This is a genomic window from Frigoribacterium sp. VKM Ac-2859, assembly GCF_013204925.1.
GTDB lineage: Bacteria > Actinomycetota > Actinomycetes > Actinomycetales > Microbacteriaceae > Frigoribacterium.
Map to the genome: position 1 here is coordinate 514,310 of NZ_JABMLC010000001.1, position 57,671 is coordinate 571,980.

A 57,671-nucleotide genomic window follows, 5' to 3' on the forward strand; every position below is an offset into this window, starting at 1 on the left:
GTGGTCTCGGTCAGCACCGAGCCGCCGAGCAGCATCGCGATCTGCAGCCCCATGACGGTGATGATCGGGATCAGGGCGGGCTTGAGCGCGTGGGCCCGGACGAGCCGGAACTCGCTGACGCCCCGCGACCGCGCCGCGTCGACGTACTCGGAACCGAGCGTGCCGATGACGTTGGTGCGCACCAGGCGCAGGAAGATGCCGGCGGTCAGCACGCCGAGCGCGAGGGCGGGCAGCACCGCGTGCGAGAGGACGTCCACGATGATCGTCGAGTTGCCGGTCCGCAGGGCGTCGACGATGTAGATGCCCGTGGGGTTGTCGATGCGCCCCAGGGCGATGGCGACCCGCGTGCTCGCACGACCGCCGAGCGGGAGCCAGCCGAGCCAGACCGAGAAGGTGAGCTTGAGCAGCAGGCCGGCGAAGAAGACCGGGGTCGCATAGGCGAGGATCGCCAGCACGCGCAGGATCGCGTCGGGCCAACGGTCGCGCACGTACGCGGCGAGCATGCCGAGCGGGATGCCCAGCACGAGCGCGACGATCAGCGCGTAGAAGACCAGCTCGATCGTGGCGCTGCCGTACTGCAGCAGGATGCCGCTGATCTCGCGGTTGTCGGTCGCGGTGGTGCCGAAGTCGCCTCGGACGATCTGGCCGAGGTACTCGAGGTACTGCACGATCACGGGGCGGTCGTAGCCGGCGGCGGCGAGACGCTCCTGCAGCTGGGCCTCGGTGAGACGCCCGCCGACGGAGGCGGTGATCGGGTTGCCGACCACGCGCATCAGGAAGAACACGAGCGTGACGAGGATGAACACGGTGGGCACGATGAGGATCGCGCGGATCACGATGTAGCGTCCGAGGCCGCCGCCGCCGGAACTCCGGGACTTCCCGGGACTGGAGGTGGGCGGTGCCGTGAGGGAACCGTCGGTGATCAGGGTCACGTCGTTGGGCCTTTCGATGGTGTGGTGCCGGTCGCAGACCGGAGGGGGCGCCCCGCGGTGTCGCGGGTCGCCCCCTCGGCGTACGGCCGTGGTGCGGAGTCCCCCGACGCCGGAGGCCGACCGGCGGACCGGCGGGACTCAGGGGACGGGGAGGCGCGTCAGCGGCTCAGCGCACCGTAACGGAACTTGAACGACGCGTCGAGCGTGTCGTCCACGCCCTTCACGTCGGACTGCGAGACGACGACCTGCGTGCCCTGCAGCAGCGGCAGGGTCGGCAGGTCGGCCGCGACGGCGTCCTGGATGTCCCCGATGGTCGCCTCACGAGCCGAGGCGTCCTGCTCGCCGATCTCCTTCGTCAGCAGACCCTGGACGGTCGGGCTGTCGTAGTGGTTGCCGACGAAGTTGTCCGCGCTGAAGAACGGCGTCAGGTAGTTGTCGGCGTCCGAGAAGTCGGGGAACCAACCCAGCTGGTAGACGGGGTAGGCGTCCTCGCGGCGCTCGGTGCTGTAGGTGTCCCACAGGGTCGACTGGAGGTTGACGGTGAACAGGCCGCTCGCCTCGAGCTGCGACTTGATCAGCGCGTACTCCTCGTCGCTCGACGCACCGTAGTGGTCGGGGCTGTACTGCAGGTCGATCGACACCGGGGTGCTCACGCCGGCGGCCGACAGGGCCGCGGCGGCCTTGTCGACGTCCGGGCCGCCCTGGCCGTCGCCGTAGAGGCCCTCGAGGGGCGTCGTCGCACCGGTCAGGCCGTCGGGGACGACCGAGTAGAGCGGCGTGTAGGTGTCGTTGTAGACGTCCTTGGCCAGGGCGGCACGGTCGACCGTGTCGGCCACGGACTGACGCACGGCCAGGGCCTTGGCCGGGTCGGCGTCGGGCTGCGTGGCACCGTACGGCATGGTGTTGAAGTTGAACACCAGGTAACGGATCTCGCCGCCGGGGCCGTTGTGCACGGTGAGCGCGTCGTCCTTGGCCAGGTCGGCCAGGTCGGTCGGGCTCAGGCTGCGGTTCGCGACGTCGACGTCGCCGTTCTGGACGGCGAGCTTGAGGTCGGTCTCTTCGGTGTAGTAGGTCGCCGTGACCGAGTCGGTCTTCGGGGCACCGAGCACGCCGTCGTAGGCGTCGTTCGCCTCGTAGGCGATCGTCTCGTTCTGCGAGTAGTCGGTGATCGTGTACTGACCCGAGAAGGCGTTGCCCTTGACGATGTCGTCGGCGTCGGTGAGCCCGGTCGCCGAGAAGACGTCCTCGTCGACGATCGGGCCGGCGGGGCTCGAGAGCACCTGGGGCCAGGTCTGGTCGGCCGACTTGAGCGTGAAGACGACGGTCGTGTCGTCGGGCGCGTCGGTGCTGGCCAGGTTGCCGAGCAACGACGACGGGCCGTTGGGGTCGGCGATGGCCAGCTGGCGGTCGAAGCTGAACTTGACGTCGCTCGAGGTGAGCGCGTTGCCGTTCGCGAAGGTCAGTCCGTCCTTGAGCTTGACCGTGTACTCGGTCGGGCTGGTGAAGTCGGCGGACTCGGCCAGGTCGGGCTCGACGTCGGGGCTGCCGTACGGGGCGTTCGTCAGGAAGCCGAACACCTGGTTCTGGACGGCGAACGAGCCGTTGTCGTACGAACCGGCCGGGTCGAGCGACGTGATGACGTCGGTCGTGCCGATGCTGAGACCGTCGAGGGCGTCGGTCGCGTCACCACCGGAGGCGCAGCCCGAGAGGACGAGTGCGGTGGCAGCGGCGCCACCGACGACGGCGAGGGCGCGTCGGGCGAGCGTGGAGTCGGATGTCATATCCGGTTACCTCTTTCTCTGTGTGCAAGGGGCCCCGGGCCGTGCTGTGGACGCGGCCGTTTCAGGGAACGTCCATTGGTAACACACACGTGAGCGCGAGACGGGCTCATCGCGCAACTGTTTACAGGCCCGCAACGAACCCTTGCCAACTGGTCGTCTCGAGGCCGGCGGCGCATCCTCGTGATGTATGCGCGTTCAGGCCGGGGCACCGCGTGACGGCCGCCGACCTCACTCTTGGCGGATGGACCGGCGCTCGGCCTCGACGGCGGCGATCCGCACCTGGATCTCACGCCAGCGTTCGGGTTCGGTCTTCATGTCGGTGCGGAACGACTGCCCGAGCAGTTCGGACTTCTCGCGGATCAGGTCGCGCTCGACGATCGAGACGACGATGCCGCGACAGTAGGTCGTGATCTCGCGTCCCTCACGCTCGGGGATGGGGGCGACGGCGAGCTCCTTCGCCAGGGCGTCGAACGGCGACGGCGTCTGGCCGAGGACGACGTCGAGCCAGTCGGCCGAGTCGAACCGGTCGAGGCTCGCGCCGATCGCGTCGCGGACGACGGCCAGTGCACCGTTCTCGATGCGTGCCCGTGCCGCCCGCTGCATGAGTTCGAAGCCGACCGTCGCCGGGTGCTGGAGCATCGCCATGAGCGCGTCGCGCTCGGTGCGGGTGGTCAGGTCGCCCGGGAGCGTCAGCAGGCTCGGGCCGGCGGGCTCGTCGGGCACCGGCGGCAGGCTCGTGATCGACTGGCGGCCGTCGGTGGCGTTCTTGGGCTGCGACCGCTCGAGCGCGTTCTGGGCCGAGGAGGCGCGACCCGCGTCGTCGACGGACCGCGCGACGTCGGCCGGGTCGAGCCCCAGCCACCCGGCCAGCGACCGCACGTAGCCCTGGGTCATCGAACGGTCCCGGATGCCCGCCACCACCGGCGAGGCCGCCCGGAGCGCCGACACGCGACCCTCGACCGTCTCGAGGTCGTGCCCGTCGATGAGCCGGCGGATCATGAACTCGAACATCGGACGCTTGGTCGAGATGAGGCGGCGCACGGCGTCGTCCCCGCGGTTCAGCCTGAGGTCGCACGGGTCGAGCCCGTCGGGGGCCACGGCGACGAAGGTCTGCGCGGCGAACCGCTGCTCTTCGGCGAACGCGCGTGACGCCGCCTTCTGGCCCGCCTCGTCGGGGTCGAAGGTGAAGACGACCTCGCCGCCGGTCGAGGTGTCGGCCCCGCTGACGTCGCCGAGCATGGGTCGCAGCACCTTGATGTGGTCCACGCCGAACGACGTGCCGCAGGTCGCGACGGCCGTCGTGACCCCGGCCAGGTGGCACGCCATCACGTCGGTGTAGCCCTCGACGATGACGACCTGCTTGCCCTTCGAGATGTCCCGACGGGCCAGGTCGAGCCCGTAGAGCACCTGGGACTTGTGGTAGATCGGCGTCTCGGGGGTGTTGAGGTACTTCGGGCCCTTGTCGTCCTCGAGCAACCGACGCGCGCCGAACCCGATGGTCGACCCAGTGACGTCGCGGATCGGCCACACCAGCCGCCCGCGGAAGCGGTCGTAGGGGCTGCGGTCGCCCTGGCTCAGCAACCCCGCGGTGACGAGCTCGTCGTCGCGGTAACCGAGCCCCTTGAGGTGCGACCGCAGGGCGTCGAACGACTTGGGGGCGAACCCCACGCCGAACCGCTCGGCCGCGGCCGGGTCGAACCCCCGCTCGCCGAGGAAGCGCCGGGCGGGCTCGGCGTCGGCGGCCGTGAGGTGGTCCACGAAGAACTCGCGCGCGGCCTCGTTCGCCGAGATCAGACGCGCCCTGTTGCCGTGGTCGCTGGCCTGCCCGCCGTCCTCGTAGTGCAGCTCGAAACCGATGCGCGCCGCCATGCGTTCGACCGCTTCTTGGAAGGTCGTGTGGTCGGTCTTCATGACGAAGCTGAAGACGTCGCCGTCCTCACCGCAGCCGAAGCAGTGGTACCGCCCCACCTGGGGCCGCACGTGGAAGCTCGGACTGCGCTCGTCGTGGAACGGGCAGAGCCCCTTGAGCGACCCCACGCCCGCCCCCTTGAGCGTGACGTGGTCGCCGACGATGTCGGCGATGTTGGTGCGCGACCGGACCTCGTCGATGTCGTTGCGTTTGATCAGGCCGGGCACGTGTCGATTGTAGGTCGAGCCACCGACCACGCCGACCCGGGAGGTCGGCCGCGGGAGGACGAGGAGGCGCGGTGCGGCCGGTCGGGACCCGCGCCTCCTCGGCGACTCGCCGTCACCGGCCGGCGGTGAGCCGGTCGTGCCACGCCATCGCGCTCTGGTCGGTCAGCGAGGCGACCTGGTCGACGACGACCCGGCGCCTCGCGGCGTCGTCGTCCGCCGAGGCCCAGTCGGCGGCGAAGCCACGGTCGAGTTCTGACGGGCCCGCCTGCCACAGGGCGTCGGCGAGGCTCGTCAGGACCTCGCGCTGCCGGAGGTAGATGGGCTGCCGGTTGTCCCGCGTCATGACGAAGGCCGCGACGATGCCCTTGAGCACGGCGATCTCGCCGATCACGTCCGGGGCGACGACCACCGACGCGCCGAAGCGCATCAGGGCGTCACCGGGATAGGACTCACGCGTCGCCTGGGTGGCCGAACCGGCGAAGCGCCCGATCAGCTGGCTCGTGAGGTTCTTGAGACGGGCCTGCGCGAACCGGCTGCCGTCGTACGACTCGAGCCAGAACGGCAGCGCCTGCAACCGGTCGAAGGCCTCGGTCAACTCGTCGCGACTGAGCTCTCCGCCGACCCACTCGTGCATGGCCGTCACGAGCGAGTCGTGGTCGACCCGCGCCCCGAGGGCGGCCACGTCGACGTAGCCGTTGACCACGGCGTCCTCGAAGTCGTGGACCGAGTACGCGATGTCGTCGCTGAGGTCCATGACCTGGGCCTCGACGCACCGCCGGCGACGCGGGGCACCACGACGCAGCCACTCGAAGGCGGCCGTGTCGTCGTCGTAGAAACCGAACTTCATGCGACCGCCCGGGTCGGGGATGCCCTGGGCCGCGGGCCACGGGTACTTGCAGCTGGCGTCGAGGCTGGCACGGGTGAGGTTCAGCCCGAAGCTGCGTCCCGTCGCGTCGATGACCTTCGGCTCGATGCGGGTCAGCAGACGCAGGGTCTGCGCGTTGCCCTCGAAGCCGCCGATGTCGGTCGACCAGTCGTTCAGCGCCCGCTCGCCGTTGTGCCCGAACGGCGGGTGGCCGAGGTCGTGCGCGAGGCAGGCCGTGTCGACGACGTCGGGATCGAGGCCGAGGCTCGTGGCGAGCTCGCGACCGACCTGCGCCACCTCGAGCGAGTGCGTCAGCCGGTTACGCGCGAAGTCGAGGCCGGCCGTGGGGCTCAGCACCTGCGTCTTGGCCGCCAGGCGCCGGAGCGCACTCGAGTGCAGCAACCGGGCCCGGTCGCGGGCGAAGTCGCTTCGCCGGTTGGAGTGCTGCTCGGGCGCCCAGCGCTCGGAATCGGCGGGGTCGTACCCGGGGGTGGCGCTCGGCAGGGCTTCGGTGGACACCGGGGCCTCTCGGTCGGGACGGGAAGGGATGTCGGGAGGAGGCGCCTAGCCGCCGCTGTGGTGCAGCTCGGCGGCGGCGAGCTCGGCCTTGAAGGCCTCGTCGAGCTCGCGACTCTCGAGCCACCGGTCGGGCAGGGCGGGGCGCTTCGGGCTGCCCGCCCGGCCGCGCGGCCCCTCGGCCGCCTCGCCGGGGTACTGCTCGTGGGGGTCCATCGTGGCGAGCAGGTCGTCGATCTGCTGCAACGAGTCGGCCAGGGCGAGAGCCGCCCGCACCTCGCCGCCCACGGGGTAGCCCTTGAAGTACCAGGCGACGTGCTTGCGCATGTCGCGGCAGGCGCGGCCCTCGTCGCCCGACCAGAACTCGACCATGAGTTCGGCGTGACGCCGGAAGGCCCGACCCACCTCGCCGAGCGTCGGCTCGGCCTTCAGGTCTTCGCCGCGGAAGGCCGCGGCGAGGTCGCCGAACAGCCACGGCCGACCGAGGCAACCGCGACCCACGACGACACCGTCGCACCCGGTCTCGTCGACCATGCGCAGGGCGTCGGCCGCCGACCAGATGTCGCCGTTGCCGAGGACCGGCACGTCGGTCACGGTCTGCTTCAGGGTGGCGATGGCGGACCAGTCGGCGGTGCCCGAGTAGAAGTCGGCGGCCGTGCGGGCGTGCAGCGCGATGCTCGCGACCCCGGCCCCCTGGGCGGCTCGACCGGCCTCGAGATAGGTGAGGTGGTCGTCGTCGATGCCCTTGCGCATCTTGACGGTCAACGGGATGTCGCCGGCGGCCTTGACGGCACCCTCGACGATCTCGCGGAAGAGGCCGATCTTCCAGGGGAGGGCCGAGCCACCGCCCTTGCGCGTGACCTTGGGCACCGGGCAGCCGAAGTTGAGGTCGATGTGGTCGGCACGGTCCTCGGCGACGAGCATGGTGACCGCCTCGGCCACCGTGTTCGGCTCGACGCCGTAGAGCTGGATGCTGCGCGGCGTCTCGGACTCGTGGTGCTGGATGAGGCGCATCGACTCGGGCGTGCGCTCGACCAGCGCCCGACTCGTGATCATCTCGCTCACGTAGAGGCCGGCGCCGTACTCGCGACAGAGGCGGCGGTACGCCGTGTTGGTGATTCCGGCCATGGGGGCGAGCACGACGGGCGAGGCCACGTCGATCGGTCCGATCGAGAGGCCGCGCGAGGGCAGGGTGGTGGTGGACATCGTTACGATTCTCCCATGAGCGACGGCGGGCTGACGAGTGGTGTGGACGACGCGGACGTCGGGGGCGACCAGGGTCGACCCGACGGCACGGACCGGGTGCGGGCGGACGCCGCTGCGCGCGGTCTCGCGGTCGAGATCGTCGCGCGCCCCGCGGCCGACTCGCTCGAGGCCGCTGCCGCTCTGCTCGGGCTGCAACCGTCCGACATCGTGAAGAGCCTGGTGGTCAAGCGACACGACGGCTCGTTCCTGTTCGCGCTCGTGCCGGGCGACCGACAGATCTCGTGGGCGAAGCTCCGAGCCGTCGTGGGCGTCAACAAGCTGTCGATGCCGAGCGCCGACGTCGCCCTCGAGGTCACCGGGTACGAGCGGGGCACCATCACGCCCCTGGGCAGCTCGACCGCGTGGCCCGTGGTCGCGGACTCCCGCATCGTGGGGAGGCGCGTCGCCCTGGGTGCCGGAGCCCACGGCTTCAGCGCCTTCGTCGAGGCCGACGACCTCGTCGCCGCGTACGACGCGACCGTGGCCGACGTCAGCGACTGACGCCGCGCCTCCCGGGCTCGGCGACCGTAGACGTGCCCTCGGCGACCGGGGGGACGACCAGGCAGGAGTCCCCCTCACAGGCGACGGCGTCCGGTGCACCGAGCATGGTCAACGGCGCGAACGGCGTCGCGAGCCCGGCCACGGACCCGGCCCCGGCCCCGGCCTCGCGGGAATCGCTCATCGGGCCACCTCGGAGGCGACCTGCTCGAGGGCCTGGACGAACGTCTCGGGAGCCTGGGCGCCCGAGATGCCGTACTTGCCGTCGAGGACGAAGAACGGGACGCCGGTGATGCCGAAGGCCTGCGCCTGGGCCTGGTCGGACCGCACGTCGTCGAGGTGACGCCCGGTCTCGAGAGCTTCGCGCGCCTCCTGCTCGTCGAGGCCGACCTCGGCGGCCAACGTGACGAGATCGTCGACGCGGCCCACGTGGCGGCCCTCCTCGAAGTAGGCGTGGAGGAGGCGTTCCTTCATCTCGGCCTGACGCCCGTTCGCCTTGGCGAAGTGGAGCAGCTCGTGCGCCTTGACCGTGTTGGTGTGCTGCAGGTGCTCGAAGTCGTAGGCGAGGCCGACCTCGGACGCGATGCCGGCGACGGTGTCGAGCATGCCGCGGACCTGGTCGGCGGGCATGCCCTTGTGCTTCGAGAGGAAGTCGACCTCGTCACCCTCGAAGTCGACCGGGGTGTCGGGCGAGAGCTCGAACGAGTGGTACTCGACCTCGACGGGGCCGTCGAAACGTCGCACGGCCTCCTCGAACTTGCGCTTGCCGATGAAGCACCACGGGCAGGCGATGTCGGACCAGATGTCGACCTTGACGGTCGCGGACGGGGTGGCTGGGTCTGCGGTCACGGCAGGCCCAACCCTCGGCCGGGCCCCGCCATTCCCCGCGCCGTCCCTCCGCCCCCCTCAGGCACCTCCCCTGTCGGCAACTCCTGCCTCGTGCGCCGCCCGGGTGCGGCGAGCCGCCAGCTCCTGCGGCCGCGGGAGCCCAGCACCCGGGGTGTGCAGGAGTTGCCGACACGTGACCCGGGCGTCGGGCCACCCGCCGTGGCGACCAGGGCGTCGATCGCGGCCGAGGTGCGAGGCCACAGGTCACGCACCATGATCGTCCCCGCCCGGAACGGGACGAGCCCGTCGAGAGCGATGGCCGCGTCCTTGAGGCGGTCCTGGTCGAACCGCCTCTCGTGGTGCTCGCGACCATCGGTCTCGAGACCGACGATGCCGTCGACGAGCATGTCGAGGACCTTGCCCGTGGTGCCGACGGGCACCTGCCGCACGACGTGGTGCCCGGCCAGCCGGAGCCGCGTCCCGGCCGCCGACTCGAGGATGCTCTCGGCTCCCCCGTCGCTCCAGGCCACGAGGCCCGCGGCATCGGCACGCTTCCGTGCCAGGACCTCGGCGGCGTCCTCGTCGTCGGCGACGAGGCCGATGCTGCGGGCCCAGTCGACCAGGATCACCGCATCCTCGAGCGATGCCGCCTCGACGACCGCGCGGGCGAGGGCGTCACGTGGGTCCACCATCCAGGTCGAGCCTCGGGCTCCCAGAGCGACGGGGTCCCAGACCACCCGGACGCCCCGTCGACGTCGGAGGCGGGAGGCGGTCTCGGGTACCGAGACCGTGATCCGCGGGCGTCGCCACGACCAGGCCCCGAGTTGGTGCAGGGCAGCTGCCCCGGTGAGCCGGCCACCCACTGCGACGGCGACGAACCTCGGGTCGTGGGGCGGCCACGTCGAGTACCAGCCACGTCGGGGACGACGGACCGTGCGGGCGCGCACGGCGACGGTCAGGTGGCGGTCCGTGGCACCCAGCGCGACCAGGTCACGCTTGTGCAGCAGGCCACCGGCATCGGAGACGAGTTCGGCGATCGTGGTCATGCCGACAGCGTGCCGAGCGGTGCCCCTCTCCCGGGGCGGCCGAGGGCGGCTTGGGGACGGTGGCCGCGCGTGGCTCCCCTGGGGCCGAGACCTCGTCGCGGGGACTGCGACTCGGGCGACGGCAACTCCTGCCCCGTGCCTCGTGGGCCCGCGACACGCCGTGTGGGCGGCGCGGGTCGCGGCACGAGGCAGGAGTTGCCGACGCATCGCCCCACGAACGGACCGGGCGCGGAGGCGAAGGGCGGCACGGGTCGACGCGACCGGGCGCGGGGCGGCACGAGGGTGCGCGGAGTCCCCGGGCGATCGGCCGAGCACGGCGGGGCACGGAGGTAAAGGGCAATCGGCTGAGCACGACGGAGCGCGGAAGTGCACGGCGATCGGCTGAGCGCGAGGGGGTGCGGAGGCGCTGGGCGGTCGGCAACTCCTGCCCCGTGCCTCGTGGATCAGCGACACGCCACGTGGGCGGCGCGGGTCGCGGCGGGAGGCAGGAGTTGCCGACGACAGACGGGCCCCCGTCGTGCAACGCGTGCACGACGGGGGCCCGTCGCGGAGGGGCGGGCGCGAGGCGCCCCGGCGGCTACGCGCCGAGCAGCTGCTCGGCCAGGTAGGCGCGCAGCCCGGCCAGGGGGATGCGCTGCTGGGCCATGGTGTCGCGCTCGCGCACGGTCACGGCGTCGTCCTCGAGCGAGTCGAAGTCGACCGTGACGCAGAACGGCGTGCCGATCTCGTCCTGGCGGCGGTAGCGTCGGCCGATGGCGCCCGCGTCGTCGAAGTCGATGTTCCAGTACTTGCGGAGGTCGGCGGCGAGCCCGCGGGCCATCGGCGACAGCTGCTCGTTGCGGCTGAGCGGCAGCACGGCCACCTTGATCGGTGCCAGGCGACGGTCGAGCTTCAGCACGGTGCGCTTGTCGACGCCACCCTTGGCGTTCGGTGCCTCGTCCTCGGTGTAGGCGTCGACGAGGAACGCCATGAGCGAGCGGGTGAGACCGGCCGCGGGCTCGATGACGTAGGGGGTCCAGCGCTCGTTCTTGGCCTGGTCGAAGTAGGTCAGGTCTTTGCCCGAGGCGGCGGCATGGGTCTTGAGGTCGTAGTCGGTGCGGTTCGCGATGCCCTCGAGCTCGCCGAACTCGCCGCCGGCGAACCGGAAGCGGTACTCGATGTCGACGGTGCGCTTGGAGTAGTGCGAGAGCTTCTCGGCCGCGTGCTCGTAGAGGCGCAGGTTCTCGGGGTCGATGCCGAGGTCGACGTACCACTGGAACCGCTGGTCGATCCAGTACTGGTGCCACTCTTCGTCGCTGCCGGGCTCGACGAAGAACTCCATCTCCATCTGCTCGAACTCGCGCGTGCGGAAGATGAAGTTGCCGGGCGTGATCTCGTTGCGGAAGCTCTTGCCGATCTGGCCGATGCCGAACGGCGGCTTGATGCGCGACGACTGCAGGATGTTGTCGAAGTTGGTGAAGATGCCCTGCGCGGTCTCGGGTCGCAGGTACGCCATGCCCTGCTCGTTGTCGACCGGGCCGAGGAATGTCTTGAGCAGACCGGAGAAGTTCTGCGGTTCGGTCCACGAGCCGGGCTGGCCCGTGTCGGGGTCGCGGACGTCGGCCAGGCCGTTCTCGGGCGGGTGGCCGTGCTTGGCCTCGTACGCCTCGAGCAGGTGGTCGGCGCGGTAACGCTTGTGGGTGTGCAGCGACTCGACCAGCGGGTCGCTGAAGACCTCGACATGCCCCGAGGCCTCCCACACCTGGCGCGGCAGGATGACCGCCGAGTCGAGGCCGACGACGTCGTCGCGGCCCTGCACCATGGTCTGCCACCACTGACGCTTGATGTTCTCCTTCAGGGCGACGCCGAGGGGCCCGTAGTCCCAAGCCGAGCGCGAACCGCCGTAGATCTCTCCCGACTGGAAGACGAAGCCGCGGCGCTTGGCCAGGGCGATGACGGAATCGAGACGGTTGGGTGCTGCCACGTGTGATGCTCCGATGAGTTGAGGCCCGAGCTGGGTGCCCGGTCGGTCGAGGTACCCGGCAACTCTACCGGCGGTGCGTCACCGGCCGAGCGCGACGGCGACGGCCTCGACGTCGCTCTCGTCGTTCCAGAGGTGGAAGGCCACGCGGACGCGACCGGCGCGCCCCGAGACCACGAGACCGGCGTCGCCGAGGAGGCGCTGGTCGCGTCCGTCGGGATCGGCCCAGGTCACGATCGCGCGGCCCTGCGCCTCGATCCCGAGCCGCGAGCAGAGCGCGTCGCCCGTCCCGGCGGCGTGCGCCCAGGTCTCGTCGGGGTCGAGCCCGGCGAACGTCGTGAGCGCGGGCAGCGCCCCGGCCCAGGCCTGCCAGGCGGGCGACACGTCGAAGGCCCGCGCGTCCGTGGCGAGGCTCATGTCGGGGCCGTAGCACGAGGCCCACACGTCGTCGCCCGCGTACCAGCCGGCCTGGGCCGGGACCATGGCCTCCTGCAGCCGCTCCCCCACGGTGAGGAATGCCACCCCTCGCGGGCAGCACAACCACTTGTAGGCATGCGTGACGCTGGCGTCGTACCGCGAGGCGTCGACGGGCCGCACGCCGGCCGCCTGCGTGAGGTCGCACAGCGTCAACGCCCCGTGTCGGGACGCCGCGGCGACGATGGCGGCGTCGTCGGCGACCTCGCCGGTGGCGGACTGGACGGCCGACCAGGCCACGAGGTGCGTGCCGGGCCCGACGGAGCCGGCCAGCTCGGCCAGCGGGACGCTCCGCACCCGGATGCCCCGCGCCTCCTGCACCACGAAGGGGTAGACGATCGAGCTGAAGTCGCCCGTGGGCACCAGCACCTCGGCGCCGTCCGGGACCGAGGCCGCGATGACGGCGACCATCGCCGACGTCTGCGACGCGATGGCCACGCGGTCGATGCCGACCCGGGCCAGCCGCGCGAAGGCCGCGCGCGCCTCCTCGACGACGGCGCCGTAGGCGGCAGGGCCGGCCCGACCGGACGACCACCGGTCGAGGTCGGCGCGCGACGCCTCGATCGTGGACCGCATCGGCAGGCCCATGGTGCAGGCGGCCAGATAACCCGGTGCGGGGGCGAAGAGGTCGGGTCGGGACGCGGTCATGTCCCCAGGCTCCCCCCGTCGAGACCGAAGGACAACCACCAGTGTCTGAGGCCGATCATCACCGCGGCTTATGATTCGACCGTGCCCGACGATCTCGACCTCGCGTCCCTGCGCGTCGTCCGCGCCGTGGCCGACACCGGCACCATCACGGCGGCGGCCGCCCTGCTCGGCTACAGCCAACCCGCCGTCAGCCAGCAGCTGCGTCGAGCCGAACGCCAGGTCGGGCAACCGCTCGTGCTCCGCGCCGGGCGCGGCGTCGCCCTCACCGAGGCCGGGCACAGGCTCGCCGCTCACGCCGTCCACGTGCAGGCGGCCCTCGACGCCGCACGGCAGGACCTCGACGACCTGGGCGGCGTCGCCACGGGCCACGTCACCCTGGCCGGGTTCCCCAGCGCGTCGTCGACGATCGTCCCCGACGTGCTCTCGCGCCTGCGCGACCGGCATCCGGGCCTCACGGTCGACTACGTCGAGGCGGAACCCCCGGAGGCGCTGGCACGACTGCGCGACGGCTCGGCGGACGTCGCGGTCACCTTCCGTCACGGGGGCGACTCCGGGGGCGAAGGCGACCTCGACGGTCTGCTGCACCGCGCCTCCTTCGTCGACCGCACGGTGCTCGCCGTGCCGTCTGCCCACCCGTTCACGCGAGGCGACGACTTCGGCGGCCTCGCGCACGAGAGGTGGATCGGCGGATGCCCCCGCTGCCGGGGCCACCTGCTCGCGACCTGCGCCGCGTCCGGGTTCGAGCCCGAGATCGTGCTCGAGACCGACAACGCCCTGGCCGTGCTCGGCCTCGTCGCGGCGGGCCTCGGCGTCGCCCTGCTGCCGGGGCTCTCGCTCGTGTCCGCCGCCGTGCCTCGCGGGGTGCGGGTGGTGGAGCTCGACGACGGCCTCGCCCGCGTCGTGCACGTGGTCCACGGGCGTGGCGGCGACCGGGTGCCGAGCGTGCGGGCGGTCCTCGACGCCTTCGAGCAGGTGGACGGCGACGCGCTGGGCCTCGTGCCGGTGCCACGGGGCGAGCCGTCCACGGCGCCGGGTTAGGCTGGCCCGACGAACCAGGAGAGGTGCAGGTCGTGCGCACAAGACTGACCGTCGGCATCGCCGTCTCGGTGCTGGCCCTCGTCGGGCTGACCGGCTGCTTCCCGAGCCTCGACGACCTCACCCCGGCCGGTGCGGGCGGATCGGCGTCGACCCCCGGCCCGGGAACCACCGGCGCGCCGCAGCCCCAGGTCACCGGGGCTCCCGGCACCGGCGGCGGCACGGGGTCGCAGCCCTACGCCCTCGCCCCCGGGGGCACGCTGCTCGGCCAGGTCAACTACAAGGACCTCACCATCTACGTCTACGGCGTCGGCGAGCTGACGACCTCGGCGCCCTCGATCTACGCGCGCCCCGACCGCACCGACCCCTACCCCGCGGGCACCGACGTCGAGGTCACGGCCTACGTGCTGACGAACAACTCGCAGCGTCGGCTCGACCTGACCGACCTGAGCGCCGACTACTCGTCGTACGGCAACGACCTCGCCACGCAGGACGTCTTCGCCGGGCAGGATCTGTTGACCCAGCTGGGCTACGAGACCTCGCTCGAGTCGAAGTTCCCCGCCGACAGCGCGAACTGGTACCTGCTGCCGGGCGAGTCGACCGTCTTCGCCAACGCCTGGTTCCACCGGGCGAGCGACGGACCGCTGACCCTGCAGTTCCTGTGGCCGGCCGAGCGGATCTTCCTGGGCGCCAACATCCAGTTCTGACGGGCGTCCGGTCAGGCCGGACCGGGGGCGTCCACCGCTCCCCCGAAACGACGGGTGCGCGAGGCGTAGGTCTCGACGGCCTGCCAGAGGTCGGTCCGGGTGAAGTCCGGCCACAGCCGGTCGAGGAACACCATCTCGGCGTAGGCGGACTGCCAGAGCATGAAGTTGCTCGTGCGCTGCTCGCCCGAGCTGCGCACGAAGAGGTCGACGTCGGGCAGTTCGGGAGCGTACAGCCGCTTCTGGATCAGCTTCTCGCCGACGGCCGAGGGCTTGAGCCGACCGGCGGCGACGTCGTCGGCGATCGAGCGCACCGCGTCGGCGATCTCGGTCCGCCCGCCGTAGTTGACGCACATCGTCAACGTCAGGACGTCGTTGCCCTGGGTCAGCTCTTCGGCGAACTGCAGTTCCCTGATCACCGACCCCCACAGCCGCGGCTTGCGCCCGGCCCAGCGGACCCGCACGCCCCAAGCGTTCAGCTGGTCGCGACGTCGGTGCAGCACGTCACGGTTGAAGCCCATCAGGAAGCGCACCTCGTCGGGCGAGCGCTTCCAGTTCTCGGTCGAGAACGCGTACACGCTGAGGTGCTTCACGCCGATCTGGATCGCCCCGGCGACCACGTCGAGCAGCGACATCTCGCCGGCCTTGTGGCCCTCGACGCGGGTGAGCCCGCGCCCGTTCGCCCAGCGGCCGTTGCCGTCCATCACGATCGCGACGTGCTCGGGCACTCCGCCCCGCGGCATCTCGGGCGGGTGGACGCCCGTCCAGTCGAGGGGGCGGAAGTCGGCGGCGTCGCGGTGGGTCTTCTTCACGGTCTCTCTCTTCCGGGCACCCGGTCGACGTGCTGCAGCGATCGCAGTCCCCGTTCGAGGTGCCACTGCGTGTAGGCGGCGACGACGCCGCTCGCCTGGTTGCGGGTCGCGTCGGGTGCGTCCTCGGCGTGGTCCCAGTCCCCCGTGAGCAGCGCGCCCAACAGGGCCAGCGCCTCCTGCGTCAAGCGCGGAGCGCCGGGAGGCGCGTGCGAGTCGGCCACCACGCCACCGAGCTGGACGACGAAGGCCGAGTGCGGCCCGGGGGCACCGGTCACGGCGCAGTCGCCGAAGCTCGGCGACCAGCCCGCGATGCTGAGCGCACGCAAGAGGTACGAGTCGAGCGTGAGCTGGGGGGCGTGTTCGTGCCGCGCGAGCGAGCGGAGGGCCCCGACGAGCAGGAGGTACTGCTGCAGACCCGCCTCGGCCTCGGTCAGCTTGTCGGCCGTCTCGACCATCACGCTGCCGGCCGTGTAGCTCTCGTAGTCGGCCGCGATCACGGCACCGTACGAGCCGAGCGACTCGGCCTGCTGCACGATGTCGAGCGAGCGGCCCTCGTAGAGCTGCAGGTCGGCGACCATCATCGGCTCGAGGCGCGCCCCGAACTTCGACGCCGTCCGTCGGACGCCCTTGGCCACGGCCCGGATCTTGCCGTGGTTGCGGCTGAGCATCGTGAGGATGCGGTCGGCCTCACCCAGCTTGTGGGTGCGCAGCACGACGCATTCATCACGGTAGACGGGCACCGACCAAGCATCGCACGCGTGGTACAAACGTCAGGTGCACGCCACAGCCTTCGCCGTACCCCTGTGGGTGGACCTCCTCGCCGTCGGCATCGGCAGCCTGCAGGGGGCGATGTTCGCGTCGGAGTACAAGGACCGCCGTCTCGACCTGCTCGGAATCGCCATCATCGGGATCGCCACCGGGCTCGGCGGCGGCGTGCTGCGCGACGTGCTGCTCGGCGAGGTGCCGCGCGCCATGTCGAGCAACTGGTACCTGCTCGTCGCCGTCGCCGCGGCGATCGTCGGCATGGCGCTCCAGCGCGTGTTCACCCGGCTGGCCGGGGTCATCACCGTGCTCGACGCGCTGACCATCGGCCTGCTCGGCGCGATCGGGTCGACCAAGGCCCTCTCGCTCGGACTGCCCGAGATCCCGGCCGTGTTCGTCGGGGTCATCGCGGCCGTCGGCGGCTCGGTGCTCCGCGACCTGCTGATGAACCTCACCATCGCGATGATGCACGTGGGATCGCTCTACGCCGTGGCGGCGGCCGGCGGCACCGTCGTGCTGGTCGTTGCCGTGACGCTCGGCGCACCCGTGGCCGTCTCCGCGATCGCGGGCACGTCGATCACCCTGGTCATCCGCATGCTGGCGGTGCGGTTCGGCTGGACCCTGCCCGAGCAGCGTGCCCTCAGCCGGCTGCCCCGCTGGCGTCGTCCGCGCTGAGTCCGGCTGCCCGGTCTCGACGCCCGGTCCCGTCGCCGGGCCCGACGCCGGGCTCGGCGTCGGGCTCGGTGTCGGGCCGGTCGCCGGGCCGGTCGCCGGGCCCGTCGCCGGGCACGTCGCCCCTCGTCCCTCGCCGGGCACGTCGCCCCTCGTCGGGCCCGTCGTCCCTCGTCCCTCGTCCCTCGTCGGGCCCGTCGCCCCTCGTCGGGCCCGTCGCCCCTCGTCGGGCCCGTCGTCCTTCGTCGGGCCCGGGCCGCACCCCGTCGGCAACTCCTGCCCCCTGCGCCAGCACACCCCGACACGCCGCACACCCGCACCCCCGCACGACACCAGGCAGGAGTTGCCCGCACCCGTCGGCAACTCCTGCCCCCTGCGCCAGCACAGCCCCACACGCCGCACACCCGCACCCCCGCACGACACCGGGCAGGAGTTGCCCGCACCCGTCGGGAACTCCTGCCCCCTGCGCCAGCACACCCCGACACGCCGCACATCGGCGCCTGCGCGCTACACGAGGCAGGAGTTGCCGACACCCGCAGGCGCGACACCGCCGGCACGACGACGCCCCCGGTGCCGCGAGGGCACCGGGGGCGGGTCGGGACGGGTCGGGGCGGCCGCTCAGACCGACGCGAGCTCGCGCACGTCGGTCGTCGTGCGGATGGCGCGGTTCACCGCCGAGACGATGGCCTTGAGCGACGCCGTCGAGATGTCGGCGTCGATGCCGACTCCCCAGAGCCGCGTGCCGTCGACGTCGAGCTCGACGTAGGCCGCGGCCTGGGCGTCGCCCGAGGCGCTGAGGGTGTGCTCGACGTAGTCGTACAGCTTGACCTGGACGCCCTGCTCGGCGAGGACGGCGATGAACGCCGCGATGGGCCCCGTGCCCCGGGCCGACGTCGACTCGACCTTCTCGCCGACCCGCAGGTCGACGTCGAGGACGGTTTCGCCCGACATGTCGCTCGCGGTGCTCGTCCGGGTCAACTCGAAGCGACCCCACTTGTCGTCGGCCTCGTCGGCGGGGAGGTACTCGTCCTGGAAGATCGACCAGATGTGGGCGCTCGTCATCTCGCCCCCCTCCTGGTCGGTACGCGACTGCACGACGCCGCTGAACTCGATCTGCAGCTTGCGCGGCAGGTCGATGGCATGGTCGGCCTTCAGCAGGTAGGCCACGCCGCCCTTGCCCGACTGCGAGTTGACGCGGATGACCGCCTCGTAGCTGCGCCCCAGGTCTTTGGGGTCGACCGGCAGGTACGGCACCGCCCACTCGAGCGCGTCGACGTCGACCCCGCGCGACGCCGCGGTCGCGGCCATGGCCTCGAAGCCCTTCTTGATGGCGTCCTGGTGCGAACCGGAGAACGCCGTGTAGACGAGGTCGCCGGCCCAGGGGCTGCGCTCGTGCACGGGCAGTTGGTTGCAGTGCTCGGCGGTGCGCTTGACCATGTCGAGGTCGCTGAAGTCGATCTGCGGGTCGATGCCCTGGGTGAACAGGTTGATGCCCAGCGCGACGAGGTCGACGTTGCCCGTGCGCTCGCCGTTGCCGAAGAGGCAGCCCTCGATGCGGTCGGCGCCGGCCAGGTAGCCCAGCTCGGCGGCCGCGATGCCGGTGCCCCGGTCGTTGTGCGGGTGCAGCGACAGGATGACGCTGTCGCGGCGGGCCAGGTGACGGTGCATCCACTCGATCGAGTCGGCGTAGACGTTGGGGGTCGCCATCTCGACGGTCGCCGGCAGGTTGACGATCACCGGTCGCGAGGGCGTCGCGTCGAAGGCCTCGATCACCTGGTTGCAGATGTCGAGCGCGAAGTCGAGCTCGGTGCCGGTGTAGCTCTCGGGCGAGTACTCGTAGAACACGGCCGTCTCGGGGATGGTCTTCTCGGCCTCGAGGCACAGGCGGACGCCCTCGAGGGCGATGTCGACGATGCCCTGCCGGTCGGTGCGGAACACGACGTCCCGCTGCAGGACGCTCGTCGAGTTGTACAGGTGGACGATGGCCTGCTTGGCACCGGCGATCGACTCGTAGGTGCGGGCGATCAGGTGCTCGCGCGCCTGGGTCAGCACCTGGATCGTCACGTCGTCGGGGATGGCCCCCTCGTCGATGAGGCTGCGGACGAAGTCGAAGTCGGTCTGCGAGGCGCTCGGGAAGCCGACCTCGATCTCTTTGTAGCCCATGCCGACCAGCAGGTCGAACATGATGCGCTTGCGCTCGGGGCTCATCGGGTCGATCAGCGCCTGGTTGCCGTCGCGCAGGTCGACGGCGCACCAGCGGGGCGCCTCGGTGATGCGCTTCGACGGCCAGGTGCGATCAGGCAGGTCGACGGCGATCTGCTCGTGGAAGGGCCGGTACTTGTGGATCGGCATGGCCGACGGCTGCTGTGCGTTCTTCATGTCCTGTGGTCTCTCTCGCCCTCGAGGGGCTGCTCTTCGCGGGGGTGTCGGCCGACGACGAACTCCGCGACGAGGGGGGCCTGGGTCAGGACTCGCCGCGGCAGCTAAGGAGGAGCAGGCCGGTGAACACGTGACGAGGCTAGCACCGACCGAGGAGGCGCGGGTCGTCGCGGACCGGCACCGCGCCTCCTCGGCTCCCCCGCCCGATCAGACCACCGTGCGGACGAGCCGCACGACGGCCCCGACCGAGAGGTCGGGCAGGTAGGCGCGACCGAGCGCCGTGCCGATGGCCGGGAGCTGCACCGGATCGGGGAACGCCATGACGAGCGGGACGAAGTCGGGCTGGAACTTCTTCTTGAACGCCAGGAGGGTCCGGAACCCGTAGGCCGGCTCCAGCACGCGCCCGAGGAAGGCGAGCACGCGCTCCGTCTGCGTCGACGGCCCGTCGGACGGCGCACCGCTCGCCAGCGGCGCCGCCGACAGGCTCAGGAACTCGACGCCCTGCTCCTTCATCGCCAGGGCCGACGAGGCGATGACGAACTCCATGACGCCGTTCATGCTGTCCGGCCGACGCCGCATGAAGTCGAGCGTCCAGCCGACGACGACCCCGTCGCGCCACGAGGGCAGCCAGCTCGTCACGGCCTGGACCGAGTCGTCCTCGTCGAGGGCGAGCATCAGCGCCACGTCGGGGTCGCGCAACTCGTCGACGCCACCGAGGGTGAAGCCCATCTCGGGCAGGTCCTTCTCGGCGACCCACTGCTCGCTGATCTCGCCGATCTGGCGGGCGACGGCGGGACGGAGGTCGGCGTACCGGGTCCATTCGGCCCGGACGCCGTTCTTCGTCGCACGGTTGATGCTCGACCGGACGTCCTGCCACTTCTTGCCCGTCATCGCGAAGGTGGCCGGGTGCAGCACCGTCTCCTCGCCGACGGGCAGCGTCGCCCACCCCATCTCGTCGTAGAGGGGCGAGAGCTCGCCGCGCACGCTGTAGAAGACCGGGGTGAGGCCCTGGTCGTCGCACCACCGGGCGAACTCGCGGGTCACCTCGCGGAGCCGGTCGGCCGCGCAGAGCGGCTCGCCCGTGGTGATCGCGATGCCCGCGACGACGCGATAGGCCACCGCGGCGAGGCCGTCCTCCGTGAACCAGTACCGGTTGCCCTCCCAGAGGGCCATGTGCGACAGCGTGCCGGGGGTCCCGCGGTGGACGATGTCGCGCACCTGGGTGCGCGCCGCGTCGGGACGGACGTCCCCCGGCCGGGTCGCGCCCACCCCGAGCCCGACCAGGACGACGAGCCACCAGACCGGCCCCACCCACTCGAAGGCGGCCCGGACGAGCCCGCCGTCCGGCACCGGTCCGATGCGGGTGAGCCCGACGAACCCGACCGGCACGAAGCGTTCGGGCACGTCCAGCAGCAACGTCCACGGTTCGATCGTCGGGACGAAGGAGGCGCGCCCCAGCCACCCGACGAGGGCGAACGCCACCGCCAGCACCAGACCCGACAGCACGACGACGAGCGCGAACCGCGGTCGTCGCGTCCCCTCGGCACCGACGCCGAAATGACGGCGCAGGAGGAACAGCCCGAGGGCCACCGCGGCCGGCACGGCGACCGCCAGGACGGCGAGCACCACCCTCTCGACCACGTGTCGGGGCTGGTCGACCACCGGGTCGGTCGTGACGGGCAGCACCACGTAGTACAGACCGGCGAAGAGGGCGAGGAGCCCGTTGACCGCGACGGCCACGTCGAGGGCGAGGCGACGTCCCCGCCGCAGGTACCAGGCGCAGAGCAGCAGCACGGCCAGCGGCAGCAGGCTCAGCAGGACCGTCGGGACGGTGTCGATGCCGGCGAGGGCCGCGGCGCGCGCGCAGGCTCCGATCGGAGGCGCGTGCCGATCCGGTGCGCCCTGTCCCGCGGCCGCGCACGCGGCCGAGAGCGACCGCCCGGGGAGGACGTCGCGGAACAGCATGCCGAGGGGCGAGAGGGCCCCGATCGGGCTGCGGGTGAGGAGGGTCAGGACGGGACCCAGCGCGGTCACCGCGACGATGGTCGACGCGAGGCGGCGTACCTCGTGGTGCGAACTGCGCGACCAGCCGCGTTCGGCGGGGCGACCCGTCAGCACCACCCCGAACGCGAGCCCGACGAGGGCGCCGATCAGCGCGTAGAGACCGGACGGGTGCCCGTCGTAGAGCACGAAGGCGAACACGCACGAGAATCCGACCAGCCGGATGCGCCGTCGCCAGAGGGGTCCGGAGAACGCGCTGGCGGTCATGATCGTTCCGAGGGCGGGGGTGAGCGGGTGGAGGGTGGACTCGGCCGCCACCTCGAGGGCCCAGGTCTCGCCGATCGCCTGCCCCAGGGCCTGCACCGCCACGCCTACCCCGGTCGCGACGACGGCCGTCACCAGGTAGGCGGCCACCGTGCGGGACCAGCCCATGCGACGCTCGGCGGCGCCCACGAGGACGAGCACGCCGACCACGGCCAGGACGAGCTGCGCGGGACTGCCGGCGAAGAACACCGAGCCGACGACGAGCAGCCATGAGGTGCGGTCCTCGAAGGGGTCGAGACCCGCTCCGACGAGGTCGCGCAGCCGCTCGCTCGGCGCATGCGTCACGCTGCCCGAGGCGAGCGCGAGCACGACGAGCAGCAGCGCGAGGGCGAGACTGACGGGACGGCCGTCGACGAACGCCACCACGTGGGTCGCGACGCCGTCCACGAACCGGCGCGCACGCCCCGGCTCGTGGGGGTCGGGCTCGTGGGGGTCGGGCTCGTGGGATGCCGGACCGGGGGGTGCCTTCGTGGAGGCCGTCGGCACCGTCGGTGCGCCGGCGTCGGCTCCGGCTCCGGCGCCGGCGCCGGCGCCGGCGTCGGCCCCGGCGTCGGCTCCGGCCAGCTCGCCGCTCACGGTGTCTGCACCGTCGCGCTCAGGCCGAGGCGCGGGTAGAACTGTCCGATGCCGTGGGCGAAGCCGTTCGCCGCGGTCGTCCAGTCGTGCCCGCTGCCCGGGGAGACGTAGCGCGTCACCGTCATGCCGGCCTTCGCCGCGGCCGCCGAGTTCGCGGTCATGATCTGGCCGTACCGACCGTCCGTGGCACCGACGGCGAAGAACGCCGCGGTGTCCGCGTAGGGCCCGTGCGCGGCCATGATCGCCTGCGGTTGGGCCGCCTCGTAGGCCGCTCGGTTCCCGGCGAAGCCCTGGTCGATCGTGGTCTTCTCGTCGCCGATCGAGGGGCCGAGCTCACCCGACACGTCGATGAAGGTCGAGAACAGGTCGGGCCGTGCCGACGCGAACTGGATCGAGCAGGTGCCCCCCTGCGAGAACCCACCGATCGCCCATGCCCGCGGCCCGGTGGCGACGTGGAAGTGACTCGTCATGTAGTCGACCACATCGGTGGTGATGTAGGTGGCGCTGTTGCCCAGGGCGCCGTCGACGCACATCGGGTTGTGGGCGTCGGCGCTCAGCTGGTCGGGCACGACGACGATCGGCGCGAGCCCGTGGTTCTTCGCCGCGAAGGCGTTCAAGGTCTCGACGAGGTGGCCGGCCGTGATCACCGAACTCGGTTCGGCCGGTTGCCCCGAGAGCATGATCATCACGGGAAGGGCGGGGGCGTCGGCCACGAGGGCCGCCGGGGGCAGGTAGACGACGGCGTCACGGGCGGGGAAGTGCGAGACGGCGCCGGGGATGGCCACGCTGCCGTACCGTCCCACGGCCGGGAGGTCGACGGGAGCCTTCCAGGTCGACCAGAGGGTCGGGTCGAAATCCGTCGAGCCGGGCGCCGCGGACGGAGGCGCGGCGGCGGTCGCCGGGAGGGCGGGCACCTCGTCCCGACCGAGCGCCTGGGACAGGTTCTGGTAGACGCCGCCGTCCCGGTTCAGGGCGAGGCCCCCGGCCAGGGCGAAGACCAGGACGCCCAGGACGGCCACGAGCTTCCGCCACCACCGGGTGCGGAACAGGTTGACGACGACGACTGCGACGCCGGCGACCATGGCGGCGACCCAGAGGCGATCCACCCAGGTGGGTGACAGGCCCAGCACGTCGCGTACGTCGCCCAGCCACCAGGTCGCGAGGGCGCCGAGGCCGGCCCCGAGCAGGACCGCGAGGGCGATCCACCGCCACCACGTGCGTCGGGTCCGCGGGCGGACGAGGAGCCCGACGGCGACGAGGGCGGCGACGACGTCCACCGCCAGCAGCATCGTCGTGGACAAGAGCGGAACCGACAGCAACCAGTCCATGCGAGAGCTTCTTTCGGCGGAGGATCGGGGTGATGGCCACCCAGGTGACACTCTGCCGCCTCGGAGTCTCTCGACACGAGCCGTGCCGCCCGGTCTCAGCAGCCTCATCAGGTGTGATCAGCCACCACACGGCACCGACACGTCGCACCGGGGCACCCCGTCGGCGACGGCCGTGGCAGCCCGCTCCAGCCGAACTACTCGGCGAGCCCGTGTTCGTACGCGTAGACCACCAGTTGCACCCGGTCACGCAGGGACAACTTCGACAGGACCCGACTGATGTGCGTCTTGACCGTCGCCTCGCTGAGGAACTCCCGCGACGCGATCTCGGCGTTGCTGAGGCCCCGCGCCGCGAGGTCGAAGATGTCGCGTTCCCGGGTGGTCAGGGTGCCGAACGACGCGGGCACGGCCCGGGCGCGTGAGGCCCGGCCGTCGAAGTGCTCGAAGAGTTCACGCGTGGCCGACGCCGCGATCACGGCGTTGCCCGCGTGCACGGTGCGGATCGCGGCGAGCAGGAACTCGGGGTCGGCGTCCTTCAGGACGAAACCGCTCGCGCCTCCCCGGATGGCGCGGGTCGCGGCCTCGTCGAGGTCGAAGGTCGTCAGCACGATGATGCGCGGCGGGCGACGGGAGGCCGTCTCGGCCTGCGCCAGGACGGCGGTGGTGGCCGCGATGCCGTCCATCACCGGCATGCGGATGTCCATGAGGACGACGTCGGGAGCGGTGCGCCCGACCATCGCCACGCCCTCCTCGCCGTTGCTGGCCTCGCCGACGAACTCGAGGTCGGGCTGCGAGCCGACCAGCATCTTGATGCCTGCACGGAACAGGGCCTGGTCGTCGACCAGGGCGACGCGGATGGGTGCCGTCGAACGGCCGGGCATGTCGATCATCGGATGCGTACCTCTTGGGTCAGTGCCAGGGTCGGCACGATGGCGTGGACGACGAAGCGTCCGTCGGCGTTCTGGGTGGTAAGCGAGCCGCCCGCCAGGGTGGCGCGCTCCCGCATGCCGTCGAGCCCGTGGCCGCCCCGCCGCTCGTCGCCGGACGTGTCGAGCGGACGCGTCGGCGGCCGCACGACGTTGGAGATCACGAGGTGCAACGCCTCGTAGCGCCAGTCGAAGTGGAGGCCGACGGGCTGGTCGACGGCACCGTGCCGCAGGACGTTGGTCAGGCTCTCCTGCACGATGCGGAACACGGCGAGTTGCCGGTTGGTCCCGAGCACCTGGGGTTCGCCCGTCACGAGCAGGTCGACCGTGAGACCCGACCCGCGCATCTGGTCGAGCAGACGGTCGAGGTCGCCGAGGGCGGGCTGGGGCGCCTCGCCCTGGCTGTGCCGCAGCTGACCCAGCAGCACCCGGACGTCGCCGAGGGCCTCGCGAGCCGTCGTGGCGATCGTCGTGAGCGCCCCGTCGACCGAGGTCGGGTCGACCCGGGCTGCGTACCGGGCCCCGTCGGCCTGGGCGATGACGACGGCCAGCGAGTGGGCGACGACGTCGTGCATGTCCCGGGCGATCCGGTTGCGTTCCTGCTCGACGGCGATGTCCCGCTCGGCCCGGGCGGCCTCGCGTTCGGCCCGCGCGGCGTCGTTCTCGGCCCGGGCGGTCTCGCGCTCGGCGATGAGCCGCGCCTCACGGCTGAGCCGCTCGGACCATCGCGCCCGGGCCAGCAGTCCCCCGGCCCAGGGCAGACCGAGCAGGGCGAGGAATCCGAGGAGGCTGATCCCCAGCTGCAGGAGGATGCGGACGACGTCGGTCACCGCGTAGATGTCGTAGTCGACGCCGAACAGGCTCTGCTGCACGAACGAGAGGTAGAAGGTGCCCAGGAGGGCCCCCACGCCCACGGAGACCAGGCCCGACCACTTCACCCGGTTCGTCCCGTACGCCGCCGTGGAGTACAGCACCGCGCAGATCGCGAGGTTCGTGACACCGGGCGTGCTGCCCGTGATCATCTGGGACGCGGCGACCAGCCAGGCGAGGGTCAGGGCGAGCCCCGGCGACAGGCGGCGCAGGGCGAACGTGACCGTCATGCCCAGCACGACGAACGGGGTCGTCACGACCCCGTCGGACAACACCAGGCCGACCACGCCGAGCAGGAACGCCGCCGACAGGTCGACGGCGACCTGGTAGGGCGCGAGGCGTCGGAAGATCACCCGACCACCGTACGACCTACGGCGGCCCGTCCGGGGCGGCCGCCGTGCGCGAACGACCTCGGGACCACCACGATCATCCGCAGGGACGAGGACGACCCTCCTGCCCGGGACGGGGCCGGACGACCGGGAGGGGGCGTCAGAACCCCAGTCGACCGAGCTGCTTCGGGTCGCGCTGCCAGTCCTTGGCGACCTTCACCCGGATCGAGAGGAACACCTGCTTGCCGACGAGCGGCTCGATCTGCGCGCGGGCACGCTCGCCCACCTCGCGCAGGCGCTGACCGCCCTTGCCGATGACGATGGCCTTCTGGCTGTCGCGCTCGACGAAGAGGTTGGCGTAGATCTCGAGGAGGTCCTTGTCGTCACGCTCGACCATGTCGTCGATGGTCACCGCGAGCGAGTGCGGCAGCTCGTCCTGCACGCCCTCGAGCGCGGCCTCGCGGACGTACTCGGCCACCCGGTCGGTCAGGCCTTCTTCGGTGACCGCATCGGACGGGTAGAGGGGCTGTGACAGCGGCATGAGCTTGATCAGCTCGGCCGTGAGGACGTCGAGCTGCACGTCGCTGACCGCGGACAGCGGGATGATGGCCTCCCAGTCGCGCAGACGGCTGACCGCGAGCAACTGCTCGGCGACGGCCGGCCGCGACGTGGCGTCGGTCTTGGTGACGATCGCGACCTTCTTGGCCCGCGGGTACTGGTCGAGCTGCTCGTTGATGAACCGGTCCCCCGGCCCGAGCTTCTCGTCGGCCGGCACGCAGAACCCGATCACGTCGACGTCGCCGAGGGTGGTCTGGACGATGTCGTTGAGCCTCTCGCCGAGCAGCGTGCGCGGACGGTGCATGCCCGGGGTGTCGACCAGGACGAGCTGGCCGGTCGCCTGGTGCACGATGCCGCGGATCGCTCGTCGAGTCGTCTGCGGCTTCGACGAGGTGATGGCCACCTTCTGCCCCACGAGGGCGTTGGTCAGCGTGGACTTGCCGACGTTGGGCCGCCCGACGAACGAGACGAACCCCGCGCGGTAGGTCGACCCCCAAGGAGGCGCGGCCGAGGGGGTGAGGTCGTCTCCGGTGGTCGACATGGGGGCCTTTCGTGAACGTGCGGGAACGGGTGGGAGGTGGAGGGTCGCGACGACCGGACGCTCAGTCGTCGCGAGCGGCGTCGGCGAACGCGGCCTGGGCGTCCGCGAGGTCGGGATCGCGCTCGACGAGCACGGTCTGCAGGTCGTGCCGACGCCCCTCGGTGCGGTCGGCCGTGAGGACGAGGCCCGACACGCGGACGACCGAGCCCTGCTCGGGCAGGCGTCCCAGGACCTTGGTGAGCAGCCCTCCCACCGAGTCCACGTCGTCGTCGTCGAGTTCGAGGCCGAAGAGATCGCCGAGCTCGTCGACGGGGAGACGGGCACTCACCCGGAAGACCCCCGCGGAGACCTCGCGTTGCGGGGCGACCTCGCGGTCGTACTCGTCGCTGATGTCGCCGACGAGTTCTTCGATGAGGTCCTCGAGCGTGACCAGGCCTGCGATGCCGCCGTACTCGTCCACGACCATCGCGAGATGGTTCTTGTCGAGCTGCATCTGCCGGAGGGCGTCGTCGGCCTTCTTGGACTCGGGCACGAAGACGGCCGGGCGGGCGAGCGTCGTCACCGGGGCCGAGTCGTCGCCGCTGTGCTCGTGCAACCGCCGGGCGAGGTCGCGCAGGTAGACGATCCCGACGACGTCGTCGGAGTCGCGACCGACGACCGGGACCCGCGACACGCCTCGACCGAGGAAGAGGCTCATCGCCGAACCGACCGACGCGGTGGCGTCGAGGGTGACCATGTCGGTGCGGGGCACCATTACCTCGCGGACCACCGTGTCGCTGAACTCGAAGATCGAGTGGATGAGCTCGCGGTCGTCCTCTTCGAGGACGTCGAGCTCGGTGGCTTCGTCGACCATGCTGAGCAACTGCTCTTCGGAGGAGAACGACGCGCTGCGCGGACGTCCGGGGGTCACCCGGTTGCCGACCGCCACCAGGGCGTCGGCCAGGGGCCCGAGCACGACCCGGACGAACCGCACGAGACCCGAGGTCAGACGCACGAGGCCGCGGGCGTGGGCGCGACCGACGCTGCGCGGGCTGGAGCCCACGAGGACGAAGGACACGACCGTCATGATGAGAGCCGAGAGCAGCAGGGCCAGCCACCACGGCTCGACCGAGAAGGCGAACGACAGCGACACGAGGACGGCCGCCGACGTCTCGGCCAGGATGCGCACGAAGTTGACGGCGTTGACGTGCGCCCCGACGTCGGCGGCGATGGCGGTCAACGCCGTCGCGTGACGCGGATCGTCGTCTGCCTCGTCGAGGAGGTCCTGGCGACTGAGGACGCCGAGTGCCGAGTCGGCGGCGGCCAGGAGGCCGCCGAAGACCACCAGGAAGACCGCCACGACGACGAAGACCGTGACCATCACGGCGTCACCGACTCGTGTCGGACGCGGCGAAGGCCGCGAGGATCTCGCGCTGCAGACCGAACATCTCACGCTCGTCGTCGGGTTCGGCGTGGTCGAAACCGAGGAGGTGCAGGATGCCGTGACAGGTGAGGAGCAGCATCTCGTCGAGCGGGCTGTGCCCCGCCGTGGCGGCCTGGGCAACGGCCACCTGCGGACACACGACGATGTCGCCGAGCAGGCCGGCCGGCGTGGGTTCGTCTTCGGTGCCGGGGCGCAGTTCGTCCATCGGGAAGCTCAGCACGTCGGTCGGACCGGGTTCGTCCATCCACTGGACGTGGAGCTGCTCCATCGCCGCCTCGTCGACGAACACGATCGCGAGTTCGGCCTCGGGGTGCACGTGCATCTGGTCGAGCGCGAAGGTGGCCAGACGTTGGATCGTGGCCTCGTCGACCTCGACGGCGGATTCGTTGGCGACCTCGATGCTCACCGGGTTCCCTTCTTCGGCAGGCGGTCGCGAGCGTCGGCCTGCTGGTCCGCCGCCTCGAGACGGCGGTGCTGCTGGGCCTGACGCTCGGCGTCGTAGGTCGTGTACGCGTCGACGATGCGGCCCACGAGCGTGTGCCGCACCACGTCGTCGCTGGTGAGACGGGCGAAGTGGATGTCGTCGATGTCGTCGAGCACCGTCGTGACGAGCTGGAGGCCGCTGGCGCCGGTGGGCAGGTCGACCTGGGTGACGTCGCCCGTCACGACCATGCGCGAGCCGAATCCGAGACGGGTGAGGAACATCTTCATCTGCTCGGGAGTTGTGTTCTGCGCCTCGTCGAGCACGACGAACGCGTCGTTGAGGGTGCGACCGCGCATGTACGCGAGAGGGGCGACCTCGACGGTGCCGGCCGCGAGCAGCTTGGGCACGATCTCGGGGTCCATCATCTCGTTCAGGGCGTCGTAGAGCGGCCGGAGGTACGGATCGATCTTGTCGGTCAGCGTGCCGGGCAGGAAGCCCAACCGCTCGCCGGCCTCGACCGCGGGGCGCGTCAGGATGATGCGCTGGACCTCGCGGCGCTGCAACGCCTGGACGGCCTTGGCCATCGCCAGGTAGGTCTTGCCGGTGCCGGCCGGGCCGATGCCGAAGGTGATGGTGTGCTGGTCGATCGCGTCGACGTAGTCCTTCTGGCCCCGAGTCTTCGCCCGGACCCCCTTGCCGCGGCTGGTGACGATCGGCTGCCCGAAGACCTCGGACGGGCTGCCCTGCCCCGAGTCGAGCAGACGGGCCGACGTCGCGACCTCGGCCGGGCCGAGGTCGTGACCGCCGCGGACCATCGAGACGAGCTCGTCGACGAGGCCCTCGGCCCTGCCGACGGCCGACGAGGGCCCCTCGAGGGTGACCTCGTTGCCGCGGACGAGCACGCGGACGTCGGGGTACTGCTTCTCGACCGCACGCAGCAGGCGGTCTTGCGGGCCCAGGAGCTGGACCATGGCGACGCCGTCGACGGTCACGTCGACGCGACGGACGTCGTCGCCCGTCGTCGGTGTCGAGGGGCCGGTGGCGTTCGTGTCGCTAGTGGGCAAGGGTGCCTTCCTCCAGGGGTCCACCGAGCACATGGGCGTGCACGTGGAACACGGTCTGCCCGGCGGATGCGCCGGTGTTGAAGATCAAACGGAACTCGGACCCGGAGTGTTCCCCGAACGCTGCCGGGTCGGCCGCGAGCCGGGAGGCGGTCGCCACCAGTTCGGCGAGCAACGCCGGGTCGCCCGCGGCGAGTTCGACGACGTCGCGGTACGCCTGGGTCTTGGGCACCACGAGCAGGTGGACGGGTGCCCGGGGCGCGATGTCGCTGAAGGCGATGACCGCGTCGCTCTCGAAGACGATGTCGGCGGGGATCTCGCGCGCGACGATGCGGCTGAAGACGGTGGGCTCGTCGGAGGTCTCGGACATGCTGCCCATCGTAGCGACGACCGCCGACACGGCCCCGGGGGGCGTCGAGGTCACCAGCGACCGAGTCGCGCGCTCAGCACGGACAGCGCGGCGGGACCGGCCGTGGAGGTCCGCAGGACGGCGTCGCCGAGGCGCACGGCGCGGGCACCCGCCTCGGTGAGCTGGTGCAGCTCGGCGGGCGACACCCCGCCCTCGGGACCGACGACCACGACGACGCGGTCGGGCACCGCGCCTCCTGCGGTCAGGTCGACCGCCGTGAGCGCCTGCTCGGCCGACGGCTCGAGCACGAGGACGAGATCGCGGGAGGCGCGCTCGGCCAGCTGCCGCGTCGTCGCGAGCCCCGAGACCTCGGGCGACCAGGGACGGATCGACTGCTTGGTCGCCTCGCGGACGATCGACGACCAGCGGGTGAGGCCCTTGGCGACCTTGGGGCCCTCCCAGCGGGAGATGCTGCGCGCCGCGGCCCACGGGACGATCTCGTCGACGCCGAGCTCGGTCGCGGCCTGCACGGCGAGTTCGTCGCGGTCCCCCTTGGCCAGCGCCTGGGCGAGGACCAGCCGCGTCGTCGGCGGTTCGTGCCGGACGACCCGGGTCGCGAGCAGCACCAGCCGCTCGGGGGTCGCCTCGGACACCTCGCCCTGGACCACCAGCCCCCGTCCGTTGCCGAGGGTCAGCGGCTCGCCCACCCGCACCCGGCTGACCGTGACCGCGTGTCGGGCCTCGGAACCGGTCAGCTCGACGCTCGAGCCGATCTCGGCGGCGACCAGGTCGTCGACCAGGTAGAAGTGCGCCACGATCAGAAGTTCAGGAAGCGGTCGCGCAACTTGCCGAAGAGACCCTGCTGGAAGTGCGACAGCTCGGGCGCCGGGGAGCGCCGACCCGAGGCGAACTTCTCGATCAGCTCGCGCTCCTTGTGGCTGAGCTTGGTCGGGGTGACCACCTGGACGCCGATCTTGAGGTCGCCGCGACCCGTGCCGCGCAGCCTGGTGATGCCGCGGTCCTTCACGGTGAGGATGTCGGCGCTCTGGGTGCCGGGCTTGATCTCGACCTCGATCTCGCCGTCGAGCCCGGTGAGCGTCGTCGACGTGCCGAGGATGGCGTCGGCCATCTGCACCTCGAGCGTGGCCAGCAGGTCGTCGCCGTTGCGGCTGTAGGTGTCGTGGTGTCGCACCTTGACCTCGAGGTACAGGTCGCCGTTCGGGCCACCGGCCTGGCCGACCTCGCCCTGACCGGGCAGCTGGAGCCGGAGTCCGGTGTCGACGCCCGCGGGGATGTCGATGGGGATCGAACGTCGGGCCCGGACGCGACCCTGGCCCTGGCACGTGGGGCAGGGGTTGGGGATGACGGTGCCGTAACCACGGCAGGTCCCGCACGGGCTCGACGTCATGACGTTGCCGAGCAGCGAGCGCACGGTGCGCTGGATCTGTCCGGAGCCACCGCAGATGTCGCAGGTCTGGGGCGAGGTGCCGGGTGCGCAGCACGAGCCGCTGCACGTGTCGCAGAGGACGGCCGTATCGACCTCGATGTCGCGCTGCGTGCCGAAGACGATGTCCTCGAGGTCGACCTCGAGGCGCAGGAGCGCGTCCTGCCCGCGTTCCCGCCGGGACCGCGGACCCTGACGCTGGCCCTGGCCACCGCCGCCGAAGAACGCGTCGAAGATGTCGCCGAAGCCGGCGGCCCCGCCTCCGCCGCCGCCACCGAAGCCGGGCTGGGGGCCGAGGTCGTAGCGTTCGCGCTGCTGCGGGTCGCTGAGCACGTCGTAGGCGTGCGTGACGTCCTTGAACCGTTCGGACGCGTCGGGGCTGGGATTGACGTCGGGGTGAAGCTCGCGGGCGAGCTTGCGGTACGCCTTCTTGATCTCTTCCGGGGTCGCCTGACGGTCGACTCCGAGGACGTCGTAATGATCTGCCACTGGTTCTCGTCTGCCTCTGGTGTGGTGTGGTGGTCTTCCCGGCGGGGCCGGGCCCGGCGGACCGGGACGGGGATGGGGGTCGTGGGACGGCCGGGGCCGTGGTGGTCGACTACCGCTCGGTGAGCAGCGACGACAGGTACCGCGCGACGGCACGGACCGCCGCCATGTTGGTCGAGTAGTCCATGCGCATGGGCCCGAGCACGCCGAGCCTCGCGATCTCGCTGCCCTGCGTCGAGTACCCGCTGGCCAGCACGGACGCCTGGGACAACCCGAACGACGCGTTCTCGCGGCCGATGCTCGCGGCCACGTCGACGGCGTCGAGTTGCATCTCGCCGAAGAGCCGCAAGAGGGCCACCTGCTCTTCGATCGCCTCGAGCACGGGGAAGAGGTCGCCGCTGAAGTCGTCGCCCGTGCGCACCAGGTTCGCCGCACCGGCCATGACGAGGCGGTCCTGGCGTCCGGAGGCGATCTGCTCGGTGAGGCTCGCGACGACCACGCCGACGACCGCCGCGAGGTCGGGACGGAACCGCGCCGGCAGGTCGGTGAGGGCGGTGGAGGCCTCACCCAGGGGCCGACCGCCGACCGCGGCGTTGATGGCGGCCCGCAACTCGGACAGGAAGGACTCGTCGACGGCGGTGCGGATGTCGACGACCCGTTGCTCGACCTGGCCGCTGTCGGTGATCAGCACCGTCATGACGCGACCGTCACCCAGGCTGACCAGCTCGACGTGACGCACGCGGGCCCGGGAGAAGGTGGGGTACTGCACCAGGGCCACCTGGTTGGTGAGTTGCGACAGGAGCCGGACCGTCCGACCGAGCACCTCGTCGAGGTCGGTGGAGTCGCCCAGGAACGTCTCGATGGCCTGCCGCTGGGCCGCGCTGAGCGGGCGCAGGTCGGCGAGCTGGTTGACGAAGAGCCGGTAGCCCTTGTCGGTCGGCACGCGTCCCGACGAGGTGTGCGGTGCCGCGATGAGCTCTTCTTCTTCGAGCAGCGCCATGTCGTTGCGGATGGTCGCCGCCGAGACGCCGAACTGGTGTCGCTCGACGATGGACTTCGACCCGACCGGCTCGCGGGACGCGACGTAGTCGTGCACGATGACGCGAAGCACTTCGAGACCGCGTTCGGAGACCATGACGCACCTCTCTTCGCTCGACGTCCCCCGGGTCGTCCGCACGCCGGGCGACCGGGCCTGGCACTCGACGTGCCGGACTGCCAATCGTACGACACCTCCGTCGCGAGGCCTACTCGGGCCGCGCCCGGCTGCCCTAGGGTGGCGGGGACATCCGCAGGACACTCACGAACAGGTGCAGCCATGACCGAGAACCCTCCCGCCCAGCCGAACGGCCCGCAGAACGGCCAGCCCGGCCAGAACGGTCAGCCCGGCCAGCCGTACGGGCAGGGTCTGCCCGGCCAGGGTCAGCCCGGCCAGGGCCAGCAGTCCGGCCCCGGCTTCGGCCAGCAGCCCGGCTACCAGCCGCAGCCCGTCCAGCCGATGCGCCCCGAGGACGAGAAGCTCTGGTCGACGCTCATCCACCTCGGCGGGATCCTCTTCGCGTTCGTCCCCGCCCTCGTCGGCTACCTCGTGTTGAAGGACCGCGGCCCGTTCATCCGGGAGCACACCAGGACCGCGCTGAACTTCCAGATCACGATGGCCATCGTCTACGTGATCTCGGCGATCCTGTCGATCATCGTCATCGGAGGGGTGCTCGCCCTCGTCGCCGGCATCCTCGTGATCATCTTCTCGATCATCGCCGCCGTCGCGGCCAACAAGGGCGAGTGGTACAAGTACCCGCTGACCATCGAGTTCGTCAAGTAGACGGTCGACCGGCCCGGACGGGCACGACGCGAGGCGCGACTCCCCCCGGGAGCCGCGCCTCCTGCGTTCCGGGCCCGCGCCTCCTGGTCGCCACCGCGGGGCGCCGCGGCGATCAGCACGATCGGGACGCTCAGTCGGGCAGCAGACGCCGCACGACGGCGTCGGCCATGAGCCGCCCCTCGCGCGTGAGCACGACACGACCCCGCAGGGCCGGACGCCCCTCGACCCAGCCGTCGGCGATGAGGCCACCGACGGCCCGGCGTCCGTCGTCGTCGAGCTCGGAGGTGGGCAGCCCCTCGCGGATGCGCACCCCGAGCAGGACGCGCTCGACCCGACGGGTCTCGTCGTCGAGGGTCTCGCGCCCGGCGGCCGGCGACTCGCCCGCGGCCATGCGCTGCTGGTAGGCGGCGGGGTGCTTGACGTTCCACCAGCGGACGCCACCGACGTGACTGTGCGCGCCCGGGCCGACGCCCCACCAGTCGTGGCCCTGCCAGTACGCCAGGTTGTGGCGGGAACGGTGCTCGACGCCACGCGACCAGTTGCTGACCTCGTACCAGTCGTAGCCCGCGCCGGCGAGCCGGTCGTCCGCGATCTCGTACATGTCGGCCGCGGTGTCGTCGTCGGGCATCGGGACCTCGCCCCGCTTGATCTGGCGGGCGAGCTTCGTGCCGTCCTCGACGATCAGCGAGTACGCGGAGAGGTGGTCGGGCTCCTGCTCGAGGGCGACGTCCAGGGAACGCCTCCAGTCGTCGAGGGTCTCGCCGGGCGTGCCGTAGATGAGGTCGAGGCTGACGTCGAGCCCGGCGTCACGGGCCCAGCGCACCACGAACGGGATGCGCTCGGGGTCGTGCGTGCGCTCGAGGGTGGCGAGCACGCTCGGGACGGCCGACTGCATGCCGAAGCTGACGCGCGTGAAGCCGGCGTCGGCGAGCTGCTGCAGGTACGCGGCGTCGACCGAGTCGGGGTTCGCCTCGGTCGTCACCTCGGCGCCGGGCTCGAGACCCCAGGTGTCGACCATCGCGTGGAGCATCGACGTGAGGTCGCCCGAGGGCAGCATCGTCGGGGTGCCCCCGCCGAAGAACACCGAGGAGGCGCGGCGCGGCGGGAGGCCCGCCTCGCGCAGCACCCGGCCCCCGAGCTCGATCTCGGTGACGGCCTGCCCGGCGTAGTCGTCGCGACGAGCGCCTCGCAGCTCGTCGCCCGTGTAGGTGTTGAAGTCGCAGTACCCGCAGCGCACGCGGCAGAACGGGACGTGCAGGTAGACCCCGAAGTTGCGGTCGTCCGCGCCGACGGCGACGGTCTCGGGCAGGCGTCCGTCGACGGGGGCGGGATCGCCGAGGGGAAGGGCTCCGGGCACCGTCAGGCGCCGGTTCCCGCGGCGTCGCCGCGCGGGCCGGTCGGGGGGCGCTCGTCACCGCGGGGGTCGCCGACGCCGGCCTCGGTGTCCTCGACGACGACGACCTCGTCGGTCTGTTCGCCCTTCTCGTTGAGGCTCAGTGCCCGCAGGTACCGCTTCGTGTACTGCGCCTGCGTGCGCCGCAGGAACGGTGCCACGAGACGCCACTTCGCGCTCGACGGCTTCGAGAACGACCGGATGGAGAGCCAGACCGAACCGTCGTCGGTCTGGTCGACGATCCAGGACTCCTCGCCGCTCTCGGGGTGGCCGTCGAGGGTTCCGTACGCGAAACCCTTGCGCTTCGGTTCGTCGATCACGTAGACGACGCGCACCGGGGCCTCGACCGTGCGCCCGTAGGCCTCGATGCTGAGCGTGGCCGTCGTGCCCGCCGTGAGGAAGGGCGTGCCGTCGGGCGAGTAGCGCGACTCGTCACGCGCGGTCGCCCACTCGGCGGCGTCGACCGGTTGCCCGTGCTCGTCGAACTGGACGGGCGTGTACTCGCTCTCGTCGGCCGGCGGCACGCTGTCGACCCGGACGCGGATGCCGCTGCGCTCCTGGATCTGCCAGGTCATGGTGGCGATCCAGGCCGCGGCGAAGCGGGCGTCGCCGTGACCGACGCGGGCCCGGTACTCGGCCGGCTTGAACCCCTTCGGCGGGTACTGCATGAGGTCGGGGGCCTGCGTCGCCCCGACCTCGCCGTAGGTCGCGCGGGTCTCGGTGTGGGTGGCTCGACGCATGGACCCTACTTCTTGTCTTTCTTCTCGACGTCGCCGCTGAGGGCGGCGATGAAGGCCTCTTGGGGCACGTCGACCCGACCGATGGTCTTCATGCGCTTCTTGCCCTCTTTCTGCTTCTCGAGGAGTTTGCGCTTGCGCGAGATGTCGCCGCCGTAGCACTTGGCCAGGACGTCCTTGCGCATCGCCCGGATGCTCTCGCGGGCGATGATCCGGGCACCGATGGCGGCCTGGATGGGGACCTCGAACTGCTGCCTCGGGATGAGTTCGCGCAGGCGGCCCGTCATGAGCACCCCGTAGGCGTAGGCCTTGTCGCGGTGCACGATGGCGCTGAAGGCGTCGACCTGCTCACCCTGCAACAGGATGTCGACCTTGACCAGGTCGGCCTCTTGATCGCCGATGGGCTCGTAGTCGAGGCTGGCGTAGCCCGCCGTCTTCGACTTGAGGCTGTCGAAGAAGTCGAACACGATCTCGCCGAGGGGCATCGCGTAACGGATCTCGACCCGGTCCTCGCCGAGGTACTCCATGCCCAGCAGGGTGCCGCGGCGCTGCTGGCAGAGCTCCATGATCACGCCGACGTAGTCCTTGGGAGCGAGGATGCCCGCCTTGACCATGGGCTCGCTGACGCTCGCGATCTTGCCGCCCGGGAACTCGCTCGGGTTGGTGACCGTGACGGTCTTCTTGTCTTCGGTGGTGACCTCGTAGATGACGCTCGGGGCCGTCGTGATGAGGTCGAGGCCGAACTCGCGGTCGAGTCGTTCGGTGACGATCTCGAGGTGGAGCAGGCCGAGGAACCCACAGCGGAAGCCGAAGCCGAGGGCCACCGAGGTCTCGGGCTCGTAGACCAGCGCGGCGTCGGACAGCTTGAGCTTGTCGAGGGCCTCGCGGAGGAGGGGGTAGTCGCTGCCGTCGATCGGGTAGAGCCCCGAGAAGACCATCGGCAGCGGTTCGGTGTACCCGCTCAGGGCCTCGGTCGCGGGCTTGGCCGACGTCGTGACGGTGTCGCCCACCTTCGAGAGGCGGACGTCCTTCACGCCGGTGATGAGGTAGCCGACCTCGCCGACCGACAGCCCCTGGCTCGGGACGGGCTCGGGTGACGAGACGCCGATCTCGAGGATGTCGTGGGTCGACTTCGTCGACATCATCTGCACCTTCTCGCGAGGGTGCAGGGTGCCGTCGATCATGCGGATGTACGTCACGACGCCGCGGTAGCTGTCGTAGACCGAGTCGAAGATCATCGCGCGGGGCGGTGCGTCCTTGACGCCGACGGGCGAGGGGATGCGGTCGACGACGCGGTCGAGGAGCTCTTCGACGCCCATTCCGGTCTTGCCGCTGACCCGCAGCACGTCGGCGGGGTCGCCGCCGATCAGGCCCGCCAGCTCGGCGGCGTACTTGTCGGGGTCGGCCGCCGGGAGGTCGATCTTGTTGAGCACCGGGATGATCTCGAGGTCGTTCTCGAGCGCCAGGTAGAGGTTCGCCAGGGTCTGCGCCTCGATGCCCTGGGCGGCGTCGACCAACAGGATCGCCCCCTCGCACGCGGCCAGCGAGCGGGAGACCTCGTAGCTGAAGTCCACGTGGCCGGGGGTGTCGATCATGTTGAGCGCGAAGGTCTCGCCGTTGCGCTCCCACGGCATGCGCACCGCCTGGCTCTTGATCGTGATGCCGCGCTCGCGCTCGATGTCCATGCGGTCGAGGTACTGGGCACGCATCGCACGCGACTCGACCACGCCGGTGATGCCGAGCATGCGGTCGGCGAGGGTCGACTTGCCATGGTCGATGTGCGCGATGATGCAGAAGTTGCGGAGGGACTCGGGCTCGGTCGACGCCGGCTCGAGTGCGCGGGTTGCTTGGGGACTCACACGATCCTCTGGGGGTGGTGGGCGGGGGTACCGCACGATTCTCCCACGCCCGGGCGACGGATCGGGCGTCGGCCCGCGCGGGGCCGTACGTCGGCAACTCCTGCCCGGTGTCGCGACCGGCACCGCGCCTCCCCCGGTCGACGGCTCGTGCCGTGACGGCAGGCAGGAGTTGCCGACACCGTGGCCGCACCGGATGACGTCCGCGCGGGACGCCGCGGGGCGGGCGAGCGGGTGGGCCGGTCGGCGGGTGGGTCAGAGGGGGATGCGAGCCAGCGGGGCGGTGCGGGCAACTCCTGGCCGGTGCCGCTCGGCCGGTCGGACTCCCCGGCGTCGCGACGGGCGTGCGACGGCAGGCAGGAGTTGCCGACGCGGCCGACGCGAGCCGGACCGCGGGATGAGCGCGGGACGAGCGCGAGCGCGGGAGGCGCGAGCCGGACCGCGAGATGAGCGCGGGCGCGGGAGGCGCGAGCCGGAACGCGGGCGCGGGAGGCGCGAGCCGGACCGCCGGGCGGGACCGCCGGGCGGGACTGCTGGGCCGAGGGTCAGGCGGCGGTGCCCGGAAGGAGCGCGAGGACGCCGGCACCCCCGACGACGGCGAGGCCGATCGCCAGGGCGATCAGCGTGCCCACGAGCATGACGGCGGACGAGACGATGCCGACGAGCGCCATGGTGCGACCCTCGGGCTCACGGCGGCGGGACAGGATGCCGAGGACGAGGCCGGCGATCGGGACGACGAAGGTGAAGCCGAAGCCGATCGAGGCGAGGCCGAGGACGAGGCTCCAGACGGCGAGGGGCGAACGGACGCCGGTGCTGGAGGCGGAGAAGGTCGTGTGTACGGGTTGGTTCGTCATGCTCCGAGCCTAGGAAGCCCCTCGCGTCGACCCCAGGGGGCTGACCCCCGGATCTCAGCGGGGGTCGCCCGGCGCCGGCAGTTTGCCGAGCCCCCGGGTGATCACCTCGGGTGACGACGCGAGGCAGACGCGGATCCACCCCTCGCCGCTCCGGCCGAACGCACTGCCCGGCGCGACCGCGACGCGCTCCGACAGCAGGAACCTCTCGGCCCACGCCGCCACGTCGCCCTGCGACGCGTGGCTGACGTCGATCCAGAGGTAGAAGGCGCCGGTGGGCTCGAGGTACCGGATGCCCCGCTCGTCGAGCAGCGTCGTGGCGAGGTCGAGGTTGCTCCGATAGTGCTCGCGGGCGTCGGCCACTGGCTGGTGGTCCCCCACGACGGCGGCGAGGGCGGCGTGCTGGTCGGGCTCGGCGACGCAGCTGATGGCCGCCTCCTGGACCGTGCGCATCGTCTCCGCGAGGCCCTTGGGCGTCACGAGGTAGCCGACCCGCACGCCCGTCATGGCGTAGGTCTTGCTCATCGAGAAGACGCTGAACACCCGGTCGTCGCCGTCGAGCGACGCCAGGCTGACGTGCTTCGGCCCGTAGGTGAAGTACTCGTAGACCTCGTCGCTGATGACCCAGAGGTCGTGCCGGCGGGCGAAGTCCAGCAGGCGCCGCAGCGTCTCCTCCGGATAGACGACGCCGAGCGGGTTCGACGGGCTGTTCACGATGAGGGCACGGGTGCGGTCGCCGACGAGGTTCTCGAGTTCGTCGAGGTCGGGGTGGAAGCCGAGCTCGGGGGCCAACGTGTAGGGCACGGGCACGGCGTCGAGCATGTGGGCGTTCATCGTGAACGTCGTGTAACCGGGGTCCGGCACCAGCACCTCGTCACCGGCCGCGAGCAGCAGTCCCATCGTCTGGTGCAGGGCCTGCGTCCCCCCGACGGTGACCCAGACCTGCTCGAGGTCCACGTGCACGTCGTTCTCCCGGGCGAGTTTGTCCACGAGCGCCTCGCGCAGGGCCGGGATGCCGCCGTTCGGCGTGTAGTCGGTGCGGTCGTCAGCCCAGGCGCGGCGTGCGGCGTCGGCGATGTGGCGGGCGACGGGCACGTCGGGTTCGCCCACCACGAGCATGTCGACGCCGTCGAGCTGCGCCGCGAGCTCGTAGACCCGACGGATTCCGGAAGCGGGCACGGTGGCCATGTGGGGTGCGAGCTGAGGCATGATGGCACGGTACCCCGCACGACACGGCACGCCGACCGGTCGACGTTCGTTGAGAGTCGGGCTCGCTGCTGGTAACGTTGCCTGTTGGCTTGCGCGTTACGTCTGCAGTGGCGGAACGCGATCGCAGCCGAGAGCCGCTCCGGTGGCCATCACCGGCGGCAGCACCGGGTCGATCGATTCACGTCGGTCGGACGCTCGGCTGGCGCACATCGTCCGATACTCAGAATCCAGAAAGTAGTTCACGTGGCAAACATCAAGTCGCAGATCAAGCGCATCGGCACCAACAAGAAGGCCCAGGACCGCAACCGCGCCGTCAAGAGCGAGCTCAAGACCGCCGTCCGCGCCACCCGCGAGGCCATCGCCGCCGGCGACAAGGACAAGGCCACCTCGGCTCTGCTCCTCGCGTCGAAGAAGCTCGACAAGGCCGCCAGCAAGGGCGTCATCCACCAGAACCAGGCCGCGAACCGCAAGTCGTCCATCGCGAAGCAGGTCGGCGCCCTCTAGGCTCCCCTCCCCCGAGCCCCCGGGCTCGACGACGAAGGCCCCGTCTCGATCGAGACGGGGCCTTCGTCGTCCCCGTTCGCCCGCAGGACAGGCGACCGGACGGTCAGGAGGCGCGACTCACGACAGCAGCGAACCGCGCGTCGAGATCATGGTCACCATCCGCTCGAGCGCGTACACCGGATCGCGCTCGGCGCCCTTGACGGCCGCGTCGGTCTCGGCGAGCAGCTCGATGCACCGGCCCAGCCCGTCCTCGGTCCAGCCACGGAGATCTCGTTGTGCCCGTTCGACCTGCCACGGGGCGAGTCCGAAGCGCGAGGCGAGCTGACCCGAGCCACCGTAGGAGCCCTGCACCTTGGCCATGGTGCGGATCTTCATCGCGAAGGCCGCCACCACGGGCACGGGATCGGCCCCGGTCGACAACGCGTGGCGGAGCAGGACCAGAGCCTCGCCCTGCTGACCCGCGATGGCCGCGTCGGCCACCTTGAAGGCGTTGGTCTCGACCCGACCCGAGTAGTACTTCTCGACCGTGGCCTCGGTGATCTCGGCCGCGGCGTCGCTGATCAGCTGCTGGCACGCACTGGCGAGCTCGGCCAGGTCGTCGTTGAAGGCCGTCACGAGCGCCCGGAGGGCCCCCTGCGAGATGCGACGCCGTTCGGCGGCGAACTCGGCGGCCGCGAACTCGAGCTTCTCGGTGTCTTTCTTGAGCTCGGCGCACACGACCTCGAGGCCGCCGCCGGTGCCGCCCCGGACGGCGTCGAGCAGCTTCTTGCCGCGGACCCCGCCCCCATGGCGCAAGACGAGGGTCGTGTCGTCGGCGGGCGTGTCGAGGTAGCGCAGGGTCTCGGTGAGGAAGGCGTCGGTGCACTTCTCGACGTTCGAGACGCGGATGAGACGTGGCTCGGCGAAGAGCGACGGGCTCGCCAGCGTCACGAGCTCGCCGGGTTGGTAATGGTCGGCCTCGAGGTCGTGCACCTCGAGGCTGGGGTCTTCGGCGACGAGCTGGTCGCGCAGCTGGCGGGAGGCACGGTCGGCGAGGAACTGCTCGGGCCCGCTCACCAGCACCACGGCCGCGGGACGGATCTTGTCCCACCCGACCTGGTCGATCGCGACCGAGGCCTTCTTCGCCGTCTTGCCACTCGCTCGCGCTGCCATGCTGCCTCTCGGACGTCGTCCCACGGACGCGGGGCCCGCCGCGCCTCCTCCGATGCTAGAGGACGCCACCGACGTGTCGGACGCGCGATCTCGACCCGCGGACCCCGCGTGCTCCCGCCAGATCCGCAGGCCGACGTCGCCGCCGTCACGGCCGACGGGCGTGACGGCGGCCTGACCGGCCTCGTCGCTGCGGACCACGACTCCCCCGCCGTCCCGGACCAGGTCGAGCGCGACGTCGGTCGGGTGCCCGTAGGAGTTGTCGGCCCCCACGCCCACCAGGCCGACGCGGGCCGACACCCGCTCGTACAACTCGGCGTGCTGGTCCGCCGACCCGTGGTGCGACACCTTCAGGACGTCGACCCGTCCGAGCCCCTCGTCGCCGTCGGGTGACGAGGCCAGACGGCGTTGGGCGGTCTCACCGAGATCGCCGAGGGCCAGCAGGGAGAGGCAGCCGACCCGGCAGGACCCGCCCGGGTCGAGGCGCACCACCAGGCTGGCGTCGTTGCCCGCCGGGGTCGCGGAGGGCGGCCAGAGGAGCCGCCACGTGTGGTCGCCGAGGCGCCCCCGGGTGCCGACCCGCGCCTCCTGGACCTCGGCGCCACCGCCGCGCAGGGCGGTCACGACCTCGGCGTCGTCCGAGCGCCCCACGGGCCCGACGAGGGCCGTGCCGACCCGGCCGACGACCGAGCCGATCGCCCCGACGTGGTCACGGTCGAAGTGGGTGAGCACGAGCAGGTCGACGTGGCGCACGCCGAACGTCGAGAGGCAGCGGTCGACGGCGGCCTCGTCGTCACCCACGTCGATCAGGGCGACGGCCCGCGCGCTGCGGACGAGCACGGCGTCGCCCTGCCCCACGTCGCACTGGGCGACGACCCAGTCGTCGGGAACGGAGGCGCGGGTCACCACGGTGCGCCCGCCCACCACCCCGACGGTGGCCACCAGCACGCCCACCAGCAGCGTCGTCGCGACGGCCCGCAGGCGGCCGCGGGCCCGGGCCACCACGGCGACCACGACGAGGGCCGTCACGCCGACCAGGGAGGCGACGCCGAGCGCCGAGGCGTCCCACCCGAGTCGCGTGCCCGGCCAGGTCGACGCCGACCGGGCGACGGCCGCGACCCAGGACGACGGCAGCCACGAGGCCCACGCGACGGCCGCGGCGGTCGCGGGCGCCCAGGGCGCGAGCACGCAGACGACGAGCCCACCCACGGTCGCCACCGGAGCCGCCGGGCCGGCCAGCACGTTCGCGGCGACGCCGTGCAGGGCGATGCTCGGTTCGAGGGCGAGCAGCACGGGCTGGCAGGCGAGCTGCGCGGCCGTGGGGACGGCGAGGGCCGCCGCCACGGGTTCGGGCACGAGGCGCGCCAGCAGGGCGGTCAGCGGCCCTCCGAGCACGACGAGCCCCGACGTCGCGAGGACCGACAGGACGAAGGCGAGGTCGCGGGCCAACCACGGGTCCGCGAACAGCAGCCCGGCGACCGCCAGCGCGATCACGGGCACACCGGCGATCGGCCGGGCCACGGCGAGGTGCACGAGGACGAGCACCGCCATGACGGTGGCCCGGACGATGCTCGGCTCGGGCGTGACGAGCACGACGAACGCCACCAACACGACGACGGCCATCGCGAGTCGCAGCAACCGCGGGACCCTCAGCACCGACCCGACGAGCACCACGAGTGCGACCAGCACGGCGCAGTTCGAGCCCGACACGGCCGTCAGGTGGCTGAGCGACGCCTGCGTCATGACGTCGTCGAGGTCGTCGGGCACCCCCGACGTCTCGCCGATCGCGAGCCCGGGCAGCAGGGCCCCGCCGTCACCCGGCAGGTCTGCGGCCACGGCACGGAAGGCCGAGCGGAGCCCGTTCGACCAGGCCGACGCCCGCCCGGGCTCGGCGCGGACGCCGAGCGGCTCGACCGCCCGCCCCTCGAACGCGACCGACTCGCCGTACCTCACCGGGCCCAGGACGAGCCGGGCCGACACCCGGGCCCCGATCTCGGCCGACCGGCGACCGTCGAGGCGCGCCCCGAACACCCGCACCGGGACGCGGTCCCCGAGGGCCACGGTCCCCGCGCCGACGTCGAGTCGGTCGACCGACATCGTCAGGACGTCGGACCGCGCCTCGACCCGGTCGAGCAGGCGCCCCTCGACGGTGACCGCGTGCCCCACCGACGTTGTGAGCCCCGACGGGTGACGGCGGTCGTCGCGCACCGCCGCCTGGCCCGTGAGCCCGGCACACGCCCCGGCACTCAGGGCCACCACCAGCAGGACCTGCCCGGCGGCGAGGGCGCCCACCCGCGCCACGAGCACGAGCCCGACCGCGACGACGCAGACGACGAGGGCGACGGCGGCCACGACGGGCGACAGCCCCGGCCGGGTCGAACCCACGGCGAGCCCGACCCACGCCACGGCCACCGGCACCCCGAGCCGCAGGTCGAGGACGCGACCGGGCGTCACACCCGCACCCGCTCGCGCAGTGCCTCGAGCGTCTTCGGACCGATGCCCGGCACCCCCAGCAGGTCGTCGACGCTGCGGAAGCGGCCGTTCTCGTCACGCCAGGACAGGATCGCCGCCGCGGTCGCCGGCCCCACCCCGGGCAGCGTCTGCAACGCGGCGTCGTCCGCGAGGTTGAGGTCGACCGTCCCGCCACCGGCCCCCGTCCCGCCACCGGTCGCCGTTCCCCCCGCGGCCGGTCCACCCGCCGCCGCGTCACCACCACCCGCCACCCCGTCGTCCGCGGTCTCACCGACGGCCGGCACCCGCAGCTGTTCGCCGTCGACGAGCACCCGCGCGAGGTTGACCGCCGCCTGGTCGGCCTCGTCCGTGAAGCCGCCGGCCGCCGCGACCACGTCGACGACGCGGGCGCCGTGCGGCAGTTCGTACAGGCCGGGCGCCGCCACCCGGCCGTGCACGTGCACGAAGACGACCGAGGCACCCCCGGGAGGTGCGGTGCCGGCCCCTGCCCCGGCCTCGGCCCCGGTGCCCGGCTCGACGGTCACGAGCTCGTCCGCCGCGCCTCCTCGGGTGGCGAAGGCCGACACGGCGACGCTCACCGCCAGCACCACGAAGAGGAGGACGACGACCGCCCCGACCCCCACGCGCCACCGCGGACCACCCGGCTCGGACGGGTCGACGGCGGTACGGAAACTGACGGTCATGACCCGTCACGGTACGAGCGGGCGTCCGCCCGCGCGGACGACGACGGCCGCCCTGGGGAGCCAGGGCGGCCGTCGACGGGTGGGGACGAGACGCCCCGAGTGACCTACTTCACCGCGATGTTCACCAGGCGCGGCGCCCGCACGATGACGTTGACGATCTGCTTGTCGCCGATCGCGCGCTGCACGGCCGCCGAGTCGCGGGCCAGCGCCTCGAGCTCGTCGGAGGCGATCTTGGGCGACACCTCGAGCCGGTCGCGCACCTTGCCGTTGACCTGGACGACCGCGGTGACGCTCGTCTCGACGAGCAGCGTCGGGTCGGCCTTCCGCCAGCCGTACGTGGCGAGGGCACCGCCGTCGTAGCCGAGCTTCTCCCACATCTCGGAAGCCGTGTAGGGAGCGAACAGCGACAGCCCCAGCGCGACGGTCTCGGTCGCCTCGCGCACCGCCGGGTCGGACGCGCCGGGACCCGAGTCGATCGCCTTGCGGACGGCGTTGGTGAGCTCCATCAGGCGAGCGACGACGACGTTGTACTTGAACGCCTCGCTCAGCCCCGGGGCCTCGGCGAGGAACCGGTGGGTGACCCGGCGCAGGGCCTGGTCGCCGTCGGCCCACACCACGTCGCGCGAGCTGTCGACGTCGCTCGCGAGACGGAACGCCCGGGCCAGGAACTTGGCCGAACCGGCGGGCGAGACGTCGGCCCAGTCGATGTCGTCCTCGGGCGGGCCGGCGAAGGCCATCGTCAGGCGGATGGCGTCGACGCCGTGCTTCTCGATCTCGTCGGAGAGACTGACGACGTTGCCCTTGCTCTTGCTCATCTTGGCGCCGTCCTGCAGCACCATGCCCTGGTTCAGCAGCGCGCTGAAGGGCTCGGTGAAGTCGACGTGGCCGAGGTCGAAGAGCACCTTGGTGATGAAGCGCGCGTAGAGCAGGTGCAGGATGGCGTGCTCGACGCCCCCGACGTACTGGTCGACCGGCGCCCACCTGCTGGCCTGGGCCGGGTCGAAGGCCCGGTCGGCGTCGGTGGGATCGAGGAACCGCAGGAAGTACCACGAGCTGTCGACGAAGGTGTCCATCGTGTCGGCGTCGCGACGCGCGGGCGACCCGTCGCGCGGGTCGGGCACGTTCACCCAGTCCTCGGCCGCGCCGAGCGGCGAGCTGCCCTTCGGCTTGAGGTCGAGGCCCTCGGTCGACGGCAGTCGGACCGGCAGCTCGTCGTAGGGCACCGGCACCTCGACGCCGTCGGCGCCGTGCACGATCGGGATGGGCGTGCCCCAGAAGCGCTGGCGCGAGATCAGCCAGTCGCGCAGACGATAGGTCTTGGCCGCCCCGCCGTCACCGGACGCCTCGAGCAGTTCGACGACGCGCTTGATCGCGTTCGACTTGCTGAGGCCGGTCAGGGCGCCCGAGTTCATCAGTCGGCCGTCGCCGGTCAGGGCCACGCCCGTCTCGCGGGGGTTCAGGTCGGGCAGGTCGTCCGGCAGGATCGCCTGGCCGTCCTCGTCGAGCTCGAGCTTGGGGATCACGCCCGTGACGGGCGCGTTCGTGTCGACCACGACGCGCACCGGGAGGTCGTACTTGCGGGCGAAGTCGAGGTCGCGCTGGTCGTGCGCGGGCACGGCCATGACCGCGCCGTGGCCGTAGTCGGCCAGCACGTAGTCGGCGGCCCAGACCGGCATCGGGTCGCCCGTGAGCGGGTTGACCGCGACCCGGCCGAGCGGCACGCCGGTCTTGGGGCGCTCGCTCGACTGGCGCTCGATCTCGGTCGCCTTCTGCACCTCGACGAGGTACTCGGCGAAGGTCGCCTTGACGTCGTCCGTCGCGTCGGCGACGAGTTCGGCCGCGAGGTCGGAGTCGGGCGCGACGACCATGAACGTCGCGCCGTAGAGGGTGTCGGGACGCGTGGTGAAGACCGTGACCTTCTCGTCACGGCCCTCGATGGCGAAGTGGACGTCGGCACCGATCGAGCGGCCGATCCAGTTGCGCTGCATGTTGAGCACCTTGGTCGGCCACCGGCCCTCGAGCTGGTTGAGGTCGTCGAGCAGGCGGTCGGCGTAGTCGGTGATCTTGAAGTACCACTGCGTCAGCTTCTTCTTGACCACGACGGCACCCGACCGGTCGCTGGTGCCGTCGGGCAGCACCTGCTCGTTGGCGAGCACGGTCTGGTCCACCGGGTCCCAGTTGACCCAGCTGTCCTTGCGGTAGGCCAGGCCCTTCTTGTACATCTCGAGGAACAGCCACTGGTTCCACTTGTAGTACTCGGGATCGCTCGTGTGCAGCACCCGGCTCCAGTCGAACGACGGGGCGTAGAGCTTCATGCTCTGCTTCTGCTGCGCGATGTTCGCGTAGGTCCACTCGCGGGGGTCGACGCCGCGCTTGATGGCCGCGTTCTCGGCGGGGAGCCCGAAGCTGTCCCAGCCGATCGGGTGCAGCACGTTGAAGCCCTGCTGGCGCCAGTAGCGCGTCACCATGTCGCCGAGGGCGTACTGCTCGGCGTGGCCCATGTGCAGGTCGCCCGAGGGGTAGGGGAACATGTCGAGGATGTACTTGCGCGGCCGCTTGTCGTCGGGGTCGACGACGAACGGCTGCTCGGCGTCCCACCGGGCCTGCCACTTCTCTTGCAGGCGGGCGACGTCGTACTCGCGTTCGGGCACGCCGTCGTGGGTCGGGATGGCCGAGGAGGCGTCGGTCGCGGTCGTGTCGTGCTCGTGTGCCACGGGGCTCTCATTCACTGCTGGCAGTCGGTGCGGTGGGGGCGGACCGTCCGTGCGAGGGCACGGCGACGTGCGCCGGGCTCGGCGATCCTCGCCAAGGCTACCGAACGGCACGCGCCGTCACGACATGCGGACCAGGGCCCTGTCGGCGTCACGGACGCCGAGCACGGCGAGCAGGGCCGCCGCCTTGAGCTCGACCTCGTCGCGTTCGTCGACCGGCACCGACGAGATGGTGATGCCGCCGCCCACCCCGACGCGAGCACCCGCCGGTCGCGCGGGCCGTCCCGCACCCGCCGCCCGGGCCCCGTGCACGACGATCGAGCGGATGGTCATCGCCAGGCTCGCCGAGCCGTCGCGCCCGAGCCAGCCGGTCGCACCCGAGTAGACCCCCCGGGGCGCTCCTTCGAGGTCGGCGAGCAGTTCGACGGCCCGTCGCTTCGGGGCACCGGTCATGGACCCGGCGGGGAAGGCCGCCTCGACGACGTCGGCCGCGGTGCACCCCGCCCCGAGACGGGCCCGCACCGTGCTGACGAGCTGGTGGACGTGCTCGTACGAGTGGACGGCGAGCAGCTCGGACACCTCGACCGTGCCGAGCAGGGCCACCCGGGCGAGGTCGTTGCGGACCAGGTCGACGATCATGACGTTCTCGGCGCGCTCCTTCTCGCTCTCGACGAGCTCGCGCGCGAGCACCGTGTCGTCGGCGCCCGACCCGCGGCGTCGCGTGCCCTTGATCGGCGCCGACGACACCCGGCCGTCGGCCGTCACCTCGACGAACGACTCGGGCGACGCCCCGACGACGGCCACGTCGCCGATGCGCACGAACGACGCGTGCGGCGCCGGCGAGGACCGACGGAGGCGCGCGAAGGCCTCGAGCGCGTCCACCGGCCCCACGACGTCGACGGCCGTGGTCAGGCAGAGCTGGTACGCCTCGCCGGCCGCGATGGCCCGCCGACACCCCTCGATCAGGTCGAGGTACTCGTCGGGGCGGTGCCGCCAGCGGGCGGTGGGCGGGGCGGTGCCCCCCGAGGAGGCGCGGGTCGGCCCGGGCACCGGAGGCTCGGGCGGCACGTCGGCCCAGGTCTCGACCAGGGAGGACGCCCACGGGTCGCCGGCCCGCGCGACGGCCTCGACCGAGCGTGCGGCGTGGTCGAAGACCAGGGCACGGTCGACGTCGAGCAGGGCGAGGTCGGCGGGGTCTCCGTCGGCGGCGACGGTGGAGGCGGTGGCTGCCCGCCGGTGCCCCTCGGTGGCGTCGCGGTCGAGCAGCCGGCAGCCGAAGCCGTAGCCGAGCCAGCCGGCCCAGCCGAGCGGATGGCTGTCGGGCTCGACGTCGACCAGGTCGTCACGCACCGCCTGCCAGAGCCGGTCGGCGCCGCCGTCGCGGACGTCGCCCGTCGCGGCCCGACCCCACCCGACGACCGAGCGGCCCCGCACGGCGCCCACCCCGGCGTCGCGCCAGACCACGTCGCCGGTCGCGGCCAGGTGCCGGACGACGGCCTCGGGGTCGCGCCACGGCAGGGAGGAACGGACGACCGCGGGACGCATACCCTTGATCCTATGAGCGGAGACCCGACCCGATGAGTGGCGAGCGGCCGGGTGGTGACGTGCTGCACGTCTGGCAGGGCGACGAGCTGGCGACGCGCGGGGGCGGAGGGGCGGCGGACGCCGACCCGCGCCTCCTCGTGGCGGACTCGTGGCTGGTCGACGACGGCTCGGTGCTGGCGCTCGACGTGCACCGCGACCGCTTCGCCGGGTCGGTCGCCGAGGTGCCCGGGGCGCCCGACGCGGACGAGGTGTCGGCGTTCTGGACGGCGGCCCTCGCGGTCCTCCCCCGGGCGGGAGCCTGGTTCCCCCGCGTCGAGCTCGTCGCGGGCGACGGAGCCGAGGACGGCGACCGGGCACGGCTGCGGCTGCGCCTCCGTCCCGCTCCCCCGCGTCACCGCTCGCTCGTCCTCGCCACGGCCGACCGGGACCCCCGCACACGACCGACGGTCAAGGGGCCCGACCTCGCCGCCCTCGGCTCGCTCGTCTCCGAGGTGCGGTCCCGAGGGGCCGGCGAGGCCGTGCTGCTCTCGCCCGAGGGGCACGTCGTCGAAGGCGCCTGGAGCTCGATCGTCTGGTGGCGCGGGGACGCCCTCTGCCTCCCGTCGGACGACCTGCCGCGCCTCCCGGGCGTCACGGTCCGCAGCCTGACGACGCTGGCCGCCGTCCTCGGCGTCGACGTGCTGCACGACCGCACCCGGCCGGACGAGCTCGACGGGTTCGAGGTCTGGAGCCTCGGCGCACTGCACGGCATCCGCATCGTCACCGGCTGGATCGACGGCCCCGCACCCGCCGAGGAGCCGGGGCGCCTGGCGCTCTGGCGCGGCCGACTCGACCGCCTGCGACGACCGGTCGACGGCTGACCCCCACCGGGACGCGATCGGTGCCTCGACGCGTCAGGCGCCGGCCCCGTCGTCGGGCGTGACGTCGGACCCGACCTCGGACCCGACCTCGGACCCGACCTCGACCCCGACCTCGACCTCGCCGAGGCGGCCCGCCTCGAGGCGCACGCGCCGCGTCACCAGCTCGGCCGGCACCTCGACGTGCGAGATCACGACGACCGTCGAGCCGTCGTCGCGGGCGGTGGTCAGGACGTCGTGCACGAGCCGACGGGAGGTCTCGGCGTCGAGTCCGGCCGTCGGCTCGTCGAGCACGAGCACCGGGAACCCCCGCAGGAGGGCACGCGCGAGCGAGATGCGCTGGGCCTGACCGCCCGAGACGAGGACGCCGCGCTCGCCCACCGGTGCGTCGAGCCCGCCGCGCTCGGCGGCCCAACGGCCCAGCCCGACGCGGTCCAGGACCGCGAGCAGGTCGTCGTCGGTGGCCGTGTCGCGGGCGAAGAGCAGGTTCTGCCGCAGGGACTCGTCGAAGAGGTAGGGCGTCTGCTCGATCAGGCCGACCGTGGCCCGGACGGCGGCCGGGGCGAGGATCGCCGTGTCGACTCCCCCGACCTCGTAGCGACCCGTGTGCTCGACGAAGCGGGCCAGCACCCACGCCAGCGTGGTCTTGCCGGCGCCGCTCGGCCCCTCGACCACGAGGCGGTCGCCGACGGCCACGTCGAGGTCGACGCCGCGGAGCGCGGGGCCCGCCGCCCCCGGCCAGGTCGCCGAGACCCCTCGCAGGCGAAGCGCGGGCACGGAGGCCGGCACGGCGGGCCCGTGGGCTCGGAGAGGGTCGGAGGCGGTGACGTCCGCCTCGCCGGACACGTGGTCGTCGTCGACGACGCCGGCCGGCACGTCGACCGGCACCGCCGAGTCGACGCGGTCACCGCTCGCCCGCACGCGACGCCAGGCCAGCACGGCCGTGGGGACGGCACCGACGACCTCGAAGACGGCGAGGGGCACGAGGGCGACCAGCGCGAACGCGGGACCGGTCAGCCCGCCCGAGGCGACGTCGGGCGCCACGACGGGGATCGTCGCGAGCACGGCGGCACCCGACAGCGCCGAGAGCACGGCGGCGACCACGCCCCCGGTCAGGGCCCGACGCGAGGAGGCGCGGCGCAGGTCGTCGTCGAGTCGAGCGACCCGGGCGAGCTGACGGTCCACCGCCTCGAACGCGACGAGCACGTCGAGGTTCTGCACGAGGTCGACGACGGCGGCCGAGAGCGCCCCCCGCCGGTCGGCGAGGGTGCGTTCACTGCGGCGGGCGAGCCGGTCCGCGGCGACGCAGCCGACGACGAACGCGACGACGAGTGCGCCTGCCAGGACGAGCGCCGCCATCGGCGACACGAGGGCGACGCCGACCACCGCGACGACCGAGGTCAGGCCCGACACCACGAGCGGCTGCACGACCCGGAGGGGAAGGTCCTGCAGGGCGTCGACGTCGCCGACGACGCGCGCCAGCAGGTCGCCGCGATCGGTGCGGCCGAGACCCGCCGGGGCCACGCGGATCAGTCGGCGGTAGAGCTCGGTGCGGACCACGGCCAGCTGACGGAAGGCCGCGTCGTGGCTCGACAGCCGTTCGAGGTAGCGGAAGACCGCGCGGGTCAGGGCGAACGCGCGGACGCCCACGACGGCGAGCGAGAGGTAGAGGATCGGCGGCTGCTCGGCGGCCCGCGTGATCAGGTACGCCGACGCCGCGAGCAAGGCCACCGCCGAGAGGGCGCTCAGCGACCCGAAGACCAGGCCGGGGGCGGCGCGGCGCCCGGCGGGCTGAGCCGTGCGGAGCAACGAGCGGGTCACGAGGGGCCTCCGATCGGGACGACGACGTCGGCCGCGTCGCTCACGGCGCGGCGGTGCGTGACGACGACCACGGCGACGCCCGTGGCCGCGATGCGACGGAGGCCCTCGACGACCCGGGCCTCGGTGACCCGGTCGAGGGCGGACGAGGGCTCGTCGACCAGCAGGAGGCGCGCCCCGACGCGGTCGAGCCGGTACAGCGCCCGGGCCACCGACACCCGCTGCGCCTGGCCGCCGGACAGCCCCTCGCCGCCGGCCCCGAGCACGAGGGCCGGGTCGAGGCCGGCCGCGCCGGCCAGGTCGAGGGCGCGGACGACCGCCTCGGTGTCGGGCCCGTCCTCGTCGCCGAGGCCGACGTTCTCGGCGACGGTGCCGGACGACAACTGGGCGGACTGGCCCGACCAGGCGATCTCGTGGCGGGCGGGCGCGCGGCCCGACGAGCGCCAGACGGCGCGTCCCTCGCACGGCTCGAGCCCCAGCACGGCGTCGAGCACGGTGGACTTCCCGGCACCGCTCGGGCCGACGACCGCGGTGACGCGACCCGTCTCGGCGACGAATGAGGTCTCGGCCAGCCGCACCGCGCCTCCTCGGCCGACCGACACCCGGTCGACGACGAGCGCGTCGGCCTCGGGGAGGGCCGCGGCCGGATCGGCGTCGGTCGTCGCCCGGGACGACCGGGGCGTGACGTCGCCGTCCTCGTCGTCCAGCAGCTCGAAGACGTCGTCCGCCGCCGCGACCCCGTCGGCCGCGGCATGGTAGTTGGCTCCCACCTGGCGCAGGGGCAGGTAGGCCTCGGGGGTGAGCAACAGCACGAACAGCCCGGCGGTCAGCCCCAGCGACCCCTCGACGAGCCGGATGCCGATGGACACGGCGACGAGTGCGACGGACAGCGACGCCGCGAGCTCGAGCACGAAGCCGCTGAGGAACGACACGCGCAGCACCGTGACCGTCTCGACCCGGTAGTCGTCGGTGATGCGACCGATCCGCTCGACCTGGCGCCGCTCGCGACCGAAGGCCTTGAGCGTCGACGCCCCGCCCACGGCGTCGGCGAACGACGAGGCGAGGTGCGTCAGGCGGTCCCACTGCCGGGTCTGGGCGGCCCGCGTGGTCCACCCGATCAGGACCATGAAGACGGGGATCAACGGCAGGGTCAGCACGACGATCAGGGCCGACAACCAGTCGTGGAGCGCCATGACGACGATCAGCAGCGGCGTCGCCAGGGCCGTCAGCACCAGCTGCGGCAGGTAGCGCGCGAAGTACTCGTCGAGGGCGTCGAGCCCGGGGCCGACGAGCGTCGCGACGCGCGCCGAGGAGTGGCGGTCGACCCAGGCGCGCCCCCGGTCGGCGACCGCGCGGACGACCCGGGCCCGCAGCTGGCTCTTGACCTGCGCCGCGGCCCGCGCGGCCGTCACCTCGAGGGCCCAGGCGACGAGCGATCGTGCCGCCACCGAGACTCCGAGCCCCAGCAGGGTGGTCGAGAGACCGGAGACGCGCCCGTCGACGACCTGGACCACGGCCGTCGTGGTGAACCAGGCCACGGCGACGATCGCGAGGGTCTGCGCGAGGCCGAGCACGGCACCGAGCCCCAGGAACACCCGGGCGGCGGAGGCGTAGCGCAGGAGGCGCGGGTCGAGCGGCTTCACGGACGTCGCCTCAGTGCGCGGCCGGGATGGTCGCCCGGGTGATCCGCTTGCGGAAGATCCAGTAGGTGAAGCCCTGGTATCCGAGGATGAGCGGGACGAAGACGAGGGCCACCCAGCTCATGATCGTCAGGGTGTAGGTCGAGCTCGACGCGTTGGCGATCGTGAGACCGTTCGCCGGATCGTTGCTCGCCGGCATCACCCAGGGGAAGAGCGCGGCGAACAGGCTCGACACCGCCAGGGCGATCGTGAGGGCCATGAGGCCGAAGGACCGGCCCTCGCGACCGCGCAGGTTCGCGACGAACGAGGCGATCAGGCTGACGGCGGCCCCGGCCGAGAGGACCACCGAGGCGAGGGTCCCGTGCATCAGCGAGGTCAGGACCAGGAAGGACGCCGCGACGACGATCGTCACGAGCCCCGCGCGGGTGGCCAGGCGCCGGGCCCGGTCACGGATCGCCCCCTCGGTCTTGAGCGTGACGAACACGACGCCGTGCGTGAAGAAGAGGAGCAGGGTCGTGAGACCGCCCAGCAGGGCGTAGGGGTTCAACAGGTCGACCAACGTCCCGGTGTAGTTGTGCCCCTCGTCGAGCGGCACGCCCTGCACGACGTTGGCGAACACCAGCCCCCAGACGAACGCCGGCACGGCCGAGCCGACGACGATCATGAGGTCGAAGCGGCGCTTCCACGAGGACTCGGGACGCTGGTGGCGGTACTCGAACGAGACGCCCCGCGCGATCAGGGCCAGCAGGATGAGCAGCATCAGGAGGTAGAAGCCGCTGAACAGCGTGGCGTACCACTCGGGGAAGGCCGCGAACAGGAACGCACCGGCGACGATGACCCAGGTCTCGTTGAGGTCCCAGACCGGACCGATGGTGTTGATCAGCACGCGCCGGTCGGTGTCGTCGCGACCGAGGAAGGGCAGGGACATGCCGACCCCGAAGTCGAAGCCGTCGAGCACGAAGTAGCCGACGAAGAAGAACCCGAGGATCACGAACCAGAGGGTGGGGAGGTCCATGGTCAGAGCCTTTCTCGCATCGGTTCGGTGGGGGTGGTGGGCATCAGTAGACCGTCGCCTCGTGGCGGATCTCGCCCGACACGGGGTCGGGCTCGGGGGCGTCGGCCGGCCCCTTCTGGGCGGCCCTGACGATGAGCTTGAACTCGACGACCGCGAGCGTGCCGTAGATCAGCGTGAAGGCGACGAGCGAGATGAGCACCGTCAGGCCGGTGACGCCCGGCGAGACGCCGTCCTCGGTCTTCAGCAGCCCGAAGACGAGCCAGGGCTGTCGACCCATCTCGGTGAAGACCCAGCCGACGATCATGGCGAGGAGGGGCATCGGGTAGCTGAAGACCGCGGCCCGCCAGACCCACCTGTTCTGCGGCAGGCGACCCTTGCGGGTGATCCAGAGGCCGACGAGCGAGACGAGCACGCTGACCATGCCGAGGCCCATCATCCAGCGGAAGGACCAGTAGGTGACCCAGATGATCGGGGTGTAGTCCCCCGGACCGTAGAGCTGCACGTACTGCGCCTGGAGGTCGTTGATGCCCTCGACCGTGCCGTCGAAGGTGTGCGTCGACAGGAACGACAGCAGGTACGGCACCCGGATGCTGAAGAGCTCGTGCACCCCGTCGGGCGTGCCCAGGGTGAAGATCGAGAACGAGGCGTCGGCGCCGGTGCTGGTCTTGTACAGGGCCTCCGCGGCCGCCATCTTCATCGGCTGGGTCTCGACCATGGCGAGACCCAGCTGGTCGCCCGTGATGAAGGTGAGCGCGCCGGCGGCCACCATCGTCCAGAGACCGAACCGCAGGGCCGGTCGCATCGTCTCGAGGTGCTGGTTGCGCGAGAGGTGCCAGGCGGCGACGGCGACGATGACCGCGGCCGAGACCATGAAGCAGGCGAAGATCGTGTGCGGGAACGCGGCGAGGGCGACCTTGTTGGTCAGCACCTCCCAGATGCTCGTGAGCTCGGCCCGCCCCTTCTCCTCGTTGATGTCGTAGCCGACCGGGTTCTGCATGAAGGCGTTCGCGGCGATGATGAAGTACGCCGAGAGGATGCTGCCGACGGTCGCACCCCAGATGCTCAGCAGATGGAGCTTCGGCGGCACCTTGTCCCAGCCGAAGATCCAGATGCCGATGAAGGTCGCCTCGAGGAAGAACGCGAGCAGGCCCTCGAGCGCGAGCGGGGCGCCGAACACGTCGCCGACGAACCGCGAGTAGTCGGACCAGTTCATGCCGAACTGGAACTCCTGGACGATGCCGGTCACGACGCCCATGGCGAAGTTGATCAGGAAGATCTTGCCGAAGAACTGGGTCAGCTGCAGGTAGTGGACGCGGCCGGTGCGCACCCAGGCCGTCTGGAAGACCGCCACCGTGAAGGCCATGCCGATCGTGAGGGGCACGAACAGGAAGTGGTAGATCGTGGTGAGCCCGAACTGCCAGCGGGACAACAGCAGCGGGTCGAGCAGCTCGTTCATCGGGATGTGCCTTCTCCCTCGGATGGTGGTGGTGGTCGTGCGTCGCACCGTCGGGACGTGTCGAGCCTAGATCTGGAGATGAACGACACCTGTCGTTTAGGGCACCCGGGCGCCGTGCACTCGCTGTGAATAGGCTCGGGCGGGTGAACGACGTGCTGACGACCCTGCTCGACCTGGTGCAGTCCGTCGATCCCGTGCTGAGGACGGTGCTGGCCGGCATCGCCATGGTGCTCGAGACGTCGGTGCTGCTCGGCCTGATCGTGCCGGGCGACACGGTGGCGATCGTGTCGGCCACGGCGGTGGGGTCACCCTTCGAGTTCGGTGCGCTCGTGGTCGCCCTCGTCCTCGGCGCCCTGGTGGGCGAGAGCATCGGGTTCGCCCTCGGCCGGTTCTTCGGACCGAGGATCCGCGCGAGCGCGCTCGGACGACGCCTCGGCGAGGCGAACTGGGTCCGGGCCGAGAACTACCTCGCGCGACGGGGCGGCATCGCCGTCTTCGTCTCGAGGTTCCTGCCGGTGTTGCACTCGCTCATCCCGTTGACGGTGGGCGCGAGCCCGATGCGCTACCGGACGTTCCTCACCTGGACGGCCCCCGCCTGCCTCCTCTGGGCCCTCGCCTACGTCTCCGTCGGCGCGGCGGCCGCGGGCAGCTACCGCGAGCTGGCGGACCGACTGCACCAGGCCGGGTACGTCTTCGTCGGCATCATCGTCGCGTTCGTCCTGCTGGTCGTCGTCGTGAAGAAGGTCCTGCACCACCGCGAGGAGCGCCACATGACACGCCCCGACGGGGACGCGGGCGACGGGACGTCCTGACCCGCGCCTCCTCGGGGTCGCCCTCCGGGCGGGGCCCGGACGACGGAGAGCCCCGTTCCGCGGACGGAACGGGGCTCTCGACGAGGGGGCCTAGCTGTCGAGCAGGCCCTTCTCGGTCAGGTAGTCCTTGGCGATGGTGGCCGAGGACTCCTTGTCGGTCTGGCTCTTCGAGTTGAGCTTCTGCAGGTCGGAGGCGCTCAGGACCTCGTCGACGCTGTCGATGACGTCCTGCGCGTCGGAGTCGACCTTGTCGGACACGATCGGCACCACGTTCTGCGGCAGGATCATGTTCTCGGGGTCTTCCAGGGTGACGAGGTCGTTCTCGGCGATCAACGGGCTGGCCGTGTAGATGTCGGCCAGCTGGACGCTGCCGTCGGTCAGGGCCTTGACCGTCAACGGGCCACCGCCGTCGTCGATCGGCGTCGAGGTGACGTCGACACCGTAGATGCTCTTCAACCCGGGAGGGCCGTAGGGACGTTCGGCGTTCTCGGGCGGAGCACCCAACGTCAGCGTGCCGGAGTAGTCCTTGAGGTCGGCCAGGCTCGTGATGTCGTTCTCCTCGGAGAACTCCTTCGTCACGTTGTAGCTGTCCTGGTCGGACGCCGCGGCGGCCTTCAACGCGGTCAGACCGGAGGGCAACGCGGCGGCGAGGGCCGTCTCGACCTCTTCGGGCGACTTGGCGGTCTCGTCTTTGTCGTAGTACTGCAACAGGTTGCCGGTGTACTCGGGGAAGACGTCGATCTTGCCGGACTCGAGCTCGGGCAGGTAGACCTCGCGCTGACCGATCTGGTACTGACGGTCGACCGTGTAGCCCTTGGCCTCGAGGGCCTGGGCGTACAGCTCGGCGATGATCTCGTTCGAGTAGTACTGCTGCGAGCCGATGACGAGCGTGTCGCCGTCGCTCGACGCCGACGAGTCGCCGGAGCTCAGCGGGTCGCTCGACGCGCACCCTGCCAGGGCCACCATGGCCCCGATCGCGACTGCGCCGAGAACGGTGAGCCGGCCTTTCTTGTTCGCTGTGATCACTGTGTGCCTTTCGTGAGGGGTGTTGCCGTGACCGCCCCGGGCCGGACGGCCCTGGAGCGGATGTCGGTGGGGCGCCCGGCCGTGACCCCGGCGGGGACGACGAGGCGCTGGACGATCGAGAAGAGGATCTCGAGGACGACCGCGAGGGCGATGACGAGGATGGAGCCCGCCAGCATCTTCGGGTAGTC

The 57,671-nt window shown here is 71.8% G+C and carries 48 protein-coding genes and 1 pseudogene (2 of these 49 running past the window's edge); 8 read left to right on the forward strand and 41 right to left on the reverse strand.

Annotation, left to right across the window (positions count from 1 at the left end; genetic code table 11):
• From HQQ78_RS02425 to dusB, 5 genes are all read right to left on the reverse strand, one after another.
• Nucleotides 1-932: the 5' portion of an ABC transporter permease gene (locus HQQ78_RS02425; protein ID WP_055972446.1), read on the reverse strand. Its footprint begins 163 nt before the window's first position; only the first 932 of its 1,095 coding nucleotides appear in the window; the start codon lies at nucleotides 930-932; the stop codon falls past the left edge of the window.
• A gap of 158 nt (nucleotides 933-1,090) precedes the next feature.
• The gene (locus HQQ78_RS02430) at nucleotides 1,091-2,713 is read right to left on the reverse strand and encodes an ABC transporter substrate-binding protein (RefSeq protein ID WP_056045617.1); all 1,623 of its coding nucleotides are present in this window, start codon (nucleotides 2,711-2,713) and stop codon (nucleotides 1,091-1,093) included.
• A gap of 228 nt (nucleotides 2,714-2,941) precedes the next feature.
• Nucleotides 2,942-4,849, reverse strand: a complete 1,908-nt coding sequence (dnaG, locus tag HQQ78_RS02435; RefSeq protein WP_173150935.1) for a DNA primase — start codon at nucleotides 4,847-4,849, stop codon at nucleotides 2,942-2,944.
• A gap of 112 nt (nucleotides 4,850-4,961) precedes the next feature.
• Nucleotides 4,962-6,233 (reverse strand): deoxyguanosinetriphosphate triphosphohydrolase, encoded by a 1,272-nt coding sequence (locus HQQ78_RS02440; RefSeq protein ID WP_082460243.1) that lies wholly within the window; start codon nucleotides 6,231-6,233, stop codon nucleotides 4,962-4,964.
• A gap of 45 nt (nucleotides 6,234-6,278) precedes the next feature.
• Entirely contained in the window at nucleotides 6,279-7,436 is a 1,158-nt protein-coding gene (gene dusB / locus HQQ78_RS02445) for a tRNA dihydrouridine synthase DusB (RefSeq protein ID WP_056045623.1), read from the reverse strand.
• 15 nt (nucleotides 7,437-7,451) lie between these two features.
• Here dusB and HQQ78_RS02450 point away from each other — a divergent pair, with 15 nt between their 5' ends.
• Entirely contained in the window at nucleotides 7,452-7,976 is a 525-nt protein-coding gene (locus HQQ78_RS02450) for an aminoacyl-tRNA deacylase (RefSeq protein WP_173150936.1), read from the forward strand.
• On the opposite strand, the gene HQQ78_RS02455 is transcribed toward HQQ78_RS02450, so the two are convergent.
• The 5 genes from HQQ78_RS02455 to HQQ78_RS02475 all read right to left on the reverse strand — a co-directional run bounded on the left by HQQ78_RS02455 (nucleotide 7,966) and on the right by HQQ78_RS02475 (nucleotide 12,929).
• Nucleotides 7,966-8,157 carry a hypothetical protein gene (locus tag HQQ78_RS02455; protein WP_173150937.1) on the reverse strand — a complete coding sequence of 64 codons (192 nt, stop codon included), beginning with the start codon at nucleotides 8,155-8,157 and terminating at the stop codon, nucleotides 7,966-7,968. The genes HQQ78_RS02450 and HQQ78_RS02455 overlap by 11 nt on opposite strands.
• A complete protein-coding gene (locus HQQ78_RS02460; protein WP_159826441.1) occupies nucleotides 8,154-8,822 on the reverse strand; it encodes a DsbA family protein in 669 nt (222 codons plus the stop codon). The genes HQQ78_RS02455 and HQQ78_RS02460 overlap by 4 nt, the downstream gene beginning before the upstream one ends.
• Nucleotides 8,819-9,847: a glycyl-tRNA synthetase gene (locus HQQ78_RS02465; RefSeq protein WP_173150938.1), complete on the reverse strand. Its 1,029-nt coding sequence runs from the start codon at nucleotides 9,845-9,847 to the stop codon at nucleotides 8,819-8,821. The genes HQQ78_RS02460 and HQQ78_RS02465 overlap by 4 nt, the downstream gene beginning before the upstream one ends.
• Before the next feature lie 577 nt (nucleotides 9,848-10,424).
• Nucleotides 10,425-11,810 carry a glycine--tRNA ligase gene (locus HQQ78_RS02470; protein WP_056045637.1) on the reverse strand — a complete coding sequence of 462 codons (1,386 nt, stop codon included), beginning with the start codon at nucleotides 11,808-11,810 and terminating at the stop codon, nucleotides 10,425-10,427.
• Nucleotides 11,811-11,888: 78 nt separating this feature from the next.
• The gene (locus HQQ78_RS02475) at nucleotides 11,889-12,929 is read right to left on the reverse strand and encodes an aminotransferase class V-fold PLP-dependent enzyme (RefSeq protein ID WP_173150939.1); all 1,041 of its coding nucleotides are present in this window, start codon (nucleotides 12,927-12,929) and stop codon (nucleotides 11,889-11,891) included.
• An 81-nt stretch (nucleotides 12,930-13,010) separates the two neighbouring features.
• Between HQQ78_RS02475 and HQQ78_RS02480 the strand changes: the two genes are divergently transcribed.
• Both HQQ78_RS02480 and HQQ78_RS02485 read left to right on the forward strand, forming a co-directional pair.
• Nucleotides 13,011-13,967, forward strand: a complete 957-nt coding sequence (locus HQQ78_RS02480) for a LysR family transcriptional regulator (RefSeq protein WP_371740318.1) — start codon at nucleotides 13,011-13,013, stop codon at nucleotides 13,965-13,967.
• A gap of 32 nt (nucleotides 13,968-13,999) precedes the next feature.
• Nucleotides 14,000-14,671, forward strand: coding sequence for a hypothetical protein (locus tag HQQ78_RS02485; RefSeq protein WP_173150940.1), 672 nt, complete (start codon nucleotides 14,000-14,002; stop codon nucleotides 14,669-14,671).
• A gap of 11 nt (nucleotides 14,672-14,682) precedes the next feature.
• On the opposite strand, the gene HQQ78_RS02490 is transcribed toward HQQ78_RS02485, so the two are convergent.
• Both HQQ78_RS02490 and recO read right to left on the reverse strand, forming a co-directional pair.
• Nucleotides 14,683-15,480: an isoprenyl transferase gene (locus HQQ78_RS02490; RefSeq protein ID WP_307785064.1), complete on the reverse strand. Its 798-nt coding sequence runs from the start codon at nucleotides 15,478-15,480 to the stop codon at nucleotides 14,683-14,685.
• On the reverse strand, nucleotides 15,477-16,220 hold the full coding sequence (recO, locus tag HQQ78_RS02495; protein ID WP_123570177.1) for a DNA repair protein RecO: 744 nt from the start codon (nucleotides 16,218-16,220) through the stop codon (nucleotides 15,477-15,479). Before recO ends, HQQ78_RS02490 begins: the two co-directional genes overlap by 4 nt.
• Nucleotides 16,221-16,254: 34 nt before the next feature.
• Here recO and HQQ78_RS02500 point away from each other — a divergent pair, with 34 nt between their 5' ends.
• A complete protein-coding gene (locus HQQ78_RS02500) occupies nucleotides 16,255-16,917 on the forward strand; it encodes a trimeric intracellular cation channel family protein (protein ID WP_056045653.1) in 663 nt (220 codons plus the stop codon).
• 615 nt (nucleotides 16,918-17,532) lie between these two features.
• On the opposite strand, the gene leuA is transcribed toward HQQ78_RS02500, so the two are convergent.
• From leuA to hrcA, 13 genes are all read right to left on the reverse strand, one after another.
• On the reverse strand, nucleotides 17,533-19,293 hold the full coding sequence (gene leuA, locus HQQ78_RS02505) for a 2-isopropylmalate synthase (protein ID WP_173150941.1): 1,761 nt from the start codon (nucleotides 19,291-19,293) through the stop codon (nucleotides 17,533-17,535).
• A gap of 207 nt (nucleotides 19,294-19,500) precedes the next feature.
• The gene (locus HQQ78_RS16115; RefSeq protein WP_173150942.1) at nucleotides 19,501-22,194 is read right to left on the reverse strand and encodes a DUF2156 domain-containing protein; all 2,694 of its coding nucleotides are present in this window, start codon (nucleotides 22,192-22,194) and stop codon (nucleotides 19,501-19,503) included.
• Entirely contained in the window at nucleotides 22,191-23,522 is a 1,332-nt protein-coding gene (locus HQQ78_RS02515) for an esterase family protein (RefSeq protein ID WP_173150943.1), read from the reverse strand. Before HQQ78_RS02515 ends, HQQ78_RS16115 begins: the two co-directional genes overlap by 4 nt.
• Before the next feature lie 194 nt (nucleotides 23,523-23,716).
• Complete coding sequence (locus HQQ78_RS02520; protein WP_369794374.1) at nucleotides 23,717-24,409, reverse strand: response regulator transcription factor; 693 nt, start codon at nucleotides 24,407-24,409, stop codon at nucleotides 23,717-23,719.
• On the reverse strand, nucleotides 24,406-25,668 hold the full coding sequence (locus HQQ78_RS16235; protein WP_123570181.1) for a sensor histidine kinase: 1,263 nt from the start codon (nucleotides 25,666-25,668) through the stop codon (nucleotides 24,406-24,408). Before HQQ78_RS16235 ends, HQQ78_RS02520 begins: the two co-directional genes overlap by 4 nt.
• A gap of 136 nt (nucleotides 25,669-25,804) precedes the next feature.
• Nucleotides 25,805-26,743 (reverse strand): GTPase Era, encoded by a 939-nt coding sequence (gene era, locus HQQ78_RS02530; RefSeq protein WP_173150944.1) that lies wholly within the window; start codon nucleotides 26,741-26,743, stop codon nucleotides 25,805-25,807.
• 61 nt (nucleotides 26,744-26,804) lie between these two features.
• A complete protein-coding gene (locus tag HQQ78_RS02535; protein ID WP_052505052.1) occupies nucleotides 26,805-28,103 on the reverse strand; it encodes a hemolysin family protein in 1,299 nt (432 codons plus the stop codon).
• Nucleotides 28,104-28,110: 7 nt separating this feature from the next.
• Entirely contained in the window at nucleotides 28,111-28,572 is a 462-nt protein-coding gene (ybeY, locus tag HQQ78_RS02540; protein ID WP_056045671.1) for an rRNA maturation RNase YbeY, read from the reverse strand.
• Nucleotides 28,569-29,561 carry a PhoH family protein gene (locus HQQ78_RS02545; protein WP_216844210.1) on the reverse strand — a complete coding sequence of 331 codons (993 nt, stop codon included), beginning with the start codon at nucleotides 29,559-29,561 and terminating at the stop codon, nucleotides 28,569-28,571. Before HQQ78_RS02545 ends, ybeY begins: the two co-directional genes overlap by 4 nt.
• A gap of 82 nt (nucleotides 29,562-29,643) precedes the next feature.
• Nucleotides 29,644-30,021: a histidine triad nucleotide-binding protein gene (locus HQQ78_RS02550; protein WP_173150945.1), complete on the reverse strand. Its 378-nt coding sequence runs from the start codon at nucleotides 30,019-30,021 to the stop codon at nucleotides 29,644-29,646.
• Nucleotides 30,022-30,071: 50 nt separating this feature from the next.
• Nucleotides 30,072-30,815 (reverse strand): 16S rRNA (uracil(1498)-N(3))-methyltransferase, encoded by a 744-nt coding sequence (locus HQQ78_RS02555; RefSeq protein ID WP_173150946.1) that lies wholly within the window; start codon nucleotides 30,813-30,815, stop codon nucleotides 30,072-30,074.
• 2 nt (nucleotides 30,816-30,817) lie between these two features.
• Nucleotides 30,818-31,933: a molecular chaperone DnaJ gene (dnaJ, locus tag HQQ78_RS02560; protein WP_159824840.1), complete on the reverse strand. Its 1,116-nt coding sequence runs from the start codon at nucleotides 31,931-31,933 to the stop codon at nucleotides 30,818-30,820.
• Nucleotides 31,934-32,042: 109 nt separating this feature from the next.
• On the reverse strand, nucleotides 32,043-33,065 hold the full coding sequence (hrcA, locus tag HQQ78_RS02565) for a heat-inducible transcriptional repressor HrcA (RefSeq protein WP_173150947.1): 1,023 nt from the start codon (nucleotides 33,063-33,065) through the stop codon (nucleotides 32,043-32,045).
• Between the two features lie 180 nt (nucleotides 33,066-33,245).
• Here hrcA and HQQ78_RS15710 point away from each other — a divergent pair, with 180 nt between their 5' ends.
• The gene (locus tag HQQ78_RS15710; protein ID WP_233568332.1) at nucleotides 33,246-33,749 is read left to right on the forward strand and encodes a DUF4870 domain-containing protein; all 504 of its coding nucleotides are present in this window, start codon (nucleotides 33,246-33,248) and stop codon (nucleotides 33,747-33,749) included.
• A 130-nt stretch (nucleotides 33,750-33,879) separates the two neighbouring features.
• On the opposite strand, the gene hemW is transcribed toward HQQ78_RS15710, so the two are convergent.
• The 5 genes from hemW to HQQ78_RS02595 all read right to left on the reverse strand — a co-directional run bounded on the left by hemW (nucleotide 33,880) and on the right by HQQ78_RS02595 (nucleotide 39,795).
• Nucleotides 33,880-35,106: a radical SAM family heme chaperone HemW gene (gene hemW / locus HQQ78_RS02575; protein WP_173150948.1), complete on the reverse strand. Its 1,227-nt coding sequence runs from the start codon at nucleotides 35,104-35,106 to the stop codon at nucleotides 33,880-33,882.
• 2 nt (nucleotides 35,107-35,108) lie between these two features.
• Nucleotides 35,109-35,882 (reverse strand): DUF1990 family protein, encoded by a 774-nt coding sequence (locus HQQ78_RS02580; RefSeq protein ID WP_216844145.1) that lies wholly within the window; start codon nucleotides 35,880-35,882, stop codon nucleotides 35,109-35,111.
• A gap of 5 nt (nucleotides 35,883-35,887) precedes the next feature.
• Complete coding sequence (lepA, locus tag HQQ78_RS02585; RefSeq protein ID WP_056045691.1) at nucleotides 35,888-37,738, reverse strand: translation elongation factor 4; 1,851 nt, start codon at nucleotides 37,736-37,738, stop codon at nucleotides 35,888-35,890.
• Between the two features lie 542 nt (nucleotides 37,739-38,280).
• Nucleotides 38,281-38,589, reverse strand: coding sequence for a DUF4190 domain-containing protein (locus tag HQQ78_RS02590; RefSeq protein WP_173150949.1), 309 nt, complete (start codon nucleotides 38,587-38,589; stop codon nucleotides 38,281-38,283).
• A 54-nt stretch (nucleotides 38,590-38,643) separates the two neighbouring features.
• Nucleotides 38,644-39,795: a pyridoxal phosphate-dependent aminotransferase gene (locus HQQ78_RS02595; RefSeq protein ID WP_173150950.1), complete on the reverse strand. Its 1,152-nt coding sequence runs from the start codon at nucleotides 39,793-39,795 to the stop codon at nucleotides 38,644-38,646.
• Nucleotides 39,796-40,038: 243 nt separating this feature from the next.
• Here HQQ78_RS02595 and rpsT point away from each other — a divergent pair, with 243 nt between their 5' ends.
• Nucleotides 40,039-40,299, forward strand: a complete 261-nt coding sequence (rpsT, locus tag HQQ78_RS15715; protein ID WP_043596189.1) for a 30S ribosomal protein S20 — start codon at nucleotides 40,039-40,041, stop codon at nucleotides 40,297-40,299.
• Nucleotides 40,300-40,416: 117 nt separating this feature from the next.
• Here the strand turns inward: rpsT and holA are convergent, their stop codons facing one another.
• The 5 genes and pseudogenes from holA to HQQ78_RS02620 form a co-directional block, all read right to left on the reverse strand.
• Nucleotides 40,417-41,451 carry a DNA polymerase III subunit delta gene (gene holA / locus HQQ78_RS15720; protein WP_056047549.1) on the reverse strand — a complete coding sequence of 345 codons (1,035 nt, stop codon included), beginning with the start codon at nucleotides 41,449-41,451 and terminating at the stop codon, nucleotides 40,417-40,419.
• Nucleotides 41,452-42,111: 660 nt separating this feature from the next.
• Nucleotides 42,112-43,545: pseudogene (locus HQQ78_RS16240) on the reverse strand (ComEC/Rec2 family competence protein); the annotation flags it as partial.
• Between the two features lie 353 nt (nucleotides 43,546-43,898).
• Complete coding sequence (locus HQQ78_RS02610) at nucleotides 43,899-44,603, reverse strand: ComEA family DNA-binding protein (protein ID WP_173150952.1); 705 nt, start codon at nucleotides 44,601-44,603, stop codon at nucleotides 43,899-43,901.
• A 104-nt stretch (nucleotides 44,604-44,707) separates the two neighbouring features.
• On the reverse strand, nucleotides 44,708-47,317 hold the full coding sequence (gene leuS / locus HQQ78_RS02615; protein ID WP_173150953.1) for a leucine--tRNA ligase: 2,610 nt from the start codon (nucleotides 47,315-47,317) through the stop codon (nucleotides 44,708-44,710).
• A gap of 117 nt (nucleotides 47,318-47,434) precedes the next feature.
• Nucleotides 47,435-48,859 (reverse strand): anthranilate synthase component I family protein, encoded by a 1,425-nt coding sequence (locus HQQ78_RS02620; protein ID WP_173150954.1) that lies wholly within the window; start codon nucleotides 48,857-48,859, stop codon nucleotides 47,435-47,437.
• A gap of 32 nt (nucleotides 48,860-48,891) precedes the next feature.
• On the opposite strand from HQQ78_RS02620, the gene HQQ78_RS02625 reads away from it, so the two are divergent.
• A complete protein-coding gene (locus HQQ78_RS02625) occupies nucleotides 48,892-49,719 on the forward strand; it encodes an aminotransferase class IV (protein WP_173150955.1) in 828 nt (275 codons plus the stop codon).
• A gap of 33 nt (nucleotides 49,720-49,752) precedes the next feature.
• On the opposite strand, the gene cydC is transcribed toward HQQ78_RS02625, so the two are convergent.
• Genes cydC through HQQ78_RS02645 form a run of 4 tightly spaced genes read right to left on the reverse strand, consistent with a single transcriptional unit; the run spans nucleotide 49,753 to nucleotide 55,645 of the window.
• Nucleotides 49,753-51,537 carry a thiol reductant ABC exporter subunit CydC gene (gene cydC / locus HQQ78_RS02630; RefSeq protein ID WP_173150956.1) on the reverse strand — a complete coding sequence of 595 codons (1,785 nt, stop codon included), beginning with the start codon at nucleotides 51,535-51,537 and terminating at the stop codon, nucleotides 49,753-49,755.
• A complete protein-coding gene (gene cydD / locus HQQ78_RS02635) occupies nucleotides 51,534-53,177 on the reverse strand; it encodes a thiol reductant ABC exporter subunit CydD (protein WP_173150957.1) in 1,644 nt (547 codons plus the stop codon). Before cydD ends, cydC begins: the two co-directional genes overlap by 4 nt.
• A 10-nt stretch (nucleotides 53,178-53,187) precedes the next feature.
• A complete protein-coding gene (cydB, locus tag HQQ78_RS02640) occupies nucleotides 53,188-54,189 on the reverse strand; it encodes a cytochrome d ubiquinol oxidase subunit II (RefSeq protein ID WP_056045711.1) in 1,002 nt (333 codons plus the stop codon).
• Between the two features lie 43 nt (nucleotides 54,190-54,232).
• On the reverse strand, nucleotides 54,233-55,645 hold the full coding sequence (locus tag HQQ78_RS02645; RefSeq protein ID WP_123570195.1) for a cytochrome ubiquinol oxidase subunit I: 1,413 nt from the start codon (nucleotides 55,643-55,645) through the stop codon (nucleotides 54,233-54,235).
• A gap of 143 nt (nucleotides 55,646-55,788) precedes the next feature.
• On the opposite strand from HQQ78_RS02645, the gene HQQ78_RS02650 reads away from it, so the two are divergent.
• The gene (locus tag HQQ78_RS02650) at nucleotides 55,789-56,457 is read left to right on the forward strand and encodes a DedA family protein (RefSeq protein WP_173150958.1); all 669 of its coding nucleotides are present in this window, start codon (nucleotides 55,789-55,791) and stop codon (nucleotides 56,455-56,457) included.
• Nucleotides 56,458-56,547: 90 nt separating this feature from the next.
• On the opposite strand, the gene HQQ78_RS02655 is transcribed toward HQQ78_RS02650, so the two are convergent.
• On the reverse strand, nucleotides 56,548-57,483 hold the full coding sequence (locus HQQ78_RS02655) for an ABC transporter substrate-binding protein (RefSeq protein WP_277959322.1): 936 nt from the start codon (nucleotides 57,481-57,483) through the stop codon (nucleotides 56,548-56,550).
• On the reverse strand, nucleotides 57,480-57,671 hold the 3' end of the coding sequence (locus HQQ78_RS02660) for an ABC transporter permease (protein ID WP_056045720.1). The gene runs 549 nt beyond the window's last position; the window shows 192 of its 741 coding nt (coding positions 550-741); the start codon falls outside the window, past its right edge — the gene reads right to left on this strand; its stop codon occupies nucleotides 57,480-57,482. The genes HQQ78_RS02655 and HQQ78_RS02660 overlap by 4 nt, the downstream gene beginning before the upstream one ends.

Bases quoted from the DNA above. Each gene is read 5' to 3' on its own strand.
- HQQ78_RS02645 (WP_123570195.1), bottom strand. From the start codon at position 55,645: ATGAACGAGCTGCTCGACCCGCTGCTGTTGTCCCGCTGGCAGTTCGGG.
- HQQ78_RS02515 (WP_173150943.1), bottom strand. From the start codon at position 23,522: ATGGACTGGTTGCTGTCGGTTCCGCTCTTGTCCACGACGATGCTGCTG.
- HQQ78_RS02545 (WP_216844210.1), bottom strand. From the start codon at position 29,561: ATGGTCCAGCTCCTGGGCCCGCAAGACCGCCTGCTGCGTGCGGTCGAG.
- cydB (WP_056045711.1), bottom strand. From the start codon at position 54,189: ATGGACCTCCCCACCCTCTGGTTCGTGATCCTCGGGTTCTTCTTCGTC.
- HQQ78_RS02535 (WP_052505052.1), bottom strand. From the start codon at position 28,103: ATGGTCACGGTCTTCGTCGTCGTGGCGGTCTTCCTGGTGGTCTTCGGC.
- HQQ78_RS02620 (WP_173150954.1), bottom strand. From the start codon at position 48,859: ATGCGTCCCGCGGTCGTCCGTTCCTCCCTGCCGTGGCGCGACCCCGAG.
- HQQ78_RS02430 (WP_056045617.1), bottom strand. From the start codon at position 2,713: ATGACATCCGACTCCACGCTCGCCCGACGCGCCCTCGCCGTCGTCGGT.
- HQQ78_RS02580 (WP_216844145.1), bottom strand. From the start codon at position 35,882: ATGCGTCGAGCCACCCACACCGAGACCCGCGCGACCTACGGCGAGGTC.
- HQQ78_RS02465 (WP_173150938.1), bottom strand. From the start codon at position 9,847: ATGACCACGATCGCCGAACTCGTCTCCGATGCCGGTGGCCTGCTGCAC.
- HQQ78_RS15710 (WP_233568332.1), top strand. From the start codon at position 33,246: ATGACCGAGAACCCTCCCGCCCAGCCGAACGGCCCGCAGAACGGCCAG.
- dusB (WP_056045623.1), bottom strand. From the start codon at position 7,436: ATGTCCACCACCACCCTGCCCTCGCGCGGCCTCTCGATCGGACCGATC.
- HQQ78_RS02550 (WP_173150945.1), bottom strand. From the start codon at position 30,021: ATGTCCGAGACCTCCGACGAGCCCACCGTCTTCAGCCGCATCGTCGCG.
- holA (WP_056047549.1), bottom strand. From the start codon at position 41,451: ATGGCAGCGCGAGCGAGTGGCAAGACGGCGAAGAAGGCCTCGGTCGCG.
- leuA (WP_173150941.1), bottom strand. From the start codon at position 19,293: ATGAAGAACGCACAGCAGCCGTCGGCCATGCCGATCCACAAGTACCGG.
- HQQ78_RS02475 (WP_173150939.1), bottom strand. From the start codon at position 12,929: ATGACCGCGTCCCGACCCGACCTCTTCGCCCCCGCACCGGGTTATCTG.
- HQQ78_RS02595 (WP_173150950.1), bottom strand. From the start codon at position 39,795: ATGCCTCAGCTCGCACCCCACATGGCCACCGTGCCCGCTTCCGGAATC.
- HQQ78_RS02450 (WP_173150936.1), top strand. From the start codon at position 7,452: ATGAGCGACGGCGGGCTGACGAGTGGTGTGGACGACGCGGACGTCGGG.
- hrcA (WP_173150947.1), bottom strand. From the start codon at position 33,065: ATGGTCTCCGAACGCGGTCTCGAAGTGCTTCGCGTCATCGTGCACGAC.
- HQQ78_RS02590 (WP_173150949.1), bottom strand. From the start codon at position 38,589: ATGACGAACCAACCCGTACACACGACCTTCTCCGCCTCCAGCACCGGC.
- HQQ78_RS02625 (WP_173150955.1), top strand. From the start codon at position 48,892: ATGAGTGGCGAGCGGCCGGGTGGTGACGTGCTGCACGTCTGGCAGGGC.
- HQQ78_RS02520 (WP_369794374.1), bottom strand. From the start codon at position 24,409: ATGATCGACATGCCCGGCCGTTCGACGGCACCCATCCGCGTCGCCCTG.
- era (WP_173150944.1), bottom strand. From the start codon at position 26,743: ATGTCGACCACCGGAGACGACCTCACCCCCTCGGCCGCGCCTCCTTGG.
- HQQ78_RS02455 (WP_173150937.1), bottom strand. From the start codon at position 8,157: ATGAGCGATTCCCGCGAGGCCGGGGCCGGGGCCGGGTCCGTGGCCGGG.
- HQQ78_RS02610 (WP_173150952.1), bottom strand. From the start codon at position 44,603: ATGACCGTCAGTTTCCGTACCGCCGTCGACCCGTCCGAGCCGGGTGGT.